This window comes from Hamadaea flava, assembly GCF_024172085.1.
Lineage (GTDB): Bacteria > Actinomycetota > Actinomycetes > Mycobacteriales > Micromonosporaceae > Hamadaea > Hamadaea flava.
On the sequence record NZ_JAMZDZ010000001.1, the window covers coordinates 8,111,493 to 8,167,916 of the forward strand.

General features: G+C 70.3%; 53 protein-coding genes and 1 pseudogene (2 of these 54 running past the window's edge). 35 read left to right on the top strand and 19 right to left on the bottom strand.

Features of this window, described 5'->3' with window-relative positions; all coding sequences use genetic code 11:
* The 3 genes in view from HDA40_RS37855 to HDA40_RS37865 are tightly spaced (at most 35 nt apart) and all read right to left on the bottom strand, a layout consistent with a single transcriptional unit that may run on beyond the window.
* Positions 1-878, bottom strand: the 5' portion of a protein-coding gene (locus HDA40_RS37855) for a sensor histidine kinase (protein ID WP_253762799.1). The gene continues 292 nt to the left of window position 1, outside the view; only the first 878 of its 1,170 coding nucleotides appear in the window; it begins with the start codon at positions 876-878; its stop codon lies off the left edge, out of view.
* A gap of 35 nt (positions 879-913) precedes the next feature.
* A complete protein-coding gene (locus HDA40_RS37860) occupies positions 914-1,561 on the bottom strand; it encodes a response regulator (protein ID WP_253762801.1) in 648 nt (215 codons plus the stop codon).
* Positions 1,549-3,522: a sensor histidine kinase gene (locus tag HDA40_RS37865; protein ID WP_253762803.1), complete on the bottom strand. Its 1,974-nt coding sequence runs from the start codon at positions 3,520-3,522 to the stop codon at positions 1,549-1,551. The genes HDA40_RS37860 and HDA40_RS37865 overlap by 13 nt, the downstream gene beginning before the upstream one ends.
* 149 nt (positions 3,523-3,671) lie before the next feature.
* Between HDA40_RS37865 and HDA40_RS37870 the strand changes: the two genes are divergently transcribed.
* Entirely contained in the window at positions 3,672-4,223 is a 552-nt protein-coding gene (locus HDA40_RS37870) for a hypothetical protein (protein ID WP_253762804.1), read from the top strand.
* Between the two features lie 121 nt (positions 4,224-4,344).
* Here the strand turns inward: HDA40_RS37870 and HDA40_RS37875 are convergent, their stop codons facing one another.
* Entirely contained in the window at positions 4,345-5,562 is a 1,218-nt protein-coding gene (locus HDA40_RS37875; protein ID WP_253762805.1) for a hypothetical protein, read from the bottom strand.
* 348 nt (positions 5,563-5,910) lie between these two features.
* Between HDA40_RS37875 and HDA40_RS37880 the strand changes: the two genes are divergently transcribed.
* The 11 genes from HDA40_RS37880 to HDA40_RS37930 all read left to right on the top strand — a co-directional run bounded on the left by HDA40_RS37880 (position 5,911) and on the right by HDA40_RS37930 (position 15,014).
* Positions 5,911-6,813 (top strand): MurR/RpiR family transcriptional regulator, encoded by a 903-nt coding sequence (locus HDA40_RS37880; protein WP_372503101.1) that lies wholly within the window; start codon positions 5,911-5,913, stop codon positions 6,811-6,813.
* An 82-nt stretch (positions 6,814-6,895) separates the two neighbouring features.
* Complete coding sequence (gene ngcE, locus HDA40_RS37885) at positions 6,896-8,314, top strand: N-acetylglucosamine/diacetylchitobiose ABC transporter substrate-binding protein (RefSeq protein WP_253762806.1); 1,419 nt, start codon at positions 6,896-6,898, stop codon at positions 8,312-8,314.
* A 61-nt stretch (positions 8,315-8,375) separates the two neighbouring features.
* Positions 8,376-9,362 (top strand): carbohydrate ABC transporter permease, encoded by a 987-nt coding sequence (locus tag HDA40_RS37890; protein WP_253762807.1) that lies wholly within the window; start codon positions 8,376-8,378, stop codon positions 9,360-9,362.
* Positions 9,363-9,372: 10 nt separating this feature from the next.
* Positions 9,373-10,317 carry a carbohydrate ABC transporter permease gene (locus HDA40_RS37895; RefSeq protein ID WP_253762809.1) on the top strand — a complete coding sequence of 315 codons (945 nt, stop codon included), beginning with the start codon at positions 9,373-9,375 and terminating at the stop codon, positions 10,315-10,317.
* Between the two features lie 87 nt (positions 10,318-10,404).
* On the top strand, positions 10,405-11,748 hold the full coding sequence (locus tag HDA40_RS37900; RefSeq protein ID WP_253763944.1) for a ferredoxin reductase family protein: 1,344 nt from the start codon (positions 10,405-10,407) through the stop codon (positions 11,746-11,748).
* A gap of 32 nt (positions 11,749-11,780) precedes the next feature.
* Entirely contained in the window at positions 11,781-12,287 is a 507-nt protein-coding gene (locus HDA40_RS37905; protein ID WP_253762812.1) for an FMN-binding protein, read from the top strand.
* Positions 12,284-13,069, top strand: a complete 786-nt coding sequence (locus HDA40_RS37910) for an FAD:protein FMN transferase (RefSeq protein ID WP_253762814.1) — start codon at positions 12,284-12,286, stop codon at positions 13,067-13,069. Before HDA40_RS37905 ends, HDA40_RS37910 begins: the two co-directional genes overlap by 4 nt.
* An 82-nt stretch (positions 13,070-13,151) precedes the next feature.
* A complete protein-coding gene (locus HDA40_RS37915) occupies positions 13,152-13,565 on the top strand; it encodes a nuclear transport factor 2 family protein (protein ID WP_253762816.1) in 414 nt (137 codons plus the stop codon).
* Positions 13,562-13,999 carry a CBS domain-containing protein gene (locus HDA40_RS37920; RefSeq protein WP_253762818.1) on the top strand — a complete coding sequence of 146 codons (438 nt, stop codon included), beginning with the start codon at positions 13,562-13,564 and terminating at the stop codon, positions 13,997-13,999. Before HDA40_RS37915 ends, HDA40_RS37920 begins: the two co-directional genes overlap by 4 nt.
* 94 nt (positions 14,000-14,093) lie before the next feature.
* Entirely contained in the window at positions 14,094-14,642 is a 549-nt protein-coding gene (locus HDA40_RS37925; protein ID WP_253762819.1) for a GyrI-like domain-containing protein, read from the top strand.
* Positions 14,643-14,756: 114 nt separating this feature from the next.
* The gene (locus HDA40_RS37930; protein ID WP_253762820.1) at positions 14,757-15,014 is read left to right on the top strand and encodes a hypothetical protein; all 258 of its coding nucleotides are present in this window, start codon (positions 14,757-14,759) and stop codon (positions 15,012-15,014) included.
* A gap of 46 nt (positions 15,015-15,060) precedes the next feature.
* Here HDA40_RS37930 and HDA40_RS37935 read toward each other — a convergent pair whose 3' ends face one another.
* Positions 15,061-15,510 (bottom strand): hypothetical protein, encoded by a 450-nt coding sequence (locus HDA40_RS37935; RefSeq protein ID WP_253762822.1) that lies wholly within the window; start codon positions 15,508-15,510, stop codon positions 15,061-15,063.
* A gap of 178 nt (positions 15,511-15,688) precedes the next feature.
* Here HDA40_RS37935 and HDA40_RS37940 point away from each other — a divergent pair, with 178 nt between their 5' ends.
* From HDA40_RS37940 to HDA40_RS42660, 3 genes and pseudogenes are all read left to right on the top strand, one after another.
* On the top strand, positions 15,689-17,011 hold the full coding sequence (locus tag HDA40_RS37940) for a cellulose binding domain-containing protein (protein WP_253762824.1): 1,323 nt from the start codon (positions 15,689-15,691) through the stop codon (positions 17,009-17,011).
* Positions 17,012-17,166: 155 nt separating this feature from the next.
* Positions 17,167-17,565: pseudogene (locus HDA40_RS42370) on the top strand (carbohydrate binding domain-containing protein); the annotation flags it as partial.
* Complete coding sequence (locus HDA40_RS42660; protein ID WP_372503211.1) at positions 17,563-19,074, top strand: chitinase; 1,512 nt, start codon at positions 17,563-17,565, stop codon at positions 19,072-19,074. The pseudogene HDA40_RS42370 and the gene HDA40_RS42660, both read left to right, overlap by 3 nt.
* Before the next feature lie 177 nt (positions 19,075-19,251).
* Here the strand turns inward: HDA40_RS42660 and HDA40_RS37950 are convergent, their stop codons facing one another.
* The gene (locus HDA40_RS37950; RefSeq protein WP_253762827.1) at positions 19,252-19,671 is read right to left on the bottom strand and encodes an SRPBCC family protein; all 420 of its coding nucleotides are present in this window, start codon (positions 19,669-19,671) and stop codon (positions 19,252-19,254) included.
* Positions 19,672-19,694: 23 nt separating this feature from the next.
* Here HDA40_RS37950 and HDA40_RS37955 point away from each other — a divergent pair, with 23 nt between their 5' ends.
* The 7 genes from HDA40_RS37955 to HDA40_RS37985 all read left to right on the top strand — a co-directional run bounded on the left by HDA40_RS37955 (position 19,695) and on the right by HDA40_RS37985 (position 27,032).
* A complete protein-coding gene (locus tag HDA40_RS37955) occupies positions 19,695-20,240 on the top strand; it encodes a TetR/AcrR family transcriptional regulator (protein ID WP_253762829.1) in 546 nt (181 codons plus the stop codon).
* Positions 20,241-20,337: 97 nt separating this feature from the next.
* Positions 20,338-20,709, top strand: coding sequence for a hypothetical protein (locus HDA40_RS37960; RefSeq protein WP_253762831.1), 372 nt, complete (start codon positions 20,338-20,340; stop codon positions 20,707-20,709).
* 193 nt (positions 20,710-20,902) lie between these two features.
* Positions 20,903-21,649 carry an SAM-dependent methyltransferase gene (locus HDA40_RS37965; RefSeq protein WP_253762833.1) on the top strand — a complete coding sequence of 249 codons (747 nt, stop codon included), beginning with the start codon at positions 20,903-20,905 and terminating at the stop codon, positions 21,647-21,649.
* Between the two features lie 101 nt (positions 21,650-21,750).
* On the top strand, positions 21,751-22,488 hold the full coding sequence (locus HDA40_RS37970; RefSeq protein ID WP_253762834.1) for a hypothetical protein: 738 nt from the start codon (positions 21,751-21,753) through the stop codon (positions 22,486-22,488).
* A 35-nt stretch (positions 22,489-22,523) separates the two neighbouring features.
* Entirely contained in the window at positions 22,524-23,174 is a 651-nt protein-coding gene (locus HDA40_RS37975) for a 4a-hydroxytetrahydrobiopterin dehydratase (protein WP_253762835.1), read from the top strand.
* Between the two features lie 131 nt (positions 23,175-23,305).
* A complete protein-coding gene (locus HDA40_RS37980) occupies positions 23,306-24,169 on the top strand; it encodes an alpha/beta hydrolase family protein (RefSeq protein ID WP_253762837.1) in 864 nt (287 codons plus the stop codon).
* 127 nt (positions 24,170-24,296) lie between these two features.
* On the top strand, positions 24,297-27,032 hold the full coding sequence (locus tag HDA40_RS37985) for a helix-turn-helix transcriptional regulator (protein ID WP_253762839.1): 2,736 nt from the start codon (positions 24,297-24,299) through the stop codon (positions 27,030-27,032).
* Here HDA40_RS37985 and HDA40_RS37990 read toward each other — a convergent pair.
* Positions 27,029-27,388, bottom strand: coding sequence for a nuclear transport factor 2 family protein (locus HDA40_RS37990; RefSeq protein ID WP_253762841.1), 360 nt, complete (start codon positions 27,386-27,388; stop codon positions 27,029-27,031). The two genes, HDA40_RS37985 and HDA40_RS37990, sit on opposite strands and share 4 nt — an antisense overlap.
* A 114-nt stretch (positions 27,389-27,502) precedes the next feature.
* Here HDA40_RS37990 and HDA40_RS37995 point away from each other — a divergent pair, with 114 nt between their 5' ends.
* The gene (locus HDA40_RS37995; RefSeq protein ID WP_253762843.1) at positions 27,503-27,625 is read left to right on the top strand and encodes a ribosomal protein bL36; all 123 of its coding nucleotides are present in this window, start codon (positions 27,503-27,505) and stop codon (positions 27,623-27,625) included.
* Positions 27,626-27,631: 6 nt separating this feature from the next.
* Here HDA40_RS37995 and HDA40_RS38000 read toward each other — a convergent pair whose 3' ends face one another.
* Together HDA40_RS38000 and HDA40_RS38005 are read right to left on the bottom strand one after the other, a co-directional pair.
* Positions 27,632-28,393 (bottom strand): hypothetical protein, encoded by a 762-nt coding sequence (locus HDA40_RS38000; RefSeq protein ID WP_253762844.1) that lies wholly within the window; start codon positions 28,391-28,393, stop codon positions 27,632-27,634.
* Positions 28,394-28,430: 37 nt separating this feature from the next.
* Positions 28,431-28,913: a MarR family winged helix-turn-helix transcriptional regulator gene (locus tag HDA40_RS38005; protein WP_253762845.1), complete on the bottom strand. Its 483-nt coding sequence runs from the start codon at positions 28,911-28,913 to the stop codon at positions 28,431-28,433.
* A gap of 81 nt (positions 28,914-28,994) precedes the next feature.
* On the opposite strand from HDA40_RS38005, the gene HDA40_RS38010 reads away from it, so the two are divergent.
* From HDA40_RS38010 to HDA40_RS38040, 7 genes are all read left to right on the top strand, one after another.
* Entirely contained in the window at positions 28,995-29,471 is a 477-nt protein-coding gene (locus HDA40_RS38010; protein ID WP_253762847.1) for a hemerythrin domain-containing protein, read from the top strand.
* A 12-nt stretch (positions 29,472-29,483) separates the two neighbouring features.
* Complete coding sequence (locus HDA40_RS38015) at positions 29,484-30,302, top strand: AraC family transcriptional regulator (protein ID WP_253762848.1); 819 nt, start codon at positions 29,484-29,486, stop codon at positions 30,300-30,302.
* A 49-nt stretch (positions 30,303-30,351) separates the two neighbouring features.
* The gene (locus HDA40_RS38020; RefSeq protein WP_253762850.1) at positions 30,352-30,750 is read left to right on the top strand and encodes a VOC family protein; all 399 of its coding nucleotides are present in this window, start codon (positions 30,352-30,354) and stop codon (positions 30,748-30,750) included.
* Between the two features lie 22 nt (positions 30,751-30,772).
* Positions 30,773-31,351 (top strand): uridine kinase family protein, encoded by a 579-nt coding sequence (locus HDA40_RS38025; protein WP_253762852.1) that lies wholly within the window; start codon positions 30,773-30,775, stop codon positions 31,349-31,351.
* Between the two features lie 78 nt (positions 31,352-31,429).
* The gene (locus HDA40_RS38030; protein ID WP_253762854.1) at positions 31,430-31,939 is read left to right on the top strand and encodes a hypothetical protein; all 510 of its coding nucleotides are present in this window, start codon (positions 31,430-31,432) and stop codon (positions 31,937-31,939) included.
* A 4-nt stretch (positions 31,940-31,943) separates the two neighbouring features.
* Positions 31,944-33,044: a sensor histidine kinase gene (locus HDA40_RS38035; RefSeq protein WP_253762855.1), complete on the top strand. Its 1,101-nt coding sequence runs from the start codon at positions 31,944-31,946 to the stop codon at positions 33,042-33,044.
* Complete coding sequence (locus HDA40_RS38040; protein ID WP_253762857.1) at positions 33,041-33,691, top strand: response regulator transcription factor; 651 nt, start codon at positions 33,041-33,043, stop codon at positions 33,689-33,691. The genes HDA40_RS38035 and HDA40_RS38040 overlap by 4 nt, the downstream gene beginning before the upstream one ends.
* Here HDA40_RS38040 and HDA40_RS38045 read toward each other — a convergent pair.
* Positions 33,688-34,851, bottom strand: a complete 1,164-nt coding sequence (locus HDA40_RS38045; protein WP_253762859.1) for a low temperature requirement protein A — start codon at positions 34,849-34,851, stop codon at positions 33,688-33,690. The genes HDA40_RS38040 and HDA40_RS38045 overlap by 4 nt on opposite strands.
* 72 nt (positions 34,852-34,923) lie before the next feature.
* Here HDA40_RS38045 and HDA40_RS38055 point away from each other — a divergent pair, with 72 nt between their 5' ends.
* Positions 34,924-36,825: a sigma-70 family RNA polymerase sigma factor gene (locus tag HDA40_RS38055; protein WP_308197807.1), complete on the top strand. Its 1,902-nt coding sequence runs from the start codon at positions 34,924-34,926 to the stop codon at positions 36,823-36,825.
* Positions 36,826-36,948: 123 nt separating this feature from the next.
* On the opposite strand, the gene HDA40_RS38060 is transcribed toward HDA40_RS38055, so the two are convergent.
* From HDA40_RS38060 to HDA40_RS38080, 5 genes are all read right to left on the bottom strand, one after another.
* Positions 36,949-41,253: a galactose-binding domain-containing protein gene (locus HDA40_RS38060; RefSeq protein WP_253762861.1), complete on the bottom strand. Its 4,305-nt coding sequence runs from the start codon at positions 41,251-41,253 to the stop codon at positions 36,949-36,951.
* A 194-nt stretch (positions 41,254-41,447) separates the two neighbouring features.
* On the bottom strand, positions 41,448-41,675 hold the full coding sequence (locus HDA40_RS38065) for a CsbD family protein (protein ID WP_253762863.1): 228 nt from the start codon (positions 41,673-41,675) through the stop codon (positions 41,448-41,450).
* A 57-nt stretch (positions 41,676-41,732) separates the two neighbouring features.
* Positions 41,733-42,443 carry an SMI1/KNR4 family protein gene (locus HDA40_RS38070; protein ID WP_253762865.1) on the bottom strand — a complete coding sequence of 237 codons (711 nt, stop codon included), beginning with the start codon at positions 42,441-42,443 and terminating at the stop codon, positions 41,733-41,735.
* A 173-nt stretch (positions 42,444-42,616) separates the two neighbouring features.
* Positions 42,617-45,001, bottom strand: a complete 2,385-nt coding sequence (locus HDA40_RS38075; protein WP_253762866.1) for an ABC transporter permease — start codon at positions 44,999-45,001, stop codon at positions 42,617-42,619.
* A complete protein-coding gene (locus tag HDA40_RS38080) occupies positions 44,998-45,735 on the bottom strand; it encodes an ABC transporter ATP-binding protein (RefSeq protein WP_253762867.1) in 738 nt (245 codons plus the stop codon). Before HDA40_RS38080 ends, HDA40_RS38075 begins: the two co-directional genes overlap by 4 nt.
* Positions 45,736-45,845: 110 nt before the next feature.
* Between HDA40_RS38080 and HDA40_RS38085 the strand changes: the two genes are divergently transcribed.
* Together HDA40_RS38085 and HDA40_RS38090 are read left to right on the top strand one after the other, a co-directional pair.
* A complete protein-coding gene (locus tag HDA40_RS38085; RefSeq protein WP_253762868.1) occupies positions 45,846-47,069 on the top strand; it encodes a sensor histidine kinase in 1,224 nt (407 codons plus the stop codon).
* A 2-nt stretch (positions 47,070-47,071) separates the two neighbouring features.
* A complete protein-coding gene (locus HDA40_RS38090) occupies positions 47,072-47,707 on the top strand; it encodes a response regulator (protein WP_253763946.1) in 636 nt (211 codons plus the stop codon).
* 77 nt (positions 47,708-47,784) lie between these two features.
* On the opposite strand, the gene HDA40_RS38095 is transcribed toward HDA40_RS38090, so the two are convergent.
* Entirely contained in the window at positions 47,785-48,378 is a 594-nt protein-coding gene (locus HDA40_RS38095; protein WP_253762870.1) for a hypothetical protein, read from the bottom strand.
* A 195-nt stretch (positions 48,379-48,573) separates the two neighbouring features.
* Between HDA40_RS38095 and HDA40_RS38100 the strand changes: the two genes are divergently transcribed.
* Positions 48,574-52,077, top strand: a complete 3,504-nt coding sequence (locus tag HDA40_RS38100) for a discoidin domain-containing protein (protein ID WP_253762872.1) — start codon at positions 48,574-48,576, stop codon at positions 52,075-52,077.
* A 40-nt stretch (positions 52,078-52,117) separates the two neighbouring features.
* Here HDA40_RS38100 and HDA40_RS38105 read toward each other — a convergent pair whose 3' ends face one another.
* Both HDA40_RS38105 and HDA40_RS38110 read right to left on the bottom strand, forming a co-directional pair.
* Complete coding sequence (locus tag HDA40_RS38105) at positions 52,118-53,224, bottom strand: DNA glycosylase AlkZ-like family protein (protein WP_253762874.1); 1,107 nt, start codon at positions 53,222-53,224, stop codon at positions 52,118-52,120.
* A gap of 26 nt (positions 53,225-53,250) precedes the next feature.
* Complete coding sequence (locus HDA40_RS38110) at positions 53,251-54,216, bottom strand: ArsR/SmtB family transcription factor (protein WP_253762876.1); 966 nt, start codon at positions 54,214-54,216, stop codon at positions 53,251-53,253.
* Between the two features lie 78 nt (positions 54,217-54,294).
* Here HDA40_RS38110 and HDA40_RS38115 point away from each other — a divergent pair, with 78 nt between their 5' ends.
* On the top strand, positions 54,295-55,710 hold the full coding sequence (locus HDA40_RS38115) for a family 43 glycosylhydrolase (RefSeq protein WP_253762877.1): 1,416 nt from the start codon (positions 54,295-54,297) through the stop codon (positions 55,708-55,710).
* Positions 55,711-55,776: 66 nt separating this feature from the next.
* On the opposite strand, the gene HDA40_RS38120 is transcribed toward HDA40_RS38115, so the two are convergent.
* A protein-coding gene (locus tag HDA40_RS38120; protein WP_253762879.1) for a hypothetical protein crosses the window boundary here: on the bottom strand, positions 55,777-56,424 show its 3' portion. The gene runs 318 nt beyond the window's last position; 648 of the gene's 966 nt are visible here — the last part of the coding sequence; its start codon lies off the right edge, out of view — the gene reads right to left on this strand; the stop codon is at positions 55,777-55,779.

Here is a 56,424-nt window from a genome sequence, read left to right on the forward strand (position 1 = left end):
CAGCCGTCCACGGCGCCGCTCAGCTCCCGTTCGGCCCCGGTGACGATGACGTCGACCTCGACGCCGGCCGCCGCCGTCTGCTGCACCAGATCGTCCAGCCGCCGCAGACCGGGCAGCGGCTCCGGGGTCTCGCCGTCGGCGCCCAGCCGTAGCAACGCCAGCATGTGCCGCATCTCGTCCAGGGCCTGGTGACTGGTCTCGGCGATGGTCTTCACTGCGCCGCGCGCGGTCGAGGGATCGGTCGACAGCACATAGTCGGCCAGTCCGGCCTGGACGGAGATCACCGACATGTGATGGGCCACCACGTCGTGCAGCTCCCGGGCGATCCGCAGACGTTCCTCGCCGATCGCCTGCCGGGCCCGCTGCGCCTGTTCGGCCCGGAGCCGGCGGGTCAGCACCGCGAGATTACGGGTGTTGTTGCCGAACATCCATGCGACGCCCGGCGCGACGATCGCCTGGCCGAGCGCCAACTCCAGGGATAGGTCGGCCGCGATCGCGCTCGTGAAGATCGGCACGGCGGCGGCTGTCGCGCTGACCCCGGTGACGAAGGCCGGCCGCTGCGCGGCGACGGAGTACAGCGCCAGCAGCGGGCCGAACAAGTTGAGCGTGGGCACATAACCGGCGAGCAGGTACACCTCGAGGCTGACGCAGGTCACCACGAGGACGGCCACCGGAGCCTTGCGGCGCAACGCCAGCGGCAGATAGCAGCCCAGCGTCAGCAGTACGCCCACGAGGTCGAACGGAACCGAGCCGGGCAGCCGGACCTGCGGGGCGATGACCAAGGTGACCGCGATGCACGCGACGGCGAGCGTCGAATCGCCCAGCACCGGTTGCATCCGCCGAAGTCGATCCAGCAACGCGGCCACGAGTCCGGCCATCGCGACAGGCTAGCAGCGGAAGCACGGATGCGCCGCTACGCGGAAGTGGGACCAGCCCGCAGGTACGCGAGCACGGCGAGCACCCGGCGGTGGTCCTCATCGGAGCCGGAGCTGGTCAGCCCCAGTTTGTTCATGATCGAGCCGACGTGCGTCTCGACGGTGCGATCGGTCAGCCACAGCCGCCGGGCGATGCCGACGTTGGTCCGGCCTTCGGCCATCAAGGCCAGCACTTCGCGTTCGCGGGCGGTCAGGCCCGGCAGCGGCGGCCCGCCCAGCAACCGAGTGACGACCTCGGGGTCGAGCGCGCAGCCGCCCGCGGCCACCCGGCGCAGCGCCTCCAGGAAGTCGTCGACGTCGAAGACACGGTCCTTGAGCAGGTAGCCGAACCCGCCCCGGGCCACCAGCTCGACGCTGTGCCGGGTCTCGATCTGCTGGGACAGCAGCAGGATGCCCAGCTTCGGCCACCGGTCGCGGAGCGTACGCGCGGCACGGGCGCCATCGTCGGTGTGATCCGGCGGCATCCGAATATCCACAATGGCCATGTCTGGCTCGTGGGCGGCGACCGCCTCGACGAGCGCGACAGCGTCGCCGGTCTTCGCGACGATCTCGTGCCCGGCGTCGGCCAGCAGCCGGGCCAGGCCCTCCCGGAACAAGGCGGAGTCCTCGCCGATCACGATGCGCATGGCAGCACCGCCTGGATCGTGGTGCCCCGCCCGCTCGGGCTGTGCACCTGCAACGCGCCGCCGGCGGCGGCCACCCGGTCGGCGAGCCCGGCCAGCCCGGAACCCGGCCGCAGTTGCGCACCGCCCCGGCCGTCGTCGCGTACCTGCACCGACAGGGTCGCGTCCTCCTGGATCAGTCGCAGCCCGATCCAGCCGGCGTCGGCGTGCTTCATCGCGTTCGTCACCGCCTCACTGACCACGTAGTACGCCGTCGTGGCGAGGTCGTCGGCGATCGGCCCGGTCTCCACCTCGACCGTGACGGGCAACCGCAGCGATCCGGCGAGGGTGCGTACGGCGACGTCCAGGCCGTCGTCGAGACTGCTCGGCCGCAACCCGTGCGCGATCGCCCGCAGCTCCGCCACCGCGGTGCCCAGCTCGGCGACGCTCTGGTCGAGCAGCCCGTCGACGTCCACCGTGCCGTCGCCGAGGTGCCGCTGCGCCAGTCGCAACGACAGGCCCAGCGCTACCAGCCGCTGCTGCGCGCCGTCGTGCAGGTCGCGTTCCAGCCGGCGACGCTCCGAATAGCCCGCCGCCAGCAGTCGCGCGCGACTCGACGCCACGTCGCGCAACGCCGCCGACAGCCCGATCCGCAGCCGGGTCACCTCCACCAGCAACGCGCTCGCCGCGGCGATCTCCCGGAGCAACTCGCGGCTCGTGGCGTCGCCGCCCCGGATCACCGCGCCGATCTCCTGACCGTGCAACACGATCGGGGTCGCGCCGCCGGGGTCCGCGATCGGCTCCCCGGTCGAGTCCACGAGCAGTTCTTCGCCCGGCAACTTGTACGCCAGAAGCAGCGTCCGGTCCGGCAAAGCGGTTCGCAGCACCGCCTGCAACTCCTCCGGCTGGCTGTCGCCGATGTCGATGCGCCGCCGCAACGCGGCGATGGCGTCGAGCGCGGCGCGGCGTTGCGGATACAGCCGCCGGTCGACGACGCGCTGGATCCGGGTGCGTACCGGGGTCAGCGCCGCGGCGCAGACGGCGGTCGCGCCCGCCGCGACGACCGCGCTGCCGCCGCCGGCCACCAGCCCGCCGGTGAACGAGATCGCGGTGTAGAGCCCGAGCAGCACCGTCGTCACCGTGCTGTAGGTGACGGTGGCGGCGATCGCCTTGTCGACGTCGTAGAGGTCGTGCCGCAGCATGGCGATCGTGGTGCCGACCGGGATGGTGATGAACAGCCCGAACAGGCCGATCATCGCCAGGTCGGGCATGCCCATCAGGAGATAGCTCGTCCAGCACAGCAGCAGCGACACCGGCAGCCACAGGCCGGCAAGGGCGAACCATTTCAGCTGGGCACGCTCGCTCGGGCGGGTCGTGCGGCGGAACCGGCCGATCATCGAACCGGCGCTGGCGATCAGCAGGACGAGCAGCAGGAACGGCAGCGCGATGACGAACGGGAACGCGGCGTCGGGCAGCACACCCAGCGCGTGCGGCGCGTTCTCGAACGGCGGCGGGTACGCCCCGGGTGCCATCCCGGCCACGCCGACGAACACGATCAGCACAGCGGCCAGCCCACCGGCGACCCAGCGCCAGCCCGGACCGGGCAGCCGTCCCTCGGGGAAGAACAGCACCAGCAGGGCGACCGGGACGTACATGAGCATCCAGGAGCCCTGGTCCAGCGTTCCCACGACGGCGGGCATCGGCAGGCCGGCCGCGTACGCCGCCGTCGCGTAGGTCTCGACGGACGGGATCACCGCGATCGACAACCCGACGAGGGCCAGCAGTGCACCGACCGGATTCTGCGGCCGCCGCCGCGCGATCACATACCCCAGCGCGATCGACGGCACGCTCAGGACGACGCCGGACGCGTACCAGAGGACGGTCGGCAGATCGGCGTCTGTGCCGAGCCGGATCAGCCCGGCCGCGCCCGCGACCAGGAACGCGGCGGCCAGCCCGGCGATCGCGACGCTCACCCGGCGATACATGCGCTCAGCGTACGGATCGGGGGCGTGGCGGGACATCCGTGCCAGCCCGGAGGAGCCTTCCGGGGTCGCTCCGATGTGCGACCCGCCCCGGTGGGCCGACGCTGGGTCCCATCGAACCGAGTCATCGAGTTGAAGCTCAGGAGGACATCATGACCAAGGTGTGGGGGAGCGTCGGAGTCGCCGCCGCGCTGCTGTGGGCGGCCGGCATCCTGATCCAGTACGCCGACGCCGACAGCAAGCCCGGTGAGCTGCTGATCGATGCCGGCTTCATCGGCATCGCGGCGATGATCGCCGGCCTGCTCGTCACGGGCGTCGCCGGCCGGGGCGTGTTTCCGGCGATCGGGCTGGGCGTCTGGTCGTTCGGGCATCTGAGCATCGCCCTCGGCGGTTTCGTCGAAATGGCCACCGGCAACGCCGACAACGCGTTCTATCCGCTCGGCGGCCTCGCGCAGATCGTCGGGGGCGTCCTGGCGGCGGTCGCGTTGGCCCGCGCCGGGGTGCTGACCGGCTGGCGGCGGTGGATGCCGGTCGCCTGGGTCGTGACCTACCTGGGCGTGTTCGCGACGCTGATCACCGCCGGTGACGACGTGCAGGCGTGGCAGCTCGCGCCGTTCGGGCTGTGGCTGGCGACGATCGCGTTGACCGGGGTCGCCGCCGCGACCGCGACGCCGGCCGCCGGTGCGGTGGCGCGTACGGCGTGATCGTCGACTGCGGAATGTCGACCGCGCAGTATCGACTGCACCGGTCGACTGTGGAATCCGGTTCCGGGGGGTGGGCACGCCGTCGTGTGACGGCGTGCCCTTCAGCGTTCCGGTGCGCCGCTCAGCCGGTGTAGTCGGTGCTCTTCGCCGAGTTCGACGGCCACAGGTACTTGCCGTTGTCGGACGCCTTGAAGTGCGAGTTGTCGTCGCCGGCGCGTACCTGGAGCCGGTTGTTCCGCCAGGTCGAGCCGCGCGATCTGCCGCCCCAGATCCCGCCGTAGTTGAACCCGTAGAGCTGGCTCAGCTCCGCCGAGAAGACGTTGCCCGTGACGGTGATGTTCGTGGCGTTGTTCCGGGTGCCGATGCAGACGGCGTACCCCCAGCCGGAGACGTAGTTGTTCGTGAACGACACGTGGTCGTAGACGCCGGTTCCCTGTAACGCCAAGCCGTTCGTGTTGCCCAGCGACGCGATCGTGTTGTGGTCGACGATCATCGGCCCGCCGTCGCCCTCGCTCTGCGGCCCGATGCCGTCGTGGTGATACTCGTCGTGCGACGTGTCGGCCAGGTCGTGCAGGTAGTTGTTGGTCCAGCGCGACGGCTTGCCGGGCCGCCCGGTGGTCATCTCCAGCCCGGCGTTGCCCCAGATGTCGTTGTGGTCCATCGTCGCCACCGCGCCCTTCATCGTGGTGACGAGCTGCCACGACTTGTCGAACGGCGTACCGGGCGGGTTGGGGGCCGACGACACCTTTCCGTTGTTGCCCGGCGGGCGGGCGTACGAGTTGGGTTTGAACGTCGAGTAACGGAACGTGATCGCGGTGTCGGCGTAGATCTGGACCAGGTTGTCGTTGGGGATGGTGCCCTCGAAGAGGCAGCCGATGAAGGTCAGGTTGTCGCCGTAGATGGTCACCTTGAGCGCGAGGAACCGCTGGAAGGTGATCACGCTGTTGTCGGGGAACTCGAGGCGGAGCGGCTTGGCGGCGCTCATTCCCGAGGCGTGGTCTTTCAGCTTGCCCGGGTACCCGCCCTTGCCGAGCCCGCCCGCGTTCGCCGGGGTGTGCGCGTACCCGGTGTTGGAGAAGTCCGGCCAGTAGCCGGTGCCGTCGTTGGGTCGCGACGCCAACGCGGAACCCTGCTTGGTCACCGAGGGTGACGGCGCGGCCGACGCCGACGTGGACGGGGACGGATCCAGCGGGCTCGCCGATCCGGAGGGGTCGGCGTCGGGCGCGGCCGCGACGCGGATGTCGGAACCGGAGTCGTGCGCGGTGAGGTATCCGGCGCCCGCGCCGATCACGATCGCGACCACCGCCCCCACGGCCAGCCAGCGCATCGGTAGCCGCATCGTGCCTCCGGTCAGCCCGGACGCCGGGGACCGACGTCCGTCGAAGTTGGACAGATCAGGTGAGGATGATACTCGGCGCGACCCGGCCGCCGTCCGGATCGATCCGCGTCATCCGGTCAGCTCGCCGATCCCTGGCCGAACGGCTCGCGGTCAGCATTCTTACCAACCCTGGTTTTGGGCGTTCTCGCTGCTCATGGCAGGCGTTGATCAAGTAACGGTAAGGAAACTTTACGAGACCTATTGACAACTATGCCCTCGCAGTAAGAACTTTTACCGCAACAGTTAACAGTCCTTGCCATTATCACGTATGTATACCCGTGAAGGGGCGTGCCAGCGATGGATCGCGAGGTGACCGTCAGTGCGGCGCACGACGACGCTGACGCGCTGCTGCCCCAGATCCAGGTACGCCTGACCGAGTTCACGGGGGCGTTGCGTCGGGTCGCTGATCATGTTCTGGCGGATCCGGCGGCGGCGGCGCGGGCGACGATCGTGGAGTTGGCGGAGCGTAGTGGGACCTCGCCGGCGACGGTGACCCGGTTCTGCCGGGCGTTGGGTTTCGACGGGTACGCGGATCTGCGGTTGGGGATCGCGGGGGAGACCGGCCGGTTGGCTCGGTCGGCCGGGTGGCAGGTCGACATCGGGCGGGAGATTCAGCCGACCGATCCGCTGGAGCGGGTGTTGTCGCAGTTGATGGCGGCGGACACGTTGGCGATGCGGGATACGGCGGCGCGGATCGATCTGTCGGCGGTGGAGCGGGCGGCGGATGCGATCGCGGCGGCGTCGCGGGTGGACATCTACGGGGCGTCGGGTAGTGCCCTGGTGGGTGAGGAGCTGCAGTTCTCGTTGCATCGGATCGGGATCGCGGCGTGGGCGTGGACCGACATCCACAACGGTCTGGCTTCGGCGGCTTTGCTGGGGCCGGGGGATGTGGCGTTGGGGATCTCGCACTCGGGGCAGACGCGGGAGACGATCGAGATGATCGCCGAGGCGGGCAGTCACGGTGCGACCACGATCGCGTTGACCAGCTTCCCGCGTTCCCCGCTGACGGACGTCGCCGACGATCTCCTCCTCACCGCCACCCAGGCGACCACGTTCCGGCCGGACGCGCTGTCGGCGCGGCATCCGCAGCTGGTGGTGCTGGACCTGTTGTACATCGCGGTGGCGCAGCGCACGCATGAGCGCTCGCACGCGGCCTTTCAGCGTACGGCTCGTGCGGTAGAGGCCCATCGGATCAAGGAGGTCGCCGAATGAAGAGCCTCCACACACAAGCTTCGGCGCGGCGGCCCGCCGAGCCGGGAACCCCCACCAACGAATCCCTTACTGAGGAGACACCATGTCCCACACCAGCCTGAGCCGCCGCACGGTGCTTCGCCGTGCCGCGGCAGCGGGTCTGCTGGCGACGCCGGCCGCCGGGTTCCTCGCGGCCTGCGCCTCCAGCGACACCTCCGGCGACACCGGCAGCGGCACGACCGGCAAGACGAAGGACAACCCCTTCGGCGTCGACGCCAAGAAGAACGTCGACGCGGTCGTCTTCGACGGCGGCTTCGGCCAGGAGTACGCGAAGGGCTACGCGTCGCTCTACGAGCAGAAGTACAGCGGCTCCAAGGTCGGCATCACCTGGTCCAAGGAGATCCTGACCGACATGCAGCCCCGGTTCACGGGTAACACCGCACCGGACGTCATCAACAACTCCTCGCCGAAGACGCTCGACCTGGCGACCATCGTCGACCAGCTCACCGACCTCACCGAGCTGTACGACGCGCCGAGCATCGACGACCCGAACGTGAAGATCCGCGACACCCTGCTCGCCGGCACCATCGAGTCGGGCCTGTTCAACGACAAGCCCTACACGCTGAACGCCGCGTACACGGTGTACGGCTTCTTCCACGACCAGACCCTGTTCGACGCCAAGGGCTGGAAGGTGCCGACCACGTGGGAGGAGTTCCTGGCGCTGGCCGAGAACGCCAAGAAGGAGGGCATCGCCGCCTTCACCCACCAGGGCAAGTACCCGTGGTACATGTACAACGTCATCACCGACTGGATCTGGAAGGTGGGCGGCAAGGAGGCGATCTTCGCGATCGACAACCTGGAGCCGGGCGCCTGGCAGTCCGACGCGGTGAAGACCGTCATCGACCACATCCACGAGATGCTGGGCAAGGGCTACGTCCAGGCCGGCGCGGCCGCCCTCGACCACACCACCACCCAGCAGGCGGTCATCGACCGCAAGGCGCTGTTCATCCCCTGCGGCACCTGGCTCGAAGGCGAGATGGCCAAGACCCTGAGGTCGGACACCAAGCTCGAGGTCAGCGCGCAGTGGCGCCTGACGGCGTCGGACAAGAGCCCCTACGGCACCGTACGCGCGGCCGCCGGCGAGGGCTGGATCGTCCCGAAGACCGGCAAGAACCCGGCCGGTGGCCTGGAGTTCCTGCGGATCATGCTGTCCAAGGCCGGCGCCCGCAAGTTCGCCGAGCTGACCAAGTCGCTGCCGGTCGTCAAGGGCGCGGCCGACGGCCTGACCGGCTCGTCGCAGTTCGTCTCGGCGAACAAGGTCCTGTCCGCCGCCAACGGCAACGTCGTCAGCGTCCGCTTCGACGGCTGGTACAAGGATCTCTACACCGCGCTGGAAGGTGCGATCACCAACCTGATGTCGGGCAAGGGCGGCGCCGCCGAGTTCACCACCGCGATGCAGAAGGCGGCCGACAAGATCGCGGCCGACCCGAACGTCAAGAAGCAGCCCAAGCGCACGGCCTGATCACCCACGGTCTCGCCGGGGTCCTCGTGGACCTCGGCGAGACCCGACCTAAGGATTCGCCATGAACCACGGCAGAGCCCGCTTCATCGTGGGCTTCCTGTTCTTCCCCGTGCTGCTGTACGTGGTCTATGTGATCTGGCCGTATCTCCAGACCATCGGCTACTCGCTGACGGACTGGAACGGCTTCACGCCGGAGGTGCCGTACGCCGGCTTCGGCAACTACGCCGATCTGCTCAAAGACGAGACCTTCCTGCGATCGCTGTACCACAACGCCGTGATCCTCGTGGTCTATCCGATCGTCACCATCCTGCTGGCGCTGTTCTTCGCGTTCATGCTCAACGTCGGCGGACGCGGCGACAAGGCGGGCGTACGCGGGGTGGCCGGATCCGGGCTCTACAAGACGATCTTCTTCTTCCCGCAGCTGCTGTCGATCGCGATCGTGGCGATCCTGTGGAGCCGCATCTTCGAAAGCTCCACCGACACCGGCTTCCTCAACGCGCTGCTGGCGAAGGTCGGCATCGTCGACCCGCAGCATCCGCTGCTGTTCCTGGGCGAGACGAACTCCTGGCTGATACCCGGCATCCCGTTCGGCGACACCGTCCTGGACGCGCCGGTGGTCCTCTGGTGCTTGATCGTCATCGCCGTCTGGGGCGGCGTCGGTTTCTACCTCGTGCTCTTCTCGGCCGGCATGCAGTCCGTCCCGAAGGACATCTTCGAGGCCGCGCTGCTCGACGGTTCCACCCGGGGCCAGACCTTCTTCCGGATCACGCTGCCGCTGCTGTGGGAGCAGATCTCGGTCGCCTGGGTCTACCTGGGCATCGCCGCGCTGGACTTCTTCCTGCTCGCGTACGCGATCGCGCCGCCGAGCATGCAGGCGACCGGGGCGAGCCACGTGATGAGTTCATGGATCTATCACACCGCGTTCGGCAGCAGCCGCTACGACAAGTTCGGGTACGCCTGCGCGATGGCGGTCGCGATGGCGGCGTTCACCTTCATCTTCGCGCTGATCCAGTTGCGGATCACGCGCCGGGAAAAGATCGAGTTCTAGGGCGGCCGGGATGACCACGACAACCTCGAAACACGCGCTTCCGACCGCGCCCGGACCGGTGGCGGAGCCGCCGCCGAAGAGCAAGGGCGAGGGCCGCCTCCTCACCGGCTTCTCCCACGTGTTCCTCGCCGTGTGGGGCCTGATGGTCGGTGTGCCGCTGCTCTGGGCGACGGTGCAGTCGTTCCGGTCCGACGACGAGATCCTGCACCAGCCGTTGAGCCTGCCCGGTTCGTGGCACATCGGCGCGTTCGGCCGGGCCTGGACCAAGGGCCACATCGGGGAGTACTTCTTCAACACCATCGTCGTGATGACGTTCAGCGTGACGTTGAGCATGCTGCTCGGCGCGATGGTGGCGTACGTGCTGGCCCGGTATCGCTTCCCCGGCAACCGGATCGTCTACTACCTGTTCTTCACCGGGCTGGTCATGCCGATCTTCCTCGGGCTGATCCCGCTCTACAAGACGGTGCAGAACCTGGCCGCGATGCTCGGCCTGTCCAGCGTCATCGGCCTGAACACCTACGGCGGCCTGATCCTGGTCTACATCGCGTACTCGCTGCCGTTCACGGTGTTCTTCCTGCACTCGTTCTTCCGTACGCTGTCCACCGACGTCGCGGAGGCGGGCCTGATCGACGGGGCGAGCCACACCACGCTGTTCTTCCGCGTGATGCTGCCGATGGCCAAGCCCGGCCTGGTCAGCATCGGCCTGTTCAACATCATCGGCCAGTGGAACCAGTTCATCCTGCCCAACCTGCTCATGAAGCCGCAGAGCGGGTTCGAGGAGGGCAAGTTCGTGCTGACCCAGGGCCTGCTCAACCTCGTGAACAACTCGAAGTACGAGACCGACTGGGCGCGGCTGTTCGCCGGCATGACGCTGGCGATGCTGCCGATCCTGGTGACCTACCTCGTCTTCAACCGCCAGATCCAGGCCGGTCTGACCGGCTCGATCACCAAATAGCGCGGACGCTGTGCCCGGCTCACAGGCTGGGCACAGCAAACCCTTAGCGGGCACATACGCGGCTCCGGGATCGTCGACGGCGTGAAGATGAAGCGCTGGTGGGCCGACGTGGCGGGGTTCGCCGCCGGGCTGACCGTGATCATGGTCGTGGCGCTGTGGGTCGCTCAAGGCGGCGTACAGGAGGTCGCCGGGGGCGGCTGGGGCGCGGTCGCGGCGGTCGGGCGGCTGACCGGGCTGGTGGCCTCGGACCTGATGCTGCTGCAGGTGCTGCTGCTGGCCCGGATTCCCTGGGTCGAGCGGGCCTTCGGGCAGGACCAGCTGGCCCGGTGGCACCGCTGGGTCGGGTTCACCTCGTTCCATCTCATGCTCGCCCACATCGTGCTCATCACCCTCGGCTACGCCGGGCCGGTGCACGACAACGTGCTGCACACGTTCTGGAACCTGATCACCACCTATCCCGGGATGCTGCTCGCGCTGGCGGGCGCGGCGGCGATCGTCATGGTCGTGGTGACCTCGATCAAGGCGGCCCGGCGCCGGCTGCGCTACGAGTCGTGGCACCTGCTGCACCTGTACGCGTACCTCGGCGTGGGGTTGGCGCTGCCGCACCAGTTGTGGACCAGCGCAGACTTCCTCGCTTCCCCGGTCGCGCGGGCGTACTGGTGGACGCTGTGGGCGGCGACGGCCGCGGCGATCCTGATCTTCCGTGTCGGACTGCCGGCCTGGCGTACCGCCCGGCATCGGCTGGAGGTCGTCGAGGTGGTCGCCGAAGGGCCGGGCCTCACCTCGGTGTACCTCAAGGGCCGGTTCCTGGACCGGCTGCCGGTCCAGGCCGGGCAGTTCTTCCAGTGGCGGTTCCTCGACGGGCCCGGCTGGTCGCGGGCGCACCCGTACTCGTTGTCGGGGCCGCCGCGCGAAGACCGGTTGCGGATCACCGTCAAGGATCTCGGCGACGGCAGCGCGCGCGTCGCCACCCTGCGGCCCGGCACCCGCGTCCTGGTCGAAGGGCCGTACGGCCGGCTCACGGGCGAGGCGTATCGGGGCGGTCCGGTCACGATGATCGCCTGCGGCATCGGCATCACCCCACTCCTCGCGCTGCTGTGGGACCTGCCCTACCGCGACGGCGAAGCCACGCTCGTCTATCGCGCTCGGTCCGTGCAAGAGCTGGCCTTCCGGTCGGAGATCGAGTGGCTCGCCGCGCGGCGCGGGCTCCGCGTCGTCACACTCCTCGGTCCGCGCGCCCAGGATTCCTGGTTGCCTCACGGGTACGCCGAGAGCGGCGACCTGGCGGCGCTGCGTCGCATCGTCCCGGACGCGCGCGGACAGCACCTCTACATCTGCGGCCCCGACGACTGGACCGCCCGGGTGCGGCGCACGGCGGCCGAGGCCGGAGTCGCGCCGGACCGGGTTCACGTCGAGCACTTCGCCTGGTGAGACTGAGTAGCAGGAAGCGGTAGGAGGAAGAGATGCGGCGGATCACGCTATGGCTGCTGTCCACTGTGGCGGCGGTGGTGCTGTTGTTCAGCTACCGCACCAGCACCATGGGCTCCGGCGGTGGTGACACGGTCGCGGTGACGCCCGCGAACACCGCGGGGGCTGCCAGGGCCACCGGTTCGGGTTCGACCACGCAGCAGCAGACGAAGAGCGGCACGACTAGCGGTGGCACCACGAACGGCACGACCACCACCTCGGGCAGCAAGACCTACGACGGCTCGGTCGCGCAGACGCGCTGGGGTCCGGTGCAGGTGCGGATCACCGTCGCCAACGGCAAGATCACCGACGTCGAGGCGGTCGAGTACCCCACCGAGAACCATCGGGACCAGGAGATCAACCAGTACGCCCTGCCGATCCTGCACGACTCGGTGATCTCGCAGCAGAGCGCGAACATCGACACCGTCTCCGGCGCGACGGTCACCAGCGAGGGCTACATCCAGTCGTTGCAGGCGGCCCTCGACGCCGCCCACCTGTCATGACCGTGCCGGCGGCTGGGTTCGTCCAGCGGGCCTGGGTCGAGCAGATCATGGGATTGCCGATCAGCGTCCACCTGCGGGGCGCCGATCCGGCCACGCCCGCTGTCGAGGCCGCGGTGACGGCGTATTTCGCCGAACTGCGGCGTGCCGACGACATCTTCAGCACCTATCGCGCCGACAGCGAGATCAGCCGCTGGCAGCGCGGCGAGCTGACCCTGGCCGCTGCGGATCCGCTCTTGGGCCGGGTACTGGCGAGCTGCGATCAGGCCTTTGTGCGTACCAGTGGATTCTTCGACGCGCGATCGTTGCCCGACCCACTGGGCGGCGCACCGCGGACCGATCCTTCCGGCCTGGTCAAGGGGTGGGCCGTGGAGCGGGCCGCGCGGCGGCTGCCGGCGGACCACGGTTGGTGCGTGAACGCGGGCGGCGATGTGCTGGTGCACGCGCCGGACGGGCTGCCCGCCTGGCGCCTGGGCGTGGAGGATCCGATGCGCGACGACAAGATCCTGCGCGCGGTGACCATGCGGCGGGGAGCGCTGGCGACGTCCGGAACGCGCCATCGCGGTACGCACATCGTCGACCCGCACACGGGACAGCCGCCGATCGGGCTGCGCCAGGTCAGTGTGCTGGGCCCGGAGTTGCTCTGGGCCGACGTGTACGCGACCGCGGCGTTCGCACGGGGCACGAGCGCACTGGAGTGGCTGGCGACCCTGGACGGGTACGAGGGTCTGGTGGTGACCTCCGAGGGGCGCGTGCACAGCACGCCGGGGTGGCCGATCGCGTGAACGGCGGCGTCGGCGATGGCGCGGGGGACTGGACGGGCGCAGACTGAGGTTTGAGGGGCGACGACCGAGGAAAGGGGTCGTCATGACAAGTGTTCTGCCCGCTCGGAGCACCACCGAGGCCGAGGTGCGGGCGATGCTGCGGCTGTGGACCACGGCGGAGTACCGCGGTCTGGTCGACGTCGTCGAGGAGTTGCTGACCGACGACTTCCTGGGCGTGGACCGGGCCGGGCACGTGCTGGACAAGCAGGCTTGGCTGGCCCGGCGGCGGGACGGCCGGCTGTTCCACACGACGTTCACCGTCGATCCCGTCGATCTACGCCTGCACGGTGACTCCGCGGTCGCCGTGGGCGACCACGAATGCGCCGGTCACGACCAAGGCGAGACCTTCGGGCGACACTGCCGGATCACCGCGGTCGGCGTACGCGACGGGCGGTTGTGGAAGCTCGCCTCGGTGCACATCAGCGAGACGCCGGAGCAGGCGGGCAGCTCCGGATGAGGCTCACCGCGGAGACCGTGATGACCGGCGACCCCGTGACGATCGAGGCGACCGACTCGATCGTCCACGCGGCGCGGCTGATGCGCGACTACGACATCGGCGACCTCATCGTGACCGATCGAGGCCACGTGGTCGGCATAGTCACTGATCGGGACATCGTCATAAGGGGGATCGCGGACTCCCGGGGCGTGGAGACCACCCACGTCGGCGAGGTGTGCAGCCGGGACGTGGTGACCGTCGGCCCGGACGAGGAGCTGGATCAGGTCGTCGCGATCATGTGCGAGCACGCCGTACGCCGGATGCCGGTGATCTCGGGCGGCCGCGTCGTCGGCGTGATCTCGCTCGGCGACCTCGCCCGGGAGGACGGCGAACTGGCGTTGACCGACGCGAAGTCCGTGCTCACGGAGATCAGCCTCGCCCAGCCGAACCGTTGATCAGCAGCCGAATCGCTGATCAACAGTGTTGGGCTGCCGTTCGGCGGGTACTGCCTCCAGTGAAACGGAGGCCCGAAAAATGGACGAGATCCTGATGACGGGACCGCCGGCGGTCGATTCCCGGCCCGCGATCGCCACTACCGGTCTCACGCGATACCTGACGCTCGACGGCCATGGCGCGCCCGACGCCTTTCCCGCGTACGCCGACGCGCTGCGCCGCGTCGCCACCGCCCTTCGGCTGCCGGTACACCCGACCGAGGCGTTGTGGTGGTCGGCGGACGGCGGCCCGATGCGTCCCGAGCGCATGCACGCCTGGCGCTGGTCACTGCTGCAGAAGGTGCCGTTGGAAACCGGAACCGCCGACGTCGCCAAGGCTTCGGCGACGCTGCGCGGCATAGTGCCCGAGGGACTGCTGTCGGACATCAGCGTCGCCAGCCTCGACGAGGGCACCGTCGCGCAGGTTCTGTACACCGGATCGTTGCGCGACAAGGCGCCCGCCCTGCGGATGTTGCGCGATTTCGCGCGTACGCACGGCTATGCGGTCAAGGGGAAGTACCACGAGATCTATCTGGACGATCCTGGTCCGCATTCGCCGCCGGACGCCCGGACGATTCTCCGGTTGCCCCTCGTCCGGTCGGCTTGACCGGTCGCGCCGAAGATCCCGGTACGCGGCACGGCCCTCCCGCACGGCTCGTTGACAAGGGGAAGGCTGCCCATCCGGGGCAGCATGAGCAGTGCGAATGCAGGGAGGGCCGTGATGGCTCGCAAACGACGGACGGCGGTGCCGGCCGCCGCCCCACCACCTCCGGTCGAGCAGATGCCGGTGGTGGCGCCGGACAGCCCGTTGGCGATGACCGCCCGGGAACTGCTGGCGGCGCACACCCCACCGGAGGGGAGCGCCACCTGCCCACGATGTGACGTGCCCGATCCGTGCCCGACGGCGCGGCACGCGAGCATCGTGTGTCTGGCTGCGCGGGATCCCGCGGAGGCGAACGCACTGACCCCGACCGGTTGAGGACCGGCCAGCCCCGGTCGCGGGCGCGTCGCTCACGGCGATTCGCTCAGCGACCGGGGCGTTTCATGTCCCGGTTCCCCGTCGCCGTCCGCATCGCCCTCAGCGCCCGGCTGGCCAGCGCCTCTTGATCGACCCGCGCGCGGAAGTCCGGGTCGGCACAGTACACCGCCAGCATCGCGCGCAGGCGTGAGGCGGGTGTGACGCCGTCGCCGAGCCGGAAGCTCTTCAACGCGAGATCCTCTTCGACGGTCAGCGTGACGCTGACCCGTTCCGGTCGTTTCCCCAGCGGGCGTGGTTCGCGGATCGAGCGCCGGGTCTGCGTCGCGTCGAGAAACCCGCGTTGGTAGTCACGGCCGTGCCGAGCGGACAGGGCGCGCATCGCGTCGCGGAGCAACGAGGTTCCCCCGCCGAGCCCGTGCCGCCAGCGCTGGCCGTCGTCGGTCTGCAACCAGGCTCTTCCCATCCGGCTGCCGGCGTCATACTCGTCCGTCGTCACGAAGGTCGCGCCTACCCGATTCCGCGTAACTCAAACGTCTTGCCACTCGATAGTGGGACACTACGGGATTACAGTCAGGACATCCATCGCCGTCCACTCCCACCGGACGGGTCCGGCTCCGCCCAGAGCCACCGGACGGCGTGACTCGGAGAAAGGATGTCCCGTGCGCGTGCCTCACATGAGGCGCGTGACCCTGCTGCGCTCCACGGTTCTCGCGGCTGTCCTGCTCGTCGTCGGCTATGCCGGCGCCGCGCTCGCGCTGCCTGATCCGCCTGCGCCGGTCACCGCCAACGCCACCTGGTTCGACGCCCTCGGTTCGCCGTACGGCGGCTGCGGACTGCCTCAGGCCAATTTGGACAGTCAGAACTTCGTCGCCCTCAACGTGTTCAACACGCCCGGCGACTATGCGTACTCGACGCGGCCGGTGCCCGACGCCGCCAAGACCGGGATGTGGGAGAACGGGCGCAACTGCGGCCGCTGGGTCCAGGTCTCGATCGCCGACTATTGCACCGGCGTCAACGACGGCGCACCGAACCAGGCGTTCTGCCGCAACGGGTCGTGGGTCGCCGACGCGTACAACGGCGGCACGCTGACCATGCTGGTCGCCGACAGCTGCGGCGACGGCAACGCCTGGTGCCGCGACGACCCGTACCACCTCGACCTGGCCAAGGGATCGCTGAACACGTTCGTCAAGAACGGCACGACGCTGACCGACCTCTACCCGAACCACTGGAACAACCGGCACATCAGCTGGAAGTTCGTGCCCGCGCCCAACTACACCGGCGACATCAGCATCGGCTTCCTGCAGGGGGCGCAGCAGTGGTGGCCGGCCATCGCCGTGTCCCACCTGGCCAACGGCATCCACGGAGTCGAGTACTTCGCTGACGGCACGTGGCACACCGCCGCGATGAACAGCGACATGGGCCAGTCCTACATCATCGGCGGGCTCACCTCGGGTGCGACCTCCTTCCAGATCCGCGTACGCGACGTCACCGATGCGCTCATCAACGGCGGCCGGGTGTACTCGTTCAGCCTGCCGTGCTCGTCGCAGTGCTCCGTTCCGTACACGGCTGCGGCGTACACGACCTCGGGTGGCTCGACCGGCTCGCCTTCGACCTCAACGTCGACCTCGCCGTCGGCGTCCGTTTCGCCCTCCGCCTCGGTGTCGCCGTCGGCGTCGGTCTCGCCGACCTCGTCGTCGGGGGTGTGCACGGCGGCGTACAAGGTCACCAGTTCGTGGCCCGGCGGCTTCGGCGGCGAGGTGACCGTGACCGCGGGCAGCGCCCCGATCACGGGCTGGACCGTGAAATGGACGTACGCCAACGGGCAGACGATCAGCCAACTGTGGAACGGCACGCTGACCACGAGCGGGTCGGCGATCACGGTGAAGAACGTGTCGTACAACGGCTCGCTTGGCGCGGGCGGGACGGCGACGTTCGGCTTCAACGGGACGTCGACCGGTACCACCAGCATTCCCACACTGACCTGCACCAGCCCGTAACCCCGTGCGGATCACGGTTGCGCATGCTTTCCGGGCCTGCGGAAGCATGCGCAACCGTGATCCGCTGCCTACGGCGTCCATTGACGCAGGCGTGTCCTCAAATATTTAATAAAGCTTCCTTATAGGTTCCTCGGTTCTCCGCTGGAGGAGCAACGATGAAGCTTTCCCGCATCACGGCGCTGGTCGCGGCCGCCGTCCTGCTATTCGCCGCACCGGCGGCTCCGGCGACCGGGGCCGAACTGCTGTCCAACGGCGGCTTCGAGACGGGCGCGCTGAGCCCGTGGAGCTGCTCCGGCAGCCTGGGCAGCGTCGTCACCACCCCCGCGCGTACGGGGACTAAGGCGTTGCGAGGCGCGGCGTCCAGCTCGGACAACGCGAACTGCACGCAGACCGTCTCCGTCGTGTCGGGCACGTCGTACACGCTGACCGGCTGGGTCCGGGGCAGCTACGTCTACCTCGGGGTGACCGGCGGAACGTCGACGTGGACGCCCAGCGCCACGAACTGGACCCAGCTCACCGTCACGTTCACCGCGTCGAGCAGCAGCGTGCAGGTGTTCCTGCACGGCTGGTACGGCACCGGCGACTACTACGCCGACGACGTCTCGTTGCAGGGCACGGCCGGGGCAGGCGTTCCCACTGTCCCCGGTACGCCCGCCGCCGGCACGATCACGAACACCTCGGCCGCACTGAGCTGGTCGGCGTCGACCGGAACCGTGACCGGCTACCGGGTGTACGAGGGTGCGACGCTCAAGACGACCGTCACGGGGGCGTCGGCGACGATCTCCGGGCTGACCGCCTGCACGAGCCACACCTACGACGTGACCGCGTACAACAGCGTGGGGGAGTCGGCGCACTCGGGGAGCGTCACGATCACGACCACCGGGTGTGGCACCGGGGTTCCCGGCACGCCGGGCAACGCCCGCGTCACGTCCACTGCGGACACGTCGCTCGGGCTCGCCTGGGACGCGTCGACCGGGACCGTGACCGGCTATCGGGTGTACGAGGGGACGACGCTCAAGACCACGGTCACGGGGACGTCGGCGACGATCTCCGGGCTGACCGCCTGCACCAGCCACACGTACGCCGTCCGCGCGTACAACAGCAGTGGTGAATCGGGTTCGGCGAGCGTGACCGGCACGACCACCGGATGTTCCACGGGCACGCTGCCCAAGCACCTCCTCACGGGCTACTGGCAGAACTTCACCAACGGCGCGACGCCGCTGCGGCTGTCGGCGGTCCCGACGACCTACGACATCGTGGCGATCGCGTTCGCCAACGCCGACCCCGGCTCGGCCGGCGGCGTGACGTTCGGCGTCGACTCCGGCCTGTCGAGTGCGCTCGGCGGCTACACCGACGCCCAGTTCAAGGCGGACGTCGCCACCCTGCACTCGCGCAACCAGAAGGTCATCCTGTCCGTCGGCGGCGAGAAGGGCACCGTCTCGGTGTCCAGTGCGGCCGCCGCGACCAACTTCGCCAACAGCGTGTACGCGATCATGACGAGCTACGGGTTCGACGGCGTCGACATCGACCTGGAGAACGGGCTCAACGCGACCTACATGGAGCAGGCGTTGCGGTCGCTGCGGTCGAAGGCGGGCGCGAACCTGATCATCACGATGGCGCCGCAGACCATCGACATGCAGTCGACCGGGACGACGTACTTCGCACTGGCGCTCAACATCCGCGACATCCTGACCATCGTGCACACCCAGTTCTACAACTCGGGCGGCATGCTGGGCTGCGACCAGATGTTCGCGTACGGGCAGGGGACGATCAACTTCCTGACCGCGCTGGCCTGCATCCAGCTTCAGAGCGCGCTGCGACCGGACCAGGTGGCCCTCGGCCTGCCCTCGTCCACCTCCGCGGCGGGCGGCGGCTACGTCGGCCCCGGCGTCGTCAACAACGCGCTCGACTGCCTGGCGGCCGGGACGAACTGCGGCAGCTTCGTGCCCCCGGCCAAGTGGCCGAGCATCCGGGGCGCGATGACGTGGTCGATCAACTGGGATGCGAGCAACGGGTACGCGTTCGCCAACACCGTCCACGGCCACCTGGTCGCGATGCCGTGAGGCAGTGACGCCGTGACGCCGGTGACGCCGTGACGCCGTGACGCCGTGACGCCGGTGACCCGGTGATCGTCGGTGGCCGCCGATCTTGGGGGTTCGCGCCTCCATGATCGGCGGCTGCCGCCATTCGTGGGGCTCAGCCGAAGCTGATCGTCGGCGGCCGACGATCATGCCGCGCGCTCAGGGAGCGGTGGCCGCCCGCTGGAGTCCGGCGTTCTCGGTCGCCAGCGCTTTGGCGAAAGTCTTGCCCAGCAAGGCTCCCAGGAGTTTGGCGCCCGGCCCGGACAGCTCGAGGACGAGGGTGTTCCGGCAGCTGACGTCGTCGCCGTCCAGCAGATGCCGCCCGGTCATGGTCACGCCGAGTCGCCGCGTCTGCCAGGTGAACTCGCGGGCCGGCTCAAGCCGGGTCACCGTCCAGATCGCGGGGGACTGGGCCGGCTGCCAGATCTTGGCCTGGCTGCCCTCGTGGAGCGGGCCGTCGTCGAGGCGGACGACGCGGCGCATCGTCGGCGTGATCGACGGCAGGTTCTCGACATCGGTGGTCAGCTCCCACACGCGGTTGGTGGGTGCGTCGATGGTGACCGTGTTCTCCCAGCGCATGACGTCAATGTACCATTCGGTACATGTCAAGCGCGCGGGCGGAGATGCTGGATCGGGTGACGGCGTACGCGGCCGAGAACGGCATCGGCGCCAAGAGCCTCCGGGAGATCGCCGACGGGATCGGCAGCAGCCATCGGATGCTCCTCTATCACTTCGGTACGCGCGAGGGCCTGCTCGCGGCGATCGTCGAGGCGGTCGAGCGGCAGCAGCGGGAGGTGATGACCGAGCTGGCCGCGCGCCACGAGACCGCGCAGGAGTTGATGCTGGCCCTGTGGGAGCGCGTCTCCAGCCCCGAGGCACGCCCGTTCGTGCGCCTGTTCTTCGAGGTCCTCGGCTTGGCGGCGCAGGGGGCGGCCGGCGCTGACCAGCTGCTGAGCGGCCTCACCGAACCGTGGCTGGACAGTGGAGCCGAGTTGGCGCCGGGCGTACGCCGTGAGGCGATCCGGGTCGGTGTGGCGGTCGTCCGCGGATTGCTCCTCGACTTGGTCGCGGGAGCTGATCCGGCCGATGTAGACCGAGCCTACCGGCTGTTCGCGGGGTCCTTCGAAGACCTGACCCGGATCGGATGACGTCGATGCCAGTCGTTTAGGTGACGGAGCGGAGTCATTCATTCACTCCGGGCGTACGGTGCTAGCAACCCCATCGCCTCTCCGAATCGAGGGTGACATGAGCAACGTTCAGAAGTGGGGCTACGCCTGCGCCGGCGTCGGCCTCGTCCTCGCGGTCGGTACCTTCATCGGCTTCGCGCTCGCCGATGGCGAAGGCGCCAAGACCACTCTTCTCGTCGCCGCGACGGTCTTCACCGTCGCCGGCGCCAACGGCCTGGGCGCGGGCCTCGCCGACAACGTCAAGACCGGCAAGTGGGTCGGCATGATCGTGGGTGCCCTGGGCTTCATCGGCTGGGGGATCGCCTGGCTCGGCGACAGCACGCTGAAGACCTCCTTCGGCTGGGCGGCCGTCTTCGCCGCGATCGCCGCGGTCGCCTCGATGGTTCCCGAACTGTTCGGGGGCAGCAGCGCACCCGCCGCGACCAACTGACCATCTCGAGGAACGCCCGGCCGGACGCCGAGAAAATCGGATGCCCGGCCGGGCGTTCGCGCGTACGGTGACCGCGTTCTGACACGACGACCTGATGAGGTGCATTGGATGACGGTTCAGGCAGCGTCCGCCCCCGTGGCGGGCCGACTTCATGGTTCAGTCCTGATCCCGTCCAGTCCAAGGAGCATCCATCGTGGATCTTCCACGCCCGTTCGTCATCCGCGAGAGCGGTCACCGCATTCACAACCCGTTCAGTCCTGAGAAACTCGACATCCTCGGGCGGGCGTTGCGCCTGACGCCCGGGACGAACGCCCTCGATCTGGCCTCCGGCAGCGGCGAAATGTTGTGCACGTGGGCTCGTGACCACGGCATCACCGGGGTCGGCGTCGACATCAGCACACACTTCACCGCGAGCGCCCAGGCGCGCGCGGCTGAGTTGGGTGTCGCCGACCGCGTACGCTTCGTCCACGGCGACGCGGCCGGACATATCGCCGAAGAACCGGTCGGTCTCGCCGCCTGCATCGGCGCGACGTGGATCGGCGACGGCCTCACCGGAACGGTGGAACTGCTGCAACGCAGCCTCCGGCCCGGCGGCCTGATGCTGATCGGCGAACCGTACTGGCGGCTCGACCCGCCGGACGAGACGACCGTGGCGGAGTCGCACGCGCACGCCAAGGAGGCGTACCGCCCGCTGCCCGACCTGCTGAGCCACTTCGGCGACCTCGGTTACGACGTGGTCGAGATGGTGCTGGCCGACCAGGACAGCTGGGACCGCTACACGGGGGCGCAGTGGCTCAACCTCCGCCGCTGGCTCGACGAGAACCCCGACGACGAACTGGCCGAGCAGTTCCGCGCCGAACTGCGGGACGGACCGGCGAGGTACGCGCGCTATCGCCGTGAGTACCTCGGCTGGGGCGTCTTCGCCTTGATGCGCCGGTAACCCGGGCGCGTGCCGGGCTCGCCCCCATCGACGAGCCCGGCACGCTGTGCCGTCCCAGCGCAGCTGGGGCGGGGTGGCTGTGGGGGCGCACAATGCGGTACATGGCATGGTGGCGTCGCCCGAGCTGCCCGGTACGCCCGGTGGAGCAGGAGTGGATCGAGCAGTCGCTGGACTGGTTCGTCGCCCAGTTCGGCCGGGTTCGGCTGCTCGGCGAGGTGGTGCTGCCGACCGACGACTACTTCCCGGGTGTCTACCGTGGCACGCGGGACGACGTCCGGACCGTGGTCGGGCGGCTGTGCGAGCACCTGGGCGTCGATCCGGGGCGCGTCACGATCGAGCACGGCGACGCCGATGACTCCGACGGCCTGGCGGCGCATGTCCCGGTGGCCACGCAGTCGTCCGGCGCGGCCGGCGACTACCGGCTGGAGAACGGCCGCTCGATCATCGGCATCCGCGACGACCAGGCAGCGAACCCGATGGCGCTGGTCGCGACGATCGCCCACGAATTGGGGCATCTGCTGCTGCTCGGGGATCAGCGGATCACCGCCGACCGGGCGGATCACGAGCCGCTCACCGATCTGCTCACCGTCTTCTTCGGCCTGGGGATCTTCACGGCGAACTCGGCCCTGGACAACCGGCGCGAAGTGCGTGGGGAGTACGCGTACCGGAGCACGAGCCGGCTCGGCTATCTCACCGAGCCGATGTACGGCTACGCCCTGGCCCGGTACGCCTGGCTGCGCGGCGAGAAGTCGCCGGGCTGGGCCAAGTACCTCGACACGAACCCGGGCACCTTTCTGGACCGTGGACTGCGATACCTCCGCGCCGAACGCGCGGCGTGACGGGCCGGTGCTGGTCACCGGGTTACGGTGGGGGGATGACCGACCGGATGACGGCACGGCAATTCCACGACGCCGAAGGGGTCGGGGACTGGCGGGTACTTTTCGACGGGGCATGCGCGTACTTCGACACGGGATCGTTCGCCACCGGGGTCGCCCTCGTCGCGGAGATCGGCCGGTTGGCCGACGAGGTGAATCACCATCCCGACGTCGACCTGCGCTATCCCGGCGTGACGGTACGCCTCTGGACGCACGACGTCGAGGGCCTGAGTCATCGGGACGTGGCGTTGGCCCGCCAGATCTCGGCGGCCGCCCGGGACCTGGGCATCTCGGCCGACTCTGGTCCGCTGCAGTGCTACAACCTCACCGTCGACGCCCTGGTTCCGGTGAACGTGCGCCCGTTCTGGGCGGCGTTGCTCGGTTACCGCGCCGGTGCCGACGACGATCTCGTCGATCCCCGTGGGCGTGGCCCGTCGGTGGGGTTCCAGATCATGGATACCGCCCGGACGCAGCGCAATCGCGTACATCTGGATGTCTCCGTGCCACATGATCAGGCCGAGGCGCGGATCGCGGCCGCGCTCGCCGCGGGCGGGCGGATGGTGTCCACCGAGCACGCGCCGGCCTGGTGGGTCCTGGCAGACATGGAAGGCAACGAGGCGTGCGTCGCGACGTGGCAGGGCCGTGATTGACCCGCCGGACAGGTGATTTCGCCGATGCGCGGCGACCGGCTCCTTTAAAAGAATCGCATCTGTCAATATTTTCGGCTCGTCCGGCCGGCGCTCCCCCTGCGGCCGGCGGGCCACTTCCCCCGGGAGGGCAGATGCACCTTCGCAGATCCCGGCTGCTGGCCATGTTGTCGCTGGCGCTGACTCTCGCGGTCGGCGCGGCCGTGGCGAGCCCGGCGCACGCGCTCAACCCGTACCAGCGGGGTCCGAACCCGACGGACGCGATCCTGGAGGCGAGCAGCGGTCCCTACGCGACCTCGTCGATCAGCGTGCCGTCGATCGTGAGCGGATTCGGCGGCGGCCGGATCTACTACCCGACGACCACGGCCGACGGGACGTTCGGCGGCATCGCCATCTCGCCGGGCTTCACCGCGACCTGGTCCAGCCTGTCCTGGCTCGGCCCGCGCCTGGCCTCGCACGGCTTCGTCGTGATCGGCATCGAGACCAACACCATCTACGACCAGCCGACCAGCCGGGGCCAGCAGCTCCTCGCGGCGCTGGACTACCTGGTCAACACCAGCTCGGTGCGGACCCGCGTCGACTCGTCCCGGCTCGCGGTGGCCGGGCATTCGATGGGCGGCGGAGGTACGCTCTGGGCGGCGAACTCGCGACCGTCGTTGCAGGCGGCGATCCCGCTCGCACCATGGAACACGGACAAGTCGTGGAGTGGCGTACGGGTGCCGACGCTGATCGTCGGCGGTCAGTCCGACACCGTCGCGCCGGTCGCGACCCACTCGATTCCGTTCTACACCAGCATTCCGGCGGCGTCGGAGAAGGCGTACCTGGAGCTGCGCAGCGCCAGCCACTTCTTCCCGCAGACGGTCAACACGACCGTGGCGGTGTCGATGGTGTCCTGGCTCAAGCGGTACGTCGACGACGACACGCGCTACGACCCCTGGCTCTGCCCGGGGCCGTCGGGGCTGTCCGTGTCCGACTATCGCGACACCTGTCCGGCCTGATTCCGGCCTGATTGGGGCTTGACGCGCATCGATGCAGCCGGGGTGCCCGCCCCGGCTGCATCGCGTCGCCCTCTTCCCCTGCCGTTACCTGTGGGTAACACTGGACCGCATGGTATTTGCATCGACAGTGCATGTATCTCGGTTGCGCGGCCGGAACCGGGAGGCCGACGCCATCGCCGGCCTCCTCGCGGGAGCCGCCGCCGGACGAGGCGGCGCCCTGACGATCTGCGGCGACCTCGGGCTCGGCAAGTCGGCGCTGCTCGACCACGCTGAGCGTACGGCGACGGGGTTCGCCGTGTTGCGGACGGCCGGGGTGGCCGCCGAGGCGCATCTCCCGTACGCCGGACTCATCCGGCTGCTGGAACCGCTCGCCGGCGGCGTCGACCGGCTGGCCGACGAACACCAGCGTGCCGTACGCCAAGTGCTGCGCGGCGAGGGGAGCCCCGAAGCGGACCGGCTTGCCCTGCGCCTCGGCGTGCTGGCGCTGCTCGGCTCGGCGGGCCGCCCGGTGCTGTGCGGTGTGGACGATGCCGACCTGGTGGACCCGGCGACCGGCGACGTCCTGGCGTTCGTCGCCCGGCGGCTGAGCAACCGGCCGGTCGCGGCACTGCTCACGACCAGTCAGCCCGTCGACGGCGTACGCACGCTCCGGCTCGCCGCCCTGGACTTCGCCGACAGCCAAGCCCTGATCGCCGATCGGCTGGACCTGGTGGACGAGGCCGTCGCCGCGCACCTCGCCGAGATCGGCCACGGCAATCCGCAGGCCCTGGCCGACCTGGCCGAATCGCTCACCGCCGCGCAACGGGCCGGCGTCGCACCCCCGCCACGCGGACTGCCCGGCGGCAGCCCACTGCGGCAGGCGTACCGGGCGCGGGTGGAGGGTCTGCCGTCGGAGACCCGGGAACTGCTACTCCTGGCGGCGACCGAGGAGGCGATGCACACCTCGACGCTCGCCCGCGCGGCCGAGGCGGCCGGTCTCGGGCTCGGCGCGCTCAGCCCGGCGGAACTGTCCGGAGTGGTACGCGTCGCCGACGGCGTCGTCACCTTCCCGCAGCCGCTCGTGCGGCTGACCGCGTACGAGCTGGCTCCGTCGGCCCGGCGACGCGAAGCGCACCGGCTGCTGGCCGGACTGCTCGACCGGACGCCGGATCGGCTGCGCCGGGCATTGCATCGGGCGGCGGCCGGGCACGCGCCCGATCCGGTCCTGGCGGCGGAGCTGGCCGAAGCGGCCACCGGCAACGTCCGGCCCGATGAGGCCGCCGTCGCCCTGGAACGAGCGGCCGACCTGTCCGGCGATCCGCAGACCACGGCGGCCCATCTCGTCGCCGCCGCCCGGTCCGTGTGGCTGGCCGGCCGCCCGGCGTACGCCCGATGCCTGATCAGCCGCGTCCGGCGGGCTCTGGCCGACGTTCCGCGTACGCCGGAAGCCGACCGCGTCCTCGGCCAGACCGACCTGCTCCTCGGCGAGATCGAGCTGCGCTCCGGTGCGACGGCAGCCGCCCTGGACGCCCTGCTCGCGGCGGCCGACCGGCTCGCCGACAGTCATCGGGCGCTCGCCGTGAGCGTCCTCATGCGAGCATCGGAGGCGGCCTGCTTCTCCGGCGAGTACCCCCGGATCGCCGAGGTCCGGGCGCGCGCCGAAGCCCTGCGACGACCGGACGACTCGCTGCGACTGCGATTCGTGTTCGCGCAGATCGACGGGTTCGCCGCGACCTTCACCGGCCGGTTCGACCAGGCTGGTCCGGCCCTGCGCGACGCGATCGCACTCAGCGAACGACTCGGCGAACCCGGCGCGTTGGCCGCCGCCGGGGCCGCCGCACTGTTGCTGGGCGACGACCACACCGCGTTGCGGGTGACCGAGCGAGCCTGTGCCTCGGCCGACGCGGCCGGCGACCGGGCCGTGCTGCCGGTGACGCTCGAGCTGATGGCGTACGCGCAGTTGTGGCTCGGCCGCCACGACGCGGTCCACCAGACCTGTCTGGCCGGGCTGCGGGCGGCCCGCGCGGGCGGTCAGGAGAACTACGTCGGCGATCATCTCGGGCTGCTCGCCGTGCTGGCCGCCGTACGTGGCGAGACCGAGGAGTGCCGCCGGCGCCTCGATCAGCTCCGGGCGCCGGTCGAGGCCGGCCGGGTCAGCCGCCCCCGTGTGCTGCGAGATTGGGCGTTGGCCGTGCTCGACCTGGCCGCCGGTCGGTCGGCCGAAGCGCTGAGCCGGCTGGCGGGCATCGCCGACCCGGCCACCGGCCACGGGCACGTCGTCGTGCAGGTGCTGGCCACCCCATCGCTGGTGGAGGCGGCCGCTCGGTGCGGTGCGGCCGACCTGGCCCGGCCCGCCTGGCAGGCGTACGACCAGTGGGCGGAGCAGACCGGCGACCCGGCACGCCGCGCGTTGGCCCGGCGCTGCCAGGCGTTGCTGGCCGAACGGGGCAGCCCCGAAGCCGAAGCGCACTTCCGGGCGGCGCTGGACCTGCACGCGGCGTCCGACGCCGACTTCGAACACGCCCACACCCAGCTGCTGTTCGGCCAGGAACTACGGCGTACGCGCCGACCCCGGGACGCGCGCGAGCACCTGCACCGGGCGTGGGACCTGTTCCAGTCGACCGGCGCGGTTCACTGGACTGATCAGGTACGCGCCGAGCTGCGGGCGGCCGGCGAGCCCATCGCGACGCCGACGCTCGACGCGTCGGCGGCGTTGACCGCGCAGCAGTTGCAGATCGCGCAGTTGGTGGCCGACGGAGCGACCAACCGGGAAGTCGCCGCTCAGCTGTTCATCAGTACGCGTACCGTCGACCACCACATGCGCAACATCTTCCACCGGCTCGGCATCCGCTCCCGGACCGAACTCGTCCGGGCCTTGCACTAGAACATGCCGTGGGGGATCTCGGCGTCGTCGGGGACCGGCTGCACGACGTCCCAGTGCTCGACGATCTTGCCGTCGGCCAGCCGCCAGATGTCGACGACGGCGAGGTCCTCGTCGGGCGTGCTCATCCGGTAATGCAGGACGACCAGGTCGTCTTCGGCGATCACGCGCTTGAGGTCGAGTTTCGCCCCGGCCACCGGCGCGGTCGCGATGTACGCGATGAACGCGTCCCGGCCGGAGGGGTTGCCGGGGCTGTGCTCGACGAAGTCCTCGTGCAGCAGGGTCCGGAGGATCTCGATGTTGCCGGCGGCGAACTCGGCGAAGCCGTGCAGGACCAGGTCCTTGGTGCTGTGTGTCATGCCGATCACGCTCGCAGCCGACCGCGCGCGGGGTCTATTACCTCACAGGTAACAGGGAATAGGCCCCGGCCGATCGACGTTGCAGCGCACGTTCCACCAGGAAAGGGGAGTGCGATGAAGGTTCGCAGCTCATTGCGGTCGCTCAAGCAGAAGCCCGGTTCGGCCGTCGTCCGCCGGCACGGCAAGCTGCTCGTGATCAACAAGCGTGATCCGCGGCTGAAGGCCCGGCAGGGCTGACGCCGGTCAGGGGCGGATGATCACCGCCTCGCGGAGCGTACGCAGAAACGCGGCCGCCTCCGCGTGCGACGGCTTGCCGTAGAAGACGCCGACACCCATGCTGCCGTGGTCGATCCACGCGCACAGCACGACGGCCTGCTTCTTGTCGTCCTTGCCGTCGCCGCACTTGAGCAGGCCGCCGAGTCGCCCCGCTGAGTAGTCGGCCACGTTACGCAGATCCGGCCCGGCCCCCTGAACCACCGACTTCAGGGTGCCGGCCGGATCCCAGATCAAGCCGGTGCCGCCGAACGCGATCACGGAGCGGCCGGCGGTCCGTGGGTGGACGAATCGGTCGGCGAAGCTGTCGTCGACGTACTCGCTGGCCCGGATTCGGAACTTCGTTTCCTCGGCGATGAGGCGGACGAGGCCGTTGTCGTCCCGCTCGAATCCGGCCACAGTGGACGGAGTGGCGGCGATCCGGGACGGATACTCGCCACGGAGCGGCGCGGTGATCACCGCACAGGCGCCGCAGCAGATCAGACTCAGCACGGCGAACACGCCCAGCACCCACGGCCAGCGGCGGCGACGGCGTACCTCCACGACGATGACCTGTGGCGGTGGCACCGCAGATGGCACCGGCAGCGGCGGCGCAGCCGCCGTCGGGGGCAGCGGGAGCGTCGGGGGCAGCGGGAGCGTCGGGGGTATCGGCATAGGCGTCGTCGGCGGCGGGGGAACCGGAGCCGAGCCGTGCCAGGGGTCGGCGGCTGGTGGCAGCGGGGGATCGACCACGCGCACATTAAACCGCCCTCGGCCGTGGGCCCACCAGTCAGGCATCGAGTTCGGTGAGCACCTCGCGTTCGTAGGTGGCCAGGGTGTCCACGAACAGTTTGCGTTGCGCCGGGGTCAACGGCTCCAGGGCCTTGCGCCAGGCCCGGGCGCCCTGCGAAAGCCAGGCGTCGATCGACGGCCGCCGGGGTTCGGTGATGCTGACGATGGTGCGCCGGCGGTCGGCGGGGTCGTCGGTCCGCTCGACGACCTCGCGTTTGCTCAACTCGGCGATCATCAGGCTCACGGTGGTCGGTGCGATCTCCAGCCGGCGGGCCAGTTCGCCGACCGTGAGGGGCCCGTCGAACAGCAGGTACGACAGCAGCGACAGGTGCCGGGGAGCGAGGGCGAGCGTCTGCAGCTCCTCGGGGATCCGGATGCGCTTGACCCGGCCCACCATCCGGGGCATGAGCAGCAACAAGGTCCGGATGCCGTCGTCGACGCTCAACCCCTCGGCCGGATCCGCCCGCTTCGCCGTTGACATAGCTTTGTCTCCAAAGTATTTTTGCTTTCAAAGCCAATTCTTTGCTTAGCTGAGCGTACCGGCTCTTGGAGAGGCCAACCCATGTCAACGCCCTTCAGCCAGGTCGACTCCATGGCCGCCGCCCGCATTCGCGCGGCGGCACGACAGCTCGCCGATATCCACCGCGCCCTCCGCGAGGACCTCAAGCGAGTCCGTGTGGCCGCCCAGGCGTACGCGGACGGTGCTGGGGATGAGCCGCTAGCGCTGCCCAACCGCCTCGCCGAACACTGCGTGGCGTTCTGCGAAGCGCTGCACGCACACCACACCGGTGAGGATTCGCTGGCCTTTCCCTATCTCGACGCCACCGTGCCCGAGCTGCGGCCGGTGCTGTCCCGCCTCCGGCAAGAACACGTCGTCGTCGCGGATCATCTGCGTACGCTGCGGGGATTGCTCGACATCGGACACACCGACCCGGGTGCGCTGCTCGGCCGCCTGGACCGGTTGACCGCCGACCTCGACGAGCATTTCCGATACGAGGAGGAGCAGCTCGTCCCGGCCCTGCGAGCGCTCGACACGTGAGACAGTGGGGGCATGCCTCTCGCGGAGACGGCGGACCGGCTCGCCCCGCTGCCGTTGCGGCATGCCGTCGGGGTGTACCGCGGATATCACTACAGTGGCCAGGCACCGGGCGTACACCGGGGGCTGCCGTCGCTGGGCGTCACCGTGGTGGTCAGCCTCGCCGCGCCGACCCTGGTCGCATTGGACGCGGCCGAGACCCCACGCGGCTACGCGTCGCTCGCCTCGGGGATGACGGTCGGCCCCGCGTACATTCCGCATGACGGCGAGCAGTACGGCGTACAACTGGAATTGACTCCAGCCGGTGCCCGCGATCTGCTGGGGTTGCCCGCGGCCCCGCTCGCCGCGCTGGTCGTGCCGTTGCCGGAGTTGCTGGGCCGGGACGCGCGCGAGCTGATCGAGCGGATGGCCGACGCGCCGGGCTGGCCGCAGCGATTCGACGTGCTGGACGAGGTCCTGACGCGTCGCCTGGGCCGCGTTCGCGACCGTGACCCGGCGGCCGAGGTCGCGCACGTCTGGGACGCCATCGTCATGCGAGCCGGCGCGGTACGCGTGGACGCGCTGGCCGCCGAGGTCGGCTGGAGCCGTCGGCACCTGTCGGCCCGGTTCGCCGCCGAGTTCGGGGTGTCGCCGAAGGACGCGGCCCGCATCGCGCGGTTCGACCGTTCGCACCGGCTGTTGCGCGGCGAGCAGAAACTGTCGCTGGCCGCGATCGCCGCCAGGTGCGGCTACTACGACCAGCCGCATCTGGATCGGGAGTGGCGCGCCCTGGCCGGTGCCGCGCCGACGGCCTGGCTGGCCGAGGAGAATCTGCCGTTGCGCCCGTTGGACTGAGTTCCCATTCGTCCAAGCCGGGCCGCCCGCGATGCGGCAGGGTGAAGGCATGAGCGAGATCAAGACGGCCGTGTGGCCGGTGTTGCGCTACCAGGACGGGACCGCCGCGATCCGGTTCCTCGTCGAGGCGTTCGGCTTCACCGAGAAGGCTGTGTACGAGGGCGACGGCGGAGTGATCGACCACGCCGAGTTGACCTGGCCCCAGGGCGGCGGAGTGATGCTGTCGAGCCGGTCGGCCGAGGGCGACGAGGTGCGGACGTCACCCGGCATCGGGTCGGTGTACCTGGTCACCGACCAGCCGGACCTGCTGCATGATCGGGCGGTCGCGGCCAGGGCGAAGATCGTGCGCGGGCTGCGCGACGAGGACTACGGCTCGCGGGGGTTCACCGCCCGTGATCCCGAAGGCGTCCTCTGGAGCTTCGGGACGTATGCGGGAGAACCCGACTGAGCTATCGTCCATGATCGTGACGATGGCGGAGGACATTCTGGCCAAGGCGATGGCTCGCCCAGCGATTGACGGCGTACGCGTGATCGGGGTCGACGGCGGGGCCGGGAGCGGCAAGAGCACCCTGGCCGGGCAGCTGGCCGAGCTGTCCGGAGCCGGGCTGGTCGAGATCGACGACTTCGTCTCCTGGGACGACTTCGCCGGCTGGTGGCCCCGGTTCGACGAGCAGGTGCTCACGCCGCTGTTGGCCGGTCAGGACGCCCATTTCCAGGTACGCGACTGGGCGAACGACTGGCGCGGCGGGTCGCTCGGCGGCTGGAAGACGCTGCCCTGGCAGCCGGTGGTGGTGATCGAAGGGGTCACCTGCACCCGGCTCGCGACCGAGGGGCGGCTGGCGTACGGGGTCTTCGTGGACGCGCCCGCCGACCTGCGGCTGGCCCGAGGGCTCGCCCGCGATCACGGTCAGGACCACGACGTCCGGGAGTTGTGGGAGCGGTGGCTGGCCGAGGAGAGCGACTTCTTCGCCGCCGACCGTACGTGGGACCGCGCGGACGCGGTGGTGAACACCGGCTCCGATCCGGCGAGCGTCACCTACCGCGTCTGACGCCTCCACCCCCGGTTCCACCCAGGTTCCACCCGTGGGTTGGAGCCTTCCGGCGCGCGGATTCCTACCGTCGAGATCATGAATTACGCGCAGATCCTGCTCATCGCCGCAATCCTCGTGTGGACCATGGTCCGCCGGATGGCCGGGCAACCCGTCCAGAGCCGGCGCATGGTCCTCATTCCGATCGGCGTGACGATCGCGGGCGTGGCCCAGCTCGGCTCCGGGCATCTGCCAGTGGCGGACCTGCTGCTCCTGTCGCTGCAGGCGGCGTTGTCGATCGGCCTCGGCCTCGCCCGGGGCGCGTCCGTCCAGGTGTTCCTGCGGGACGGCGTCGCCTGGTGCCGCTATCGCTGGCTCACCCTCGGGCTGTGGGCGGCCACGATCGGCGTACGCGTCGTCTTCGCGGTCGTCACTGGAGCGTTCCGGTCGGGCGGGGCCGCCTCCGGTCTGCCGTCGCTGCTGATCGGGCTCGGCGTCGGGCTGCTGGCCGAAGCGGCGATCGTGCTCGTCCGGGTCACCTCGAACGAGCTGCCGATGGCGCCCGACGGCCGGGCGGGGCGGGCGGACCGCCGTCAGCCCATCCTGTAGAACAATGATCATGGACTGGCGGTACGCCCAGGGACCGCGGTGGTTCACGACCCTCCGCGGCCTGGTCATCATGGGCCTGCTCACCGCGGGCTCCGTCAGCAACGCGCCGGCGGGCCGGGTGCCCTTGACCGCTGCCGTTCTCGTCGTGGTGGTGCTCGGCTGGCTCGCCTGGCTGGTCCGGCCGGACAGCGAACGATGGCTGTTCGCCGGTCTGGCCGCGGTCGGGCTCGGCGGCGTGGTCCTGGCGGCGACGCCGAACGGGGTGGCGTTCTCGTTCGTGGTCGTGGCGGCGATCCGCTCCGCCCGCCGGCTGCGGCCCGCGTACTCGCTGATGGTCACCGTGGGCCTCGCTGTCCTCTTCGCCGTGGCGTGCCTGCTCACCGGGCGCGAGTCCATCCTGCTGACCGGCGGACTCGGCATCCTCGCCATCTGCGAGCTGGCCGGGCTCGCCCGGCGGCAGAGCGACCAACTGCGCGAACAGCGCCAATTGGCCCAGGCCGAACAGGCGCGGGCCGAGGCGCTGGCCCAACGCGCCCAACTGGCCCGCGAGGTCCACGACGTGCTCGCCCACTCGCTCGGCGCGCTCAGTGTGCAACTCGAATCTGCCGACGCGCTGCTCGAACACGGCCGCGCGGAGCAGGCTCGGGAGGCCATCGGCAAGGCCGGGCGGCTGGCCCGCGACGGTCTCGCCGAGACCCGCCGCGCGATCGGCGTGCTGCGCGGTGACACGGTCCCGCTTTCCCAACTGGTACGCGATCTCGCGGCCGCGTACGAAGCTCCCGTGACGGTACGAGTGGACGGTGACGAGGTTCCGCTGGTCCCGCAGGTGTCGCTCGCGCTCTACCGCACCGTGCAGGAGTCACTGACCAACACCCGCAAGTACGCCCCCGGCGCGACCGTGACCGTCCAGCTGACCTACTCGGCGCGGCAGGTCGAGGTGACCGTGACCGACGCCGGGGCGGGCCGGCCCACCGGACAACTGGCCACGACCGGCGGCGGCTACGGCCTGACCGGGCTGCGGGAACGGGCCGAGTTGCTGGGCGGCACCTGCACGGCGGGTCCGCGCGACGGCGGCTGGGCGGTCGATGTCAGGATTCCCCTGTGATCAAGGTGGTGGTGGCCGACGACCAGACGACGATCCGGGAAGCACTCGCCCTGATGCTCGACCTGTTCGACGACTTCGAGGTGGTCGGCACCGCCGCCGACGGCGCCGAGGCGGTCCGGCTGGTCGCCGAGTACGGAGCCGACGTCGTCCTGATGGATCTGCGGATGCCGGGCACCGACGGGGTCACCGCCACCGCCCGCCTGCGGCAAGAGCATCCGGCGACCCGAGTCGTGGTGCTGACCACCTACTCCGACGACGCCGACGTGCTCGCCGGGCTGCGGGCCGGGGCCACCGGATATCTCACCAAGGACGCCACCCGAAACCAGATAGCGCAGGCGATCCGGGCCGCCGCCGAGGGCACGTCCGTCCTCGATTCCGAGGTCAGCCGCAAGCTGCTCGCCGCGGCCGGAGACGGGCCGGCGGCGTACGCGGGGGAGCTGCCCGACGGGCTGAGCGCCCGGGAGGCGGAAGTGCTGACGCTCATCGCGGCCGGCCTGGCGAACCGGGAGATCGCCGCCCGGCTCTTCGTCACCGAGGCGACGGTGAAGTCGCACATCAACCGGCTCTTCGCCAAGATCGGGGTGACCGACCGGGCGCAGGCGGTGCGGTACGCGTACCGGCACGGGCTGGCCGCTCCCGACGATTAGGGAACAGATCCCGCCGGCTCACCGGCGTCGACGCTGAGGCTGTCATACAGGGCGAGTCCGACGACGATCGCCGCCGCGGAGATCGCCGCCCAGTACGCCGGCACGGCGAGCGTCGCGACGCAGCCGGTCGCGAGGGCACCCAAGGTGAGCAGCCGGGAGATCCGCACGCTGCCGATCACCGTCGCGAAGTACCAGGTCATCGGGGCGATGTAGAGAGCCGGGCCGCCGAAGAGCAGCAGGTTCGTGGTGAGTCCCGCGGTCTGATGCGGGTCGGCGATGACCCGTGCGTCGCCGACCGCCGTCACGACCAGCCCGGCGACGCCGATCATGAGCCCGTAGACGGCACTGCGTCCGGCTCGGATCGGATCGTCGGTGCGGTCGAGGTGCCGCTGCACGATGCGCTCCGACCGGCGAAAGTAGATCCAGAACAACGCGACCGTGCCGGCCAGCGCGACGGTGCCGGAAATCAGCGTCATCAGCGCGATCGGCGCATCGGCGAGAGCGATCCCCGTGGTGAGCACCGCTTCGCCCAGGGCGATCAGGGTGAACAGGCGGCAGCGTTCGAGCAGGTGCCGACCCGCGAACGTGACCCGCCGCGAGTGCAGCGTACGCCGCGGCAGCGGATGCGCCAGCCACACGCCCACGACGTCGATCAGAGCTGCCGCGGCCCACCAGCCCAACCGGGCATGCCCGGCGACGGCCGCCCCGGCCAGCCAGAGTGGCGTGGTCGCCACGGTCCAGATCAGCGACCGGGTCATGTGGTCCTGGTTGACCGGGCCGATCCCGACAGTCAGCAGCCAGCCGCCCCGGCCCAGCTGAATCGCCAGATAGGTGACGACGAAGACCCAACCGGCGTCGTCGAACGCCCGGGGGATGGCCGCGTTCATGAACAGCCCGCCGAGCATCACCAGCAGCAGCATTCGCCGGGTCCGCGGATGGTCGGTGACCAGCATCGACCCCGCCCAGGCGGTGTACATCCAGGCGCTGAACACGGCCAGGTACAGCACTAGCGTCTGGGCCGCGCCGCTCCACGTCGGATGCTCGAGCAGTTGGTGGGACAGCTGCCCGATGGCGAAGACGTAGACGAGGTCGAAGAACAACTCCAGCGGCTCGACCTCGTGCCGGGCCGGGCTGCGGGTGAGGTCGGCGGAAGGCGGCATGCCCACAGTGTGCTGTCCGGGGATTGCGTACGCGGTGCAACCGGATCAGGGTCTGGGGCGTGTCGTGTTGGTATGGACTTCGGGGACTTCTACCAGTCGACATCGCGCCGGACCCTGCGGTACGCGTACGGGCTGACCGGGAACCTGCAGCAGGCCCAGGACGTGACGCAGGAGGCGTACACCCGGGCCTGGCAGCGCTGGCGGCAGGTCAGCGGATACGACGACGCCGAGGCGTGGCTGCGCGTCGTCGTCAACCGGCTCGTCCAGGACTGGTGGCGTCATCTCGGCGTACGCCGCCGTATCCGGCTGGAGCCGATGCTGCCGCTGCCCGCCCCGTCGGAGGACACGGTCCTGCTCACCACGGCGCTCAAGCAACTGCCCCCGGCGCAGCGACAGGCGTTGGCGTTGCACTACCTGCTCGACCTGTCGGTCGCCCAGATCGCCGCCGAGACCGGGGTCAGCGAAGGCACCGTGAAGTCATGGCTGTCCCGAGGGCGGGCGGGGCTGGCCGACAGCCTCCGGGAGGAGGCCGACGCCGCCGGCCTGCGCGACGCCGGGCAGATCGCCGGGGCCGGCCGCCGCCGACGGCGTACCAAGGCGATCGCGACGGTGACCGCCGCAGGCTTGGCCGTGATCGCGGTCGTGACCCTCGCGGTGGCCGTCGTCCGCAGTACGCGTCACGACCAGCCGCTGAACCCGAGTCCTAGCACCACCGCCCACACCTTGCGGCGGCTCGGCGAGCCGCTGCCGGGGTCGAGGCAGGCCGCGGTGGAGGCGACCGTGTCCGGGGGACGGTTCTTCGTGGCGGTGGCCGACGCGCACGCCTTGACGGTGACAGCTCTGGACAGCGCGACCGGACGGCGCGTGTGGCAGCAGCAGGTGCCGGGCCGGCACGACTCGATCGGCGGCGTGGTGGCGTCAGACGGGTTCGTCGTGGTGTACGACGCGGCGATCGCCGACGACGAGAACGGCGTGATCAGCAACCAGATGAACGTCCTCGATCCCGATACCGGCGAGCTGTGGTGGCAGCGAGAGTTCGCAGATCCCGACGGCAATGGCCCCGGGCTCGGCGAAGCTCCGATGGGCACGGCCCGTGAGGTCGCACTCGTCGGTGAGGTGAACAGCGGCAAGCTGACCGCATTGAACTGGCGCACGGGAACGGTGCGCTGGACGTTGCCCGGCGACGGCTCACGGACGATCGGTGAAGTGGTCACGCGGGAGGACGGCTACTCAGGCTTCGGCGATTCCCAGTACGACGCCACCGCCTTGACGTCGGTGCTCCGGTTGAGCCCGTCCGGGGAACTACGGAGGTACTCGCTGACGAATGGCCAGTGGACCGAAGGCTGGAAATCGGTGCCCTACTCGAAGTCGACCGACTATCTGGCCTACGGCGGCCGGCTGTATCTCCGGACGGCCACGCAGTTGACGACATTTCCGTTGTGGGACAACGGAATCGGCCCGATCGTCAGCTACACCGCGAACCCGGTTGCCCAGGGCACGAAGGAGACGAGCAGGTTGTGGGATCTGACGCCCTGCGGCGGGGACGCCATGTGCCTGATCGACGGCGGCAATCCGGTGGAGGAACGCGGCCGCAATCCGTACGAGCTGGTCGCGATCCACGCGGGGAACACAGTGAACCGCGTGGCGCTCGACCGGGACACGTTCATCAACACGGCCGGTCCGTACGTGCTGCTGTCGAGTGGAGGTCTCTTCGACTCGGCACTGCGCCAGATCGCGCCGCAGGGTCAGCGAACGGCTTGGCCGGTGCCGACCGGCACGGGCCAGGTGCTACTGGTGGACCGCCGGACCACCGACCAAGGACGCTGGGAGCAGACGGCGTTGACGCTGTTCGACCCGGTCGCTGCGCGGGCGACGTCGCTGGGCACGATCGCCATGAACCCCAGTTGGTTGGCGACCGCGCCGGGTCGGCTGGTCGTCGAAACCGAGGCCGGCATCGAGCTGTACGCGTACTGACGCTTTGACAGATGCAGATCACGGTTACGCAGGCTTCCGCCAGCGGTTTCGGCCTGCGTAACCGTGATCCGCAGGGAATAGGGGCGCCCCGCTGGCAGGCGGGACGCCCCGGGAAACGGACCGTCAGCTCCCGGTGATCTGGAACTGCGATCCCGGCTGGATGACGATGTTGCCGTCGGCGTTGCCGGCGCAGGTGACGTTGCTGAGCACCGCGTTGCCGCGTGCCCCGCTCATCGCGAGGATTCCGGCGCCGTTGACCGACCCCTGTACGCGTACGTTGGTGATCTTCACGTTAGGCATGCTGCCGCCGCCCGTCTTGAACTGGATCCCGTCGTACGTCGAGTCGTAGATCTCGGTGTCGCGGATGGTCACTCCGACGATGTCGGTGGTCGACGCGAACAGGGTGATCGCGCCGAATTCCTGCGCCTCGCCCCAGAACACGCCGCCCGCCCGGTAGAGGGCGTTGTTGGCGACGGTCGTCGTCCCCGAGAACGGCAGCGGGCTGTGGTCGGTCGCCAGCATGATTCCCGGATAGTTCATGGTGTCGAAGATCAGGTTGTTCTCGATGGTGTTGCCGTAGCCGCCGTAGATCGCCGCGCCGTTGGCTCGCCAGGGCAGCTGGATCGTGTTGTTGGTGAAGTGGTTGTCGTGGCCGATGTCGACCGACTGGTCCTTGACGTACGGGTTGGCCCAGACCGCCAGGGAGTCGTCGCCGGTGGTGCGGAACGACGAGTTGAACACCGTCGAGTTGCGGGTGCCGTTGGAGAAGTTGATCCCGTCGGCGTACGTGTCACGGATGCGCATCCCGCTGAACTGGAGCCCGTCACCGGGGTTCCAGTACGCCGGGGTGTCGGAGTAGTCGCGGCCGACCCAGGCGCCGACGTTGACGTGCTCGATCCAGAGGTTGGCGACCTTGGTGTTCTTGCCGAATCGGCCGTTGAGGCCGTGGCCGCGGTTGGCCCGGTTCGTCGTCATCCCGAAGATCGCCAGGTCGGACAGCTGCACGTTGTCGTCGATGTCGAAGCCGACGTTGCCCTCGTGCGGGTGGTTGATGTTGCCGACCACGTTCTGCGGTTCGGTGTTCGTGTAGAGCGTGGTGTACCACATGCCCGCGCCCTTGATCACCGCGTTGCGGATGCCCTTCTGGTTGTACTGGTTGCGGGTCGGGTCGGGGGACAGGATCTTCTGCTCCTGCCGCCATTGCCCGGCCGGGATCCACACGCAGCTGATCACGCCGTTCTCGTCGTCGGTCACCGCTCGCTGGATCGCGCTGGTGTCGTCGAGCCCGTCGTCGGGGATCGCGCCGTACTGGGTGATCGAGGTGCACTCGGCCGGCTTGGCCAGCTCCGGCGCGACCTGCTCGAGGTCGATGAAGTCGACGATGTAGAAGGTCGCGGTGTCACCGGAGTCCCGCTGGAGCCGGAACTTCGTCCCCGGCGGGTAGCTCGCCGACAGCAGCGCGTGCGACTCGTCGAACAACCGGCGGGCGTTGGCCTGCGGCGAGTTCGACAGGCTCTCGGTGTCGTCGGTGGTGCCGTAGAGCCAGCTGTTGCGGGACGAGAGGGTGATCTTCTGAGCGAAGGCTCCGTTGATGTAGAGGCTGAGCGTCCGGTCGATGCCGCCGCCGCTCGGAGCGTCCGGGATCGAGTTGCGGACGACGATCGAGTTCGCCTGGTTCGTGGCGGTGAACTCGACGTACTGGCCCGCGTTGTCCAGGCGTACCGACTGCCGGCCGGAGGACTCGGTGGCGAAGTTGGTGTGCCCGAAGGTCCGCAGCGGATCGGCCGTCAGGAGGGTGCCCGAGTAGGACGCCGATTCGGCCTCGTACTCGGCGTAGGGCACGGCCGCGCCCCGGCCGACCACGATGGCCTGGGAGAACGAGTTGTTGGTCTCGTTCGTCTCGGTCACCACGCCGGTGGCGTCCGCGGTCGCCGTGATCGTCGCGCCGCCCGCGGTCGCCGTCCAGGTGCCGGTCACCGGCACGGCGACGGTCGCGCCCGCGCCGACCGACGCGGTGTTCGTGTTCAGCGTCGTCCCGGCGACGCTCAGCCGGGTCACGCTCGTGACGCCGGTCGCGGTGGTGCCGCGGTTCTTCAGCGTGACGGTGAAGGAGACCGCTTGCCCGGCCGCCGGGTTCGCCGGATTCGGCGCGATCCCCAGCACTTGCAGGTCCGGGCCGGGCGCCTGGGCCACCACCATGCTGGTCGCGTTGGCGGCGCTGTTGTTGCCCTCGTTCTTCTCGAACACCGTGTTCGCCGGATCGACCGTGGCGCTGACGGCGTACGTGCCCATCGCCAGGGTGCCGACGCTGACGCTGACCGGTGCGGAACCGCCGGCACCGATAGCCGGAACGGTGACCGTCGCCTTCTGCGTACCGTTGAGGGCGAAGGCCAGCGTCGTAGCGGCTGAGGCCAGGTCACCGGCGTTGGTCACCGTCGCCGACAGGCTCACGCTGCTCGTCTCGTCCGGCGACGCGGGGCCCCAGGCCAGGTTCGACACCGTCAGGTCCGGGTTCGGCGCGGCCGTGCCGCACACCTCCAGCTCCGCGACCTGGCCAGACGCCGCCCCGGTGTTCGCGGTGAAGCGCAGCCGGAGGTCCGCGGTGGTCGCGGTCACCGGCACGGTCACGCTGTTCACGCCTTGCACGAAGTTGTACGCCGCCGCAGCGACCAGCGACGTGTAGGTGGTCGACGCCTGATCGCGGCCGAACACCTGGAACGTCTGGGAGCGCGTACCCCAGGCCGAGTCCGGGTTGAGCTTGACCGTGACCGACGAGACGGCGTGGTTGGCGCCCAGCGCGACGGTCAGATCCTGCGGGTAGGACGCCGAGCCCTCCCAGTAGGTCGTGACGTTGCCGTCGGTGGCCTTGTCCGGGGTGAACGTGAAGACCGAACCGGTCGCGGTCACCGGCTTGTTCAGTGCGACGTTCGAGCACGCCGGCGGCTGATGCCCGGTACGCGTGACCGTGTTGCTGTTGCCGGACAAGTTACCGGCACCATCGCGGGCGCGTACGTAATACGACACCGTGGCGGTGGTCGGCTGAGTGTCCTGATAGGTCAGCACCGTGCCGAGGGTGGCGATGGCGGAGCCGCCCCGATACACGGTGTACCCGGCCAAGCCGCTGCCGCCGGAGTCGGTGGACGCGCCCCAGGTCAGCGTGATCGTCGTACCCGACTCGGCGTACGCCAGCGCGCCGGGGACCGTCGGCGGGGTGGCGTCCGGGCTGGTCCCTGTACGCGTGACGGTGTTGCTGTTGGCCGAGATGTTCCCGGCGTTGTCGCGCGCGCGTACGTAGTAGGCGACGGTGGCTGTGGTCGGCTGGGTGTCCTGCCAGGTCGTGACCTGTCCGACGGTGGCGGCGAGGCTGCCGTCGCGGAAGACGTCGTACCCGGCCAGGCCGCTGCCGATGTCGGTGGATGCGCCCCAGGCCAGGGTGATCGTCGTGCCGGACTGCGTGTAGGACAGCGTGCCCGGCACGGTCGGCGGCGCGTCGTCGACCACACCCGCGCTGTAGACCTCCAGCTCCGACAGTTGCCCGGCGGGCCAGCCGGTGTTCGCGGTGATCCGCACCCGGACGTAGCGGGCCGACGTCGCGGTGAAGCTGATGGTCACCGAGTTGGCGGCCACCGACGGGTCGAAGGCGTACGCCGCCGACGCCTTCGCGGTGCTGTAGGCGGTGCCGTCCGTGCTCGTCTCGATCGACAGCGTCTGCGTACGCGTACCCCAGGTCGGTGGCAGCTTCAGCACGACCTTGCCGACCGAGACGGCCGAGCCGAGGTCGACACCGGCCCACTGCGGGAAGGCGTTGTTCGCGCTCTCCCAGTAGGTGGCCGGGTTGCCGTCGACGACGTTGCCGGAGCCGTAGACGTCGGCGTGGCCGCTCTCGGTGGTGGGCCGGCCCTGAGCCAGGTTGGCCGCCGAGGTCGAGGTTCCGTAGACCTCCAGTTCGGACAGTTGCGCGGCGGCCCATCCGGTGTTGGCCGTGATGACGACGCGGACGTAGCGGGTCGACGCCACGGAGAAGCCGACCGTCACCGTGTTGCCGCTCGCCGGGTCGAAGGCGTACGCCGCCGACGGCTTGATGTCGGCGAAGCTCGTTCCGTTGGTGCTGCCCTGCACGGCCAAGGTCTGGGAGCGTGCGCCCCAGCCGGCGGGTAGCTTGAGGACGACCTGGTCGATGCTCGTGACACTGCCGAGGTCGAGCTGGGCCCATTGCGGGAAGGCGCCGTTGCTCTCCCAGTAGCTGGCCGCGTTGCCGTCGTTGAGGTTGCCGGCCGCGTACGCGCCGTTGGCGCTGCTCGCGGATGCGGTCTTGCCGAGCGAGAGGTTCGGGCCGCCGGCGGCCTGCGCGGCCGGCGTCCAGCTCACGGTGGCCAGGGCGAGCGTGGCGACGATCGTTGTCGCCAAGCTGCGGAGAAGTCGTCTCATCAGTGTCCCTCCACTGTGCCGGTCTTGCGGCACAGCTGTCACGGTTCGAACATTGAGTTGTCGAAATATTGCACTGATTGAGGCGAGAGGTTACCGAAGCGCCATCGGGGCGTCAACAGCCCGAAACACGCGCACGACAAAGGCGGTGGACCCCGGGTCTCGGGGTCCACCGCCGTCAGTCGTGGGGGCTGGGGTTACCTCGCCGAACGGTCCTCGTCGGCCTGGTTCTCGTCCGCTCGGTCGCCATCGCGGCCGCGCAGGGTGTCGCGAATGTCGTCACCGGCCTGGCCGAGCTTCGCCTTGGCCTGCTCGGCCAGGCCCTCGGCTTGGAGGCTGTGGTTGTCGGTCGCGTCGCCGACCTTCTCCTTGGCCTTGCCGATCAGCTCTTCGGCCTTGTGCTTGGCGTTGTCCACGGTTCCCATGAAGTGCTCCTTCCTGAGTGCTCCCGGTACGGGGGATATGCCCTCGGAAGGCGCGCGCTAATCGTCGTATGGATCACGCGCGGCGACGTCGCGCAGCCACTCCGGCCGGATGCCCACCGCATCGGTCCGCTCGCCCCATTCGCAGGCGGGTCCGGCGTACTCGTCGATGTCGAGGGTCGAGGTCGCCGGGTCGGCCGCGTACCGCTCGAGGTCGTCGGCGTACCGCAGGAGCAGTTCCGTCCACGAGGGAGCGAGCACGTCCCACGTGGTGCACTCCGGGTCGACGCGGAACACCTGACCAGGCGTGCCGCCCTGGGGCGGGTCGAGGTCGAGCAGCCACCACACGTCGCCGTTCATGGTCCCGACGGGCACCCGGCTCTCGGCGGTCAAGGTCGGCCGCACCGGCCCGCTCACCCGGATCGACTTGTCATCGATCTGGTACGCCAGCACGCCGGGGTCGGTCCAGAGCGGATCGTCGTCGGAGCCGTCGCGCCACATCCGAGTCGCCTCGACGATCTCGGCCGCCGGGTAGAGCAGGTCGAGCGGGACGGCGCTGGGCTTGGCCCACTCGGTCCCGTCGTGGACGCGCAGGCTCGCCCGGAAGTCGGGCGGCAGCGGCAGTCCCAGGGCCGCCTCGACCGCGTCGATCTCCGCCTCGGTCGCGGGCGGCCGCAGCGTCGGCACCGTCTCCGGCAGTACGCGAGCCAGGGCGGCCTCGATCCGCGCCCATGCCTCGGTGACGATCTGGTCAGCGTCGGGATGTGTCACGACGGGCAGTCTAGGCCGGGTCTGGCCGGGTCGCCGTTCGCGCATCCGAGCCGGGGATGGCGGCCCGGGGGACGGCAGGCCGCCCATCCCGCGCCGAGCCGGGGATGGCGCGCCACGGACGGCGAGCCGGCCCGGGGATGGCGAACCTTCGCCGGCCCGCCATCTCCGGCGTACTAGGCCGGGCGGCGCGACAGGGCCGGCAGCCCGGCGGAGAACACCGCGAGGACCAGGCATGCCCCGACGGTCGCGGCCAGCGTGCCCCACGGGATCGTCATCGGCACCGGGGCGCCGATCTGGGCCGACAGCCCTCGGGCCAGCGCCGCCAACGCGGCCAGGGCGACGCCGAGGCCGAGCCCGCCGCCCACGAGCACGACGGCCGACGTCTCGGCGCTCAGCATCCCGAGCACCTGGGTCCGGGTCGCGCCGGACAGCCGCAGCAGGCGCAGATCCGCCGCCCGGGCCGCGCTCGCCATGATCATGGTGTTGACCACCGCGAGCAGCCCGAAGCCGGCCGAGACGCCGATCAGGATCACCGTGAACACCCACACCAACCGGTCGTCCTCGTCAGCGTCGGCGCGCGCGTACGCCGACCCGGTGAGTTCCCGCGCGCCGAGCCCGCCCAGCTCACTGCCGACCTGATTCCGGAAGACGGCGGTCGTCAACGCCGACGGGTCCAGCACCCGGACGACGGTCCGATCGAGCAGGATGCCCGCCGGAGTCGGGCCGTCACTCAGCACCGCCGCCACCAGCACCGAATACCGCCGCCCGTCCGTGGCGGTCACCGGATACGAGCCGCCGAGCGTCCACCCTTCCTGGTCGGCGAACGCGGTCGTGATCGCTGCCACGAGGGATGCCTCGCCGGCCGCCGGTCGATGGATCGCGGGCAGGTCGCCCGTTCCGACGGTGAACAGCGTGTCCTCGGCAGGGCTGATCCCCGCTGCGGGCAACGGCTCCGGCCCGGCGTACAAGAAGGTGGGCAATGTGGACAGTCCACCGGCCGCGGTGACGGCGGCATCGGACAGACCCGGCGTGCCGGCGGGCACCACGACGGCGGCCGCTCCGGCGTCGGTGACCCGCCCGATGCCGTAGGCGGCGGTGGAGGTCTTCACCATGCCGCCGACCAGCACGGCGAAGGCCACGCAGAGCAGGATCGGCGCGGCCGTCGAGGCGGTACGCCGAGCGGCGGTGCGGGTGTGCTGGCGGACCAGGAGCGCTGTCGCGCCCCGGCCCCGCGCGAACGGGGCGGTCAGCAGCCGGACGGCGGGCGGCAGGATCGCCGGAGCGAGCAGGCTGCCCGCCGTCGTCAACGCCATCGCCGCGTACAAGGCGTAGGAGCCGAGATCGGGCCCGGACGCGCCGGTGGCGGCGACACCGAAGAGCACCGCGACGGCGAGTGCGGCCAGTCCGGCCAGCCACCGCAAGCGGCTCATCGGCCGATCGTCCAATGCGGACTCACGCAGCGCGTCGAGCGGGCTGACCCGGGCCGCCCGCCACGCGGCGGCGACCGCTCCGGCCAGCGCGACCAGTACTCCGGCAGCGAGCGCCGCGAGCGGAACCCACAGCCGGTACGCGACCGTGAACGTCGGCGGCTCGAACCCGGTACGCACCAGCCATCGCGCGACCGGGGCTGTCACCGCCAGCCCCACCGGTACGCCGGCCAGCCCACCGGCGAGTCCGAGGAGCAGCACCTCAGCGCGGATCATCCGGCGGACCTGCCGGGGCAGTGCGCCCAGCAGCCGGAGCAGGGCGAGTTCCCGATGCCGGCGACGGGTCGCGAAGGCGAACGCGGACGCGACGATGAACACGGAGACGAAGGCCGCCAACACCGAGACGGCCAGCAGGACCTGCAGACCGATCCAGCGCGTACGCGCGTCGGCAGGCGGTTCCACGGCGGCCCGCCCGTCGCCGTGCAGCACCTGACCGTCCCCGCCGACCAGCGCCGCCACTGCTTCGAGGTCGACGGCTTTCGTGGTGAGCAGGCCGATGAGGCGTACGCCGCTTGCCCGGTCGCGGGCCAGTTCGTCGCTCACCCAGAGCCCTGGGCCGTCGGCCGTCCCCGAAACGGTGAACGTCTCCGGACCTCGGGCGGTCAGGAGAGTCACCGCCGACCCGGGCGCGATCCCGAGCCCGCTGTCCACGACGGCCTCGGCCGAGCCGGCGGGGGCGCGTCCTTCGCGGAGGGCGTACCCGCCGAGGGCGGCGGCCGACCAGCCGGACGCGTCTTGGGCGTCGCCGGTCGGCACTCCGTTCTGCATCAGTTGGGCGTAGAACCGATGCTCGGCGATGGTGGTGCGTACGCCGTCGATCCGGCTCAACCGGGCGGCCAACGCGTCGGCGTCCTCGGCGGACCATGGCCGCGACTCGGTGAACGCCTCCGGATCGGCCGGCGGGATCGGGCGTACGAGCACGGGTGCGGCTGCGTACCGGCCGGGCGAGACGGGGTGAGCCGAGGCGAGCAGCAGCCCGCAGATCGTGAGCACGGCGACGGCGATGGTGAGAGTGAGCACGGTGCCGAGCAGGCTGCGCCACCGCTGCCGCAATGAGGCCAGCGCGATCATGCCCGCACCGCCCCCTGGACGAGCCGGGCCGCGATCTGCGCGGGACCGGAGCCGGTGATCTCGTCGACGAGCCGCCCGTCGGCCAGCACGAGGACGCGATCGGCGGCCGCCGCCGCGACCGGATCGTGGGTCACCATCACGACCGTCTGATCGTGGGTGTCGACCAGGCGTCGCAGCGCGGCCAGGACGACGCCGGAGCTGACGCTGTCCAGCGCGCCGGTCGGTTCGTCGGCGTACAGGACGGCCGGGCGGGTGATCAGGGCCCGGGCCAGCGCCACCCGCTGCTGCTCACCGCCGGAGAGCTGGGCCGGATAGTGCCCGGCCCGGTCGGCCAGCCCCACTTCGGTGAGCGCGCGGGTCACCTCGGCCGGGTCGAGGGCGTGCCGGGCCAGCCGGTGCGGCAGCCCCACGTTCTGCGCGGCGGTCAGCGCGCCGACCAGGTTGTACGCCTGGAACACGAACCCGATCCGGTCGCGCCGCAGCAGCGTACGGGCGTGTTCGGACAGCCCGGCCAGCTCGGTGTCGCCGACGGTGATCGTGCCGCTGTCGGCGGTGTCGAGGCCGGCGGCACAGTGCAGCAGCGTCGACTTGCCCGAACCGGAGGCGCCCATGACGGCGGTGAAGCTGCCCGCCGTGAACTCGGCGCTCACCCCGTCGAGCGCCGTCACCGTGGCGGAGCCGGTTCCATACGTCTTGCGGACCGCCGTCAAGCGGACCGTCACCGTGGATGTCATGACCACACTCCACCGTGCGCGGGGTGTTCGGCGCACTGGTGCGTGAGCGAGGATCAGGACTACACCCAGCACTACTGTGCCCGGTGTTTACGCAGGTTAGGGTTCGTGCCGTGAACCCTCGCACCGCCCTGGCCGCCGCCGCCTCGCCGCCGTGGCGACTGGCGCGCTCGGTCTGGCCCTGGCGATCGCTGGCCTACCTGCTGACCGGGCTCGTCCCGGCCGCCCTGCCGCTGGCGCTGCTGGCCGGCATCGAGCTGCTGCGGCCGGAGTTGACCGCGCTGGTCGGCCTGCTGTTGGTGGCGCTGGTGATCGTGGCGGCCGCCGGTCCGGTGCTGGCCGGGTTCGAGCGGTGGCGGTTGCGCCTGGTCGACGCCCGGCCGCTGCCCGCCCGGCCGCCGCTCCGGCTCGCCGAGCCCGGTCTGTGGCGCGAGCTCGGGTACGCCGTCCTCGGCGCCTGCGTCGCCTGGTGCCTCGACCTGGCCGTCATCGGGCTGTCGCTGTTCCCGCCGTTGCTGCTGCTGTCGGCCCCGCTCCAGCCCTCGGACGCGTCAGCCGAGCTGTCGGCTGCCCCGGCGATGCGGACGGTCCTGTTCGTCGCCGGGCTGATCCTGCTGCCGCTGACGGCGTACCCGATCACGGCCTGGGCCGGGGCCCGGGCGGCGATCGCCCGCGCGGTGCTGGCCCCGGCCGACCCCGACCTGGCCGATGAACTCGTCGAGGTGATGCGATCGCGCGTACGCCTCGTCGACGCATTCGACTCCGAACGGCGGCGCATCGAACGCGACCTGCACGACGGCGCGCAGCAACGACTCGTCGCGCTGAGCATGACGCTCGGTCTGACCCGCTTGCGGCTCGCCGACGACCATCCGGCTGCCGCCCTGCTCGATCAGGCCCGGGAGCAGACCGCCCAGGCCCAGGCCGAGCTGCGCGAGCTGATCCGGGGCGTGCATCCGCAGATCCTCAGCGACCGCGGGCTGGCCGCCGCGTTGCGCGACGTGGCGGGGCGCTCGCCTGTCCCGGTCGACCTGCAGCTTCGGCTGGATGGGCGGTTGCCCGCCCCGGTGGAGATCACGGCGTACTTCGCGGTGTCGGAGGCGTTGACGAACCTGGCACGGCACAGCGGCGCGTCGGCCGGGGTGGTGGCGGCGTCGGTGCACGGCGGCCGCCTCGTGGTGGAGGTCTCCGACGACGGGACCGGCGGAGCCGACCCGGACCGGGGCACCGGCCTGACCGGGCTGGCCGACCGCGCGGCCACCGTCGGCGGGCGGCTGCTGCTGGCCAGCCCGGCCGGTGGCCCGACCCTGCTGCGGGTGGAGCTGCCGTGCGAGCGCTGACGATCGTGCTCGCCGAGGACTCCGTGCTCTTGCGCGAAGGACTCACCAGCCTGTTGCGGCACTTCGGGCACGACGTCGTGGCCGCGGTCGGCGACGCCGACGCGTTGCGCCGCGAGGCGGTGGATCGGCTGCCGGACGTCGTCGTCACCGACGTGCGCATGCCGCCCGGGTTCAGCGACGAAGGACTCCGCGCCGCGTTGGCTCTGCGCGCCGAGCGGCCCGAGCTGCCGATCCTGGTGCTCAGCCAATACGTCGAGCAGACGTACGCGACCGAGCTGATCGACGCGGGCCGGGCGGCGGGCACCGGTTACCTGCTCAAGGACCGGGTCGGCGAGGTGGCCGAGTTCGTCGACGCGCTCGCCCGGGTCGCCGACGGCCACACCGTCATCGACCCGGAGGTGGTCCGCCAACTGCTGGACCGCCGCCGCGACCCGGTACGCCGCTTGACGCCCCGGGAACGGGAGGTGCTGGGCCTGGTCGCCGAAGGCCGGTCCAACGCGGCCATCGCCCGTCGCCTCGTCGTGACCGAAGCCGCCGTCGCCAAGCACATCGCCGGGATCCTGACCAAACTCGACCTGCCGCCGGACGCCGACGACCACCGCCGGGTGCTCGCCGTGCTCGCGTACCTGCGCGCCTGATCCGGCGGAGTGCGTGGCCCGGGGCTCAGCCCGTGAACGGCGGCTGAGGGCCCGGCCGGCGAACCGCGGCGACACGGTCAGCCGGGGAACGGTGGCAGGACGGCGAAGCGCGGGTCCACTGTGACCTGAGCGGCCAGCTGTGCCATCACTTGCCGGACCCGGGTCAGCGGATGCTGTGGGAACTGCGGGTCGTACGCCGGGCTGTCCGCCACGTGCGAGGGCAGGCCGCCGTCGCCGTCGGGACCGTACGGGTGGGGATGGAAGTACGCCGTCGGCCCGACCTGGGCCATTACGAGCGCTTCCCGCATGCCGGTCGTGCCCTCTTCAGCGGCCTGGACGCGCAGCACGGCGCTGCATCGGGACTTGGGCAGGATGTAGCTGCCCAGGAATGCCTGTCCGTGCTCCTGATGCTGCAGCTTCACCTTCACGACCTGGCGCAGGGCGGGCTGCCCGCCCAACGGCACGACGTCGGCCTCGATCAGCGCTCCACCTTGCTGCGCGGCCAACCTCGCCAGCCCGCGCCGCAGCGACGGCAGGTCGTGCAGCGGGGCCGGCAGATCCGGCACGAGTCCGAAGAAGACGGGCTGGACGATGATGCGCTCGCCGTTGGCCCAGGTGTCTTCGGCGACGGGTGCGAAGCCGGGCAGGAGGAACTGCTGAAAGGGGTGCATGCGACGGGATGCTGCCAGATCTTGGCCCGCCGCCGTGCACGGGCCGCCCTTGACATGTGGACGTAGGTCTATCATTCTCTGCGAGAGAGCGCTCTCCAGCATGATCCACCGGTTTCCCGACCGGTCGTCCCCGCACGCCCCGGCGGACGGCAGCGACGCCGCCGCCGGGCGTACCCGCACCCCGGGAGATGCCCAATGAGCCTCCGCCCAGGTCTGCTCCGCCCGCACCGCAAACGTCCACGTTGGATGCTGCTCGCCGCTTCCGCCGTGCTCGTCTCGGCCACCTCGCTGATCGGCGCGGCCCAGCCCGGTCACGCCGCCTCCGTCCTGCTGTCGCAGGGCAAGCCCGCCACCGCGTCCACGGCCGAGAACGCCGGAACCGCCGCCGGCGCCGCAGTCGACGGCGACGCCGGAACCCGATGGTCCAGCGCGTTCAGCGATCCCCAGTGGATCCAGGTCGACCTCGGCGCCACCGCCACGATCGACCAGGTGATCCTGCGCTGGGAGACGGCGTACGCGACCGCGTTCCAGATCCAGGTGTCGGCCGACGCGGCGACTTGGACCTCGATCTACTCGACCACCAGCGGCACCGGGGGCACCCAGACCCTCGTGGTCTCCGGCACGGGCCGCTACGTCCGCATGTACGGCACCGTCCGGGCCACCGGCTACGGCTATTCGCTGTGGGAGTTCCAGGTCTACGGCGCGTCCGGCTCCGCCAGCTGCGGCACCACGAACGCCGCGCTCAACAGGCCCGCGACCACGTCGTCCACGGAGAACGCCGGCACCCCGGCGTCGGCCGCCGTCGACGGCAACACCGGCACGCGCTGGTCGAGCGCGGCCAGCGACCCGCAATGGCTCCAGGTCGACCTCGGTTCGCCGCAGAACATCTGCAAGGTCGGGCTGAGCTGGGAAGCGGCGTACGCGACCGCGTTCCAGGTCCAGGTGTCGGCCGACGCCGCGACGTGGACCTCGATCTACTCGACGGCCACCGGCACCGGCGGCTCCCAGAGCCTCACCGTCACCGGCACCGGCCGCTACCTCCGGATGTACGGCACGGCCCGGGGCACCGGCTACGGATATTCGCTGTGGGAGTTCACGGTGAACACCACCGGCGGCGGGGACGGCGGCGGGGGCGTCTCCGGCCCGATCATCTCCCAGTACGCCTCGGTGAAGGCGTCCTCCTACGAGGGCGGCAACGCCCCGGCCGCCGCGCTCGACGGGCGTACCACGACCCGGTGGTCCAGCGCGTTCGGCAGCGATCCGCAGTGGATCCAGGTCGACCTCGGCGGCACCGCGTCGATCACCGGCGTCGTGCTCAACTGGGAGTCGGCGTACGCGTCGGCGTACCGGGTGGACGTGTCGGCCGACACCACGACATGGTCGACGATCTACTCCACGACCAGCGGGCACGGGGGCATCGAGAATCTCGGCATCACCGGGACCGGCCGCTACATCCGGATGTACGGCACGGCTCGGGCGACCGGCTACGGCTACTCGCTGTGGGAGTTCGAAGTGCACGGCTCGGTCGACACCAGCGCCACGACGCCGCCGATGTTGTCCGGCCCGACGAAGCCGCCCGCGACCACCGGTCAGTTCGCGCTGTCCGCCCCCGCCGACACGGCGATGATCACCACCACCCGGCGGCCGGCGTTCAGCTGGGCGGCGGTGTCCGGTGCGGTGCGGTACCAGGTCTGGATCAACCTCAGCCGGACCGACTACGACTTCAGCGCCACCGGCAACCTGCTGGACCTGTACACCAAGGTCGCCGAACCGACCGGGACCGGCTACACCCCGAACTGGGACCTGCCCGACCGGTGGACCTACAAGTGGTACGTCACCTCGGTGTCCGGCAGCGGCGCGACCACCACGTCGGCCATCCGGGCGTTCAGCGTCTACGTTCCCGTGCTCGCCTCCGGCGACGGCGTGAGCATCGTCAACGGCAGCCGGGATCTCAACAAGAACGGCACGATCGAGCCGTACGAGGACTGGCGTCAACCCGTCGCGACCCGGGTCAACGATCTCCTGTCACGAATGACGGTGACGGAGAAGGCGTACCAGATGTTCTACAACGCCCAGACGTTCCCGCAGTCGGGCTGGCACTTCGGGCCGGCGCAGGCCCCGGATCTGGACTCCTACCTGCGGGCCTCGGCCGTGACGCGGCTGGGCATTCCGTTCATCTCGGCCGGGGACACCATCCACGGCTACCAGACCACGTATCCGACGCAGAGCGCGCTGGCCGCGAACCGCGACTACCTGCTCGACTACAAACTCGGCGACGTGCAGCGTCGCGAGCAGCTCGAAGTCGGCACCCGCGGCGTCCTCGGCCCGCTGGCCGAGGTCGGCACGAAGGTGATCTACCCGCGGATCCAAGAAGGCAACGGGGAGAACGCCGACGTGGCCGCCGCCCAGGTGCGGGCACTGGTCGCCGGCTTGCAGGGCGGCCCGGAGCTGAACCCGAAGTCGGTGCTGGCGACGGTCAAACACTGGCCCGGCGAAGGTGCGGGCGGCGAGGCCGGCATCACCTACGACGCCGTCACCATCAAGTACCACATGATCCCGTTCCGGGCCGCGATCGAGGCCGGGGCGGTCAACATCATGCCCGGGTACGCCGGAAGCTCCTTCCTGGACCCGGGCGGCCCCGGTGCGGGCAACAGCGCGCCGATCCTGAATTACCTGCGGACCAACCTCGGCTACACCGGGCTGATCACGACGGACTGGCTGCCCGCCGGGGATCCGTGGATCTCCGCCGCCAACGCCGGGTCGGACGTGATGGGCGGGGCTGACCCGGGAGCGACCGGCTTCTCCATGGCCACGTTCACCTCCAGCGTCGCCGCGAGCCGCATCGACGACGCCGTACGCCGAATCCTGGCCTTGAAGTTCAAGCTGGGCCTGTTCGAGAACGCGTACGGGGACCCCGTGAACGGGCCGTACCGGATGCACCAGCCCGCGTACGCGCAGCTGGCCAACCAGGCCGCCCGGGAGTCGATGACCCTGCTGAAGAACACCGGCGCGGTCCTTCCCGTACGCCTGAACGCCGGGGACAACGTCGTCGTCGCCGGCGCACGGGCGGCTGACGGGTTGGCGTGCTGCGTCTGGACCAGCTACTTCCACCAGGAATACGGCTCGATGACGTTCTTCGACGCCATCAAGGCCAGGGGTGCGGCCGCCGGGATCAACGTCTACAAGGACACGGCGACCGCGCCGAAACTGGCGATCGTGGCCGTCGGCGAACCTTCCTACACACATGCCACCGCATGGGCGAAGGAACAGCCGTACCTCCCGGCCGACCAGGTGGCGCTGATCCAGAACTTCAAGAACCAAGGGATCCCGGTCGTCGTCCTGCTCGTCCTGCCCCGGCCGTATGTGATCACCGACTGGAACGGCCTGGCCGACGCCATCGTGGTCACCTATCGGGGCGGCGAGGAGATGGGGCCGGCCGCGGCGAGCCTGCTCTTCGGCGACTACACGCCGCGCGGCAAGCTGCCGTGGCAACTGCCGCGCACCCTGGATCAGGTGCTCAAGCCCGGCGGCACCGATGTGCTCGCCGACGCCAACGAGCACTGGGACGTGCCCTACGACCTCGGCGCGAGCGCTGCCGAAGTGGCCTCCATCCGCACCTACATCAACAACGGGCAGACGGTGCCGACGACCTTCGGCAACCCGCTCTACCCCTACGGAGCCGGCCTCCAAGGCTGGTGACGCTCGTCGGGGCCGGGCCACACGGTCCGGCCCCGCCGGGTCACTCGTCGGGAAGGTCGAGGGCCAGGCGCAGGAAGCGGGCGAGGTCTTCGATCTCGTGCCGGACTTCGGCCGACAGCTTCTTGCCGAACGGAACGTCCTGGTGGACCGCGTCCACCCGGAGGACGCCGCGTTTGTGGTCGGCGGTGGCGTCGACCTTGCCGACGAGCCGGTCGCCGTGCAGGATCGGCAGCGCGAAGTAGCCCCAGCGCCGTTTCGCCACGGGCTTGTACATCTCCAGTTGGTACTCGTACTCGAAGAGCTCGGTCATCCGCTTGCGGTCGTAGACCAGCCGGTCCAGCGGCGACAGCAGCGCCGTCCGGCCCTCGAAGGGCCGCCCGAGCTGCTCCGGGTCGACCCGCCACTTGCCGCGGACGCCCTCGATCACGGCCGGCTCACCGGCCTCGGCGACGTCGTTCGGCTCGATCTGGTGCTCGGTCGACTTGCCGCGTGCGATGCCCAGCGAGCGCAGTCGCTTGTCGTCGCGCAGGTGACGCGCCTCGTCGCGGGGGACGGCCCGATCGTCCGGGTAGATCCGCTCGGCCAGGTCCCACAGCCGCTCCCGGCCTTGCCGTCCGGCGGTCGCTACCTCGCCGCGCCGCTCCATGAACTCCAGCAGCCGCATGACGTTCTTGTCGTTCGTCCAGCCGCTGGACTGCCATGGCAGCACACAGGTGTCCGGGATCTCGCGCGCGGCCAGCGGTCCGTCGGACCGCAGCCGATCGAGGATGTCCAACCGGCAGCCCCGATTCGCGTCGATCCAGTCCCGCACATACTCCTGCCAGTCGCGCAACGGCTCCGGTCCCGGCCAGACCGCCATGTCCGCGCGGTACAGCGCGAGGTCCTCGCGCGGCCGGATCATCCCGAACACCTCGACCAGCGTCTGATTGCCCAGGTCCGTCTCCAGGTCTTTCGACTGGTACGCCATGGCGCCGAGCCTGCTCCACAACACGAGATCGGCGTTGGGCGCGACGGCGGCGGTGAGATCGACCTGCAGCAGGGTCAGCTGCCGGACCACGTCCACCAGATCGTCGGGCCGGGGCCGGTCGAGCAGCTGGGCGCGTACGGCGATGCGGCGCGCCTCCTGGCGGGACAGCTCGTGGACCATTCGCCCAGCCTAGGCCCCACGTATGACTAATCTCCGCCGCCGGCCAGGCGGCGCCCCAGCTCGGTGATCACATGCAGGACGTGTCTGCCCAGCGGGCGGGCCCGCAACAAGCCTGCCTGCCGCAGGACCGTCGCGTGCTCGCTCGCACTCGACAACGAGATCCCGGCGTATCTCGCGAGGTCGCCGGTGGTGCAGCCGTGGGGATGGCGCAGCGCCGCCCGGAGCACGGCCGCCCGGGTCGCGCCGACCAGCGCGGTCAGGTTCCCCGGCGTCGCCCCGTGATGGCGGTCCGCCGAATGGTCGATGGGGTAGACGAGCACGGGCGGCCGATCCGCCGCGCGCAGGGTCACCGGCGTACGCCAGCAGAAGTACGACGGCAGCAACACGAGACCCCGACCGCCGAGGTGCAGGTCCCGATCCTCCGGGTACGCCACCCGCAGCACCGGCGGCTCCCAGCGTACGGCGGGATGCAGGGTCGCCAGCAGCCGGCGGACGCCGCCGTCGGCCATCGCCCGGGCCCGGATCGCGCGCTCGGCGGCGACGTGACCGCAGACGGAAGGCCACACCGCGGCGAGCGCGGCGTCGAAGTACTCCCGCATCGCCTCGGTCAGCCCGCGCATCGCCGCCGCGTCGCCGTCGGCCAGCTTCCGCACCCAGCCCGGCGGCGGCCGATGCGCCTGCATCCAGCCGAGATCGGCGTGGACGAGGTCGAGCGACGTCCGCCGGACCGCTTCGAGGCTCGCTTCGATGTCGCGTACGCCGGCGGTCGGGGTCAGGAAGTCGGGGGAGTATCCGGTCGGCGGGGCCAGCCGCAGCAGCGTCCGCATCGGCGGGGTGAGTCGTGATCGCGTACGCCGCCGCCAGGACCGGAGCACCGGTGGCCCGCCGCCGGTCACCTGGTGCTGGCTCAGCAGCGCCTCCCACAGCGGATCGGCGCCGGGTGCCAGCCGCACCCCGCCCAGATCGGCGTCGGTGAAATGAATGCGCAGCATCGCGCCGCGGAATCTATCACGCTTCGGCCCAGATCGAATCGACTGGCGTCGTCACGATCGGGCTTGCAGGCTGGCCTCATGAGACGGCTGGCTGTGCTGTTCACTACGCTGATCATGACCGCGCTGCTGATGCCGGGCGCGCCCGCGCACGCGGCCGGCACCTTCACCAATCCGCTCAACGGCAGCGCCGATCCGACGCTGACCTACGCGAACGGCTTCTACTATCTGGCCACCACCCTGGGCGACCGGATCGGGATCTGGAAGTCGGCGACCCTCGCCGGGCTGGCGTCCGCGTCCGAGAACACGGTGTGGCGTGACGGCGACGGCAGCCGCAACAAACAGATGTGGGCGCCCGCGCTTTACCGGTTCGGGCAGCACTGGTACGTCTACTACACCGCCAGCGACGGGGTGGACGGCAACCACCGCAACTACGTGATCGAATCCGACGGCGACGACCCGCTGGGTCCCTACCACTTCAAGGCCCGGATCGCCGACTGGGGCGAGTACGCCATCGACGGCGAACCATTCGTCCACAACGGACTGATGTACTTCGCCTGGGCCGGACCCGGCCGGGGGATGGGCGGCCCGGCGCAGCTCTACCTCCAGCGGATGGACACGGCTTGGTCGACGACCGGGTCCCGGGTGGCCCTGCCGGCGTCCGGCGGCTGCACCGAGGTACGCGAAGGCCCGGTCGGACTGCACGGGCACGGCCGGCTGTTCCTGGTCTACTCGTCCTGCGACACCGGCAAACCCGACTATCAACTGTGGATGAAATCGATCGCCGACGGCGCCGATCCGCTGGTGCCCGCCAACTGGACCCAGCACGCCGGTCCGGTGTTCTCGCGCAACGACGCGGCGGGCGTGTTCGGCCCGGGCCACAACGGCTTCTTCAAGTCGCCGGACGGCAGCGAGGACTGGATCGTCTACCACGGCAAGACGACCTCGGTCTACACGTACGCCGGGCGTACGACGCGGGCGCAGAAGATCAGCTGGAACGCCGACGGCACGCCGAACTTCGGCCGCCCGTACGCCGTGGGCACCAAGCTGACCCCGCCGTCGGGCGACCCCGACAACCCGCCGTCGTCGTGGTCGGCGATCGTCGACAACACCACCGAGGGCCGGTTCAGCGCCAGCGCCAACTGGGGCCTGTCGTCCTACTCCGGCCAGCGCTACGGCGCGGACTACCGGTTCGCCGCGCCGGTTTCGGCCAGCGACCCGGCCTGGTACAAGTTCGCCGTCCCCGAGACTGCGACCTATCGGGTGGACGCGTGGTGGCCCGCGCTGTCCGGCTACAACAACGACACGCCATACGTCGTCGTCACTGCGAGCGGCACGCAGTCGATCCATGTGGATCAGCGCTACAACGGCGGCGCGTGGCGTACCCTCGGCACCTTCACGCTCACCGCGGGCGACGAGAACAAGGTCGGCGTCAGCCGGTGGACCTCCGGCACCGGCTACGTCATCGCCGACGCGGTCCGGCTGACCAGAGTCTGAGGAACAGTCAGACGAACACGAAGGGCTGGGCACACGACGCGCCCAGCCCTTCGCCCCCGAGACCGGTCAGCAGCTGTAGGACTTCCAGCCGACCATGTAGTGCGGCGACGGGTAGTTGTACTTCACCTCCACGCAGCGGTTGTTGTTGTGGGCGTACAGGAAGGTCTGCCAGACCGAGCCGAAATAGGCGTTGATGAACAGGTTGCAGGCGTAGCGGATGATCGAGTTGGGGATCATGCCGCACATCCGGCTGGTGAAGTACCGCAGGCCGTACGCCTGCGCGTAGGTGACGGCGTTGTGCACTTCGCTCTTGCTGTAGCGGACGTAGATGAACCAGCCGAAGCTGACCGACGGGTCGGCCGTCACCGGGTACGCCGCGCCGGCGTGCTCGATGGTCTGCACGAGCTGCCCGGCCGCGTTCACGGTGTAGCTGGTGGGGACGGTCACGTTGGCCGCGTCCCGGGCCCATGCCGGGTTCAGGTAGCCCAGCGCCTCGCCGGTCACCGAGTTGACGATGCCGATGATGTTGCCGGTCTCGCTCTCGGCGACCGTGACGAACTTGATGTCCGGGCTGCCGATCGAGTAGGTGTAGGTCGTCGGCGCGGCGGCGTTGTCGATGACGATCAGCGATCGCACCCGGTTCTCGCTGCGCTCGTTCACCAGCGAACCGGACGCGCCCGTCGTGACCGCCGTCGTCGACGACACCGTGGTCAC

What these genes read in the sequence shown, in the direction of transcription:
- HDA40_RS37860 (WP_253762801.1), bottom strand. Translation starts at nt 1,561, where the DNA reads ATGCGCATCGTGATCGGCGAGGACTCCGCCTTGTTCCGGGAGGGCCTG.
- HDA40_RS37865 (WP_253762803.1), bottom strand. Translation starts at nt 3,522, where the DNA reads ATGTATCGCCGGGTGAGCGTCGCGATCGCCGGGCTGGCCGCCGCGTTC.
- HDA40_RS37870 (WP_253762804.1), top strand. Translation starts at nt 3,672, where the DNA reads ATGACCAAGGTGTGGGGGAGCGTCGGAGTCGCCGCCGCGCTGCTGTGG.
- HDA40_RS37875 (WP_253762805.1), bottom strand. Translation starts at nt 5,562, where the DNA reads ATGCGGCTACCGATGCGCTGGCTGGCCGTGGGGGCGGTGGTCGCGATC.
- ngcE (WP_253762806.1), top strand. Translation starts at nt 6,896, where the DNA reads ATGTCCCACACCAGCCTGAGCCGCCGCACGGTGCTTCGCCGTGCCGCG.
- HDA40_RS37890 (WP_253762807.1), top strand. Translation starts at nt 8,376, where the DNA reads ATGAACCACGGCAGAGCCCGCTTCATCGTGGGCTTCCTGTTCTTCCCC.
- HDA40_RS37895 (WP_253762809.1), top strand. Translation starts at nt 9,373, where the DNA reads ATGACCACGACAACCTCGAAACACGCGCTTCCGACCGCGCCCGGACCG.
- HDA40_RS37900 (WP_253763944.1), top strand. Translation starts at nt 10,405, where the DNA reads ATGAAGCGCTGGTGGGCCGACGTGGCGGGGTTCGCCGCCGGGCTGACC.
- HDA40_RS37905 (WP_253762812.1), top strand. Translation starts at nt 11,781, where the DNA reads ATGCGGCGGATCACGCTATGGCTGCTGTCCACTGTGGCGGCGGTGGTG.
- HDA40_RS37910 (WP_253762814.1), top strand. Translation starts at nt 12,284, where the DNA reads ATGACCGTGCCGGCGGCTGGGTTCGTCCAGCGGGCCTGGGTCGAGCAG.
- HDA40_RS37915 (WP_253762816.1), top strand. Translation starts at nt 13,152, where the DNA reads ATGACAAGTGTTCTGCCCGCTCGGAGCACCACCGAGGCCGAGGTGCGG.
- HDA40_RS37920 (WP_253762818.1), top strand. Translation starts at nt 13,562, where the DNA reads ATGAGGCTCACCGCGGAGACCGTGATGACCGGCGACCCCGTGACGATC.
- HDA40_RS37925 (WP_253762819.1), top strand. Translation starts at nt 14,094, where the DNA reads ATGACGGGACCGCCGGCGGTCGATTCCCGGCCCGCGATCGCCACTACC.
- HDA40_RS37930 (WP_253762820.1), top strand. Translation starts at nt 14,757, where the DNA reads ATGGCTCGCAAACGACGGACGGCGGTGCCGGCCGCCGCCCCACCACCT.
- HDA40_RS37940 (WP_253762824.1), top strand. Translation starts at nt 15,689, where the DNA reads ATGAGGCGCGTGACCCTGCTGCGCTCCACGGTTCTCGCGGCTGTCCTG.
- HDA40_RS37950 (WP_253762827.1), bottom strand. Translation starts at nt 19,671, where the DNA reads ATGCGCTGGGAGAACACGGTCACCATCGACGCACCCACCAACCGCGTG.
- HDA40_RS37955 (WP_253762829.1), top strand. Translation starts at nt 19,695, where the DNA reads ATGTCAAGCGCGCGGGCGGAGATGCTGGATCGGGTGACGGCGTACGCG.
- HDA40_RS37960 (WP_253762831.1), top strand. Translation starts at nt 20,338, where the DNA reads ATGAGCAACGTTCAGAAGTGGGGCTACGCCTGCGCCGGCGTCGGCCTC.
- HDA40_RS37970 (WP_253762834.1), top strand. Translation starts at nt 21,751, where the DNA reads ATGGCATGGTGGCGTCGCCCGAGCTGCCCGGTACGCCCGGTGGAGCAG.
- HDA40_RS37975 (WP_253762835.1), top strand. Translation starts at nt 22,524, where the DNA reads ATGACCGACCGGATGACGGCACGGCAATTCCACGACGCCGAAGGGGTC.
- HDA40_RS37980 (WP_253762837.1), top strand. Translation starts at nt 23,306, where the DNA reads ATGCACCTTCGCAGATCCCGGCTGCTGGCCATGTTGTCGCTGGCGCTG.
- HDA40_RS37990 (WP_253762841.1), bottom strand. Translation starts at nt 27,388, where the DNA reads ATGACACACAGCACCAAGGACCTGGTCCTGCACGGCTTCGCCGAGTTC.
- HDA40_RS37995 (WP_253762843.1), top strand. Translation starts at nt 27,503, where the DNA reads ATGAAGGTTCGCAGCTCATTGCGGTCGCTCAAGCAGAAGCCCGGTTCG.
- HDA40_RS38005 (WP_253762845.1), bottom strand. Translation starts at nt 28,913, where the DNA reads ATGTCAACGGCGAAGCGGGCGGATCCGGCCGAGGGGTTGAGCGTCGAC.
- HDA40_RS38010 (WP_253762847.1), top strand. Translation starts at nt 28,995, where the DNA reads ATGTCAACGCCCTTCAGCCAGGTCGACTCCATGGCCGCCGCCCGCATT.
- HDA40_RS38015 (WP_253762848.1), top strand. Translation starts at nt 29,484, where the DNA reads ATGCCTCTCGCGGAGACGGCGGACCGGCTCGCCCCGCTGCCGTTGCGG.
- HDA40_RS38020 (WP_253762850.1), top strand. Translation starts at nt 30,352, where the DNA reads ATGAGCGAGATCAAGACGGCCGTGTGGCCGGTGTTGCGCTACCAGGAC.
- HDA40_RS38025 (WP_253762852.1), top strand. Translation starts at nt 30,773, where the DNA reads ATGGCGGAGGACATTCTGGCCAAGGCGATGGCTCGCCCAGCGATTGAC.
- HDA40_RS38030 (WP_253762854.1), top strand. Translation starts at nt 31,430, where the DNA reads ATGAATTACGCGCAGATCCTGCTCATCGCCGCAATCCTCGTGTGGACC.
- HDA40_RS38035 (WP_253762855.1), top strand. Translation starts at nt 31,944, where the DNA reads ATGATCATGGACTGGCGGTACGCCCAGGGACCGCGGTGGTTCACGACC.
- HDA40_RS38045 (WP_253762859.1), bottom strand. Translation starts at nt 34,851, where the DNA reads ATGCCGCCTTCCGCCGACCTCACCCGCAGCCCGGCCCGGCACGAGGTC.
- HDA40_RS38055 (WP_308197807.1), top strand. Translation starts at nt 34,924, where the DNA reads ATGGACTTCGGGGACTTCTACCAGTCGACATCGCGCCGGACCCTGCGG.
- HDA40_RS38060 (WP_253762861.1), bottom strand. Translation starts at nt 41,253, where the DNA reads ATGAGACGACTTCTCCGCAGCTTGGCGACAACGATCGTCGCCACGCTC.
- HDA40_RS38065 (WP_253762863.1), bottom strand. Translation starts at nt 41,675, where the DNA reads ATGGGAACCGTGGACAACGCCAAGCACAAGGCCGAAGAGCTGATCGGC.
- HDA40_RS38075 (WP_253762866.1), bottom strand. Translation starts at nt 45,001, where the DNA reads ATGATCGCGCTGGCCTCATTGCGGCAGCGGTGGCGCAGCCTGCTCGGC.
- HDA40_RS38080 (WP_253762867.1), bottom strand. Translation starts at nt 45,735, where the DNA reads ATGACATCCACGGTGACGGTCCGCTTGACGGCGGTCCGCAAGACGTAT.
- HDA40_RS38095 (WP_253762870.1), bottom strand. Translation starts at nt 48,378, where the DNA reads ATGCACCCCTTTCAGCAGTTCCTCCTGCCCGGCTTCGCACCCGTCGCC.
- HDA40_RS38100 (WP_253762872.1), top strand. Translation starts at nt 48,574, where the DNA reads ATGAGCCTCCGCCCAGGTCTGCTCCGCCCGCACCGCAAACGTCCACGT.
- HDA40_RS38105 (WP_253762874.1), bottom strand. Translation starts at nt 53,224, where the DNA reads ATGGTCCACGAGCTGTCCCGCCAGGAGGCGCGCCGCATCGCCGTACGC.
- HDA40_RS38110 (WP_253762876.1), bottom strand. Translation starts at nt 54,216, where the DNA reads ATGCTGCGCATTCATTTCACCGACGCCGATCTGGGCGGGGTGCGGCTG.
- HDA40_RS38115 (WP_253762877.1), top strand. Translation starts at nt 54,295, where the DNA reads ATGAGACGGCTGGCTGTGCTGTTCACTACGCTGATCATGACCGCGCTG.